Genomic DNA, 57,671 nt, shown 5'->3' on the forward strand with positions numbered 1-57,671 from the left:
TTGAAGGGGTTTGTGCCAAATCTTTACAATGTTATCCTCACAAGCGCGTTTTTATTTTGCTCTTTACTTGCATTAGGAAACAACCCCTACACTAAATTTCTTTATTTTAATTTTTAAAGGCATAAAATGCAATTAAATGCTTTAATAAACCTATTTAACAAACCTAGGAACGAAAGAAAGTGGATTGTAGGCGTATTTTTATGCGTAATGTCTATTTTTAACGTAATAGCTTTTTTAAATATTTTCATTGACCCTTATTTCTTATATGGAATCTCACATAAATATAACTATTTTTTCAACTCCATTAATGAGAGGGTAGAAAAGGTAAATAGAATTTATTATGGTAAAAAAGAATCTTATGACTCTGTTCTACTGGGTAGCTCTAGGGCAACTTATGTCAATCAATATGATTTTAAAGAACACAAGCTTTTTAATTTTGCTGCTTCCTCTATGAACCCTTTTGAATATGAAGACTACTTAGAACTAATGAAACAAAAAGGGCATTCTTTGAGAACAATTTATTTGCAAATAGATTTTTTTGGCTCTAATATCAAACTCAAAGAAGAGGTAAAAGAAAGATTAAGAGTTGCCTTTGAGCCACTTGATAATCCTTTCAATAGAATCTCAAATTTATTTATTACAAACGAACAATTAAAAAATATTCCCTTAATCAACATAAACAGAAAAAATAAGGGTGATATATATTATTCAAGAGATAATATCAAATATCACGAAAAAATAGATGAAAAAGATAGAATCTTTGCACTCAAATATGGCTTAAAAGCAATAACTTCTGGCTTTATTGGAAAAAACTATGATTTTGATGAAGAAGTTTTAAGAAATATTTTGAATACTATAAAAGCTCATAATCCAAATGCTCAATTTGTGATTTATACCTCTCCTATACCTGTGATTCAACTCGCAGCTGAAATTAACTTTGCCAAGAGGTGGGAAGAATATAAAAAATGGTTAAGAATACATATTGAAATCTTTGGTGGGCTTTATCAGTTTATGGGTTTTAATGAAATCACAGAAAATTTCAAAGAACATTATTTTGATTCTTCTCATTTTTATCCTTATGTGGGGACACTCATCACTCAAACACTTACAAATGAAGAATTCCAACCCATTAAAGATTTTGGGATTTATTTGGATTCTAGCAATATTGAAAACTACATCGCAAAGCTAGAATCAAAACTAAAAAACTATGATATGAGCGAAATCATAGAAATTATGAATGATAAAAACATAAAATAATTCTACTTTTATAGAATCTACACATCAAGGTGTTTTACATCTTTAGCGTGTGCTTGGATATATGCTCTTCGTGGCTCTACCTCATCACCCATAAAAAGCGTGAAAATTTCATCAGTATTTATATCATCATCAATTTTCACACGCAAAAGTGTGCGATTTTGCGGAATCATTGTTGTTTCCCATAGCTGGTCTGGATTCATCTCCCCTAAACCTTTGTATCGTTGGATATAGGCATCTTTTTTCGCACTTTCCTCAATTCGCTCTAAGAAAGTAATCATATCTTCATCATTTAAGAATCCTAAATCCCTATCGGCAATTTTCTTATAAATAAATCGCGCTTCTTGGAAAAAATTATCCATAAAAAGCGTATCATTAATATTAAGCTCTACAAGCCCTACTTTTGTCTGCACATAAAGTGTAATTTGCTCTTGCGTAGTTGTTTTATTTAAAATATTACATTCTTTACTTATGAGATATGATTCTACATTTTGGCTTAATGCCTCAAGGCTAAGATTATCAAGCTGCTCATTTTCAACCAAATAACGCACAACTTCAATCATCGGATAACGTTTTTCTAACTCTTTAAGAATTGAGCGATAATGTGAAATAAATTTAAGAATCTCAAGCAATTCGCGGTTACCAACGCCCTCAAACTTGAAATTTTCAATACCATTTTCAATTAAATATTCACTTAAAGCGCGTTCGTCCTTGAGATAAATTTCCTTTTTACCCTTTTTATAGCGATAAAGCGGTGGTTGAGCAATGTAAATATGTCCATTTTCCACTAAAGGCTTTAAATAACGATAGAAAAATGTCATTAAAAGTGTTTGAATGTGGCTTCCATCAACATCTGCATCTGTCATAATAATGATTTTATGATAGCGCAATTTTTCTAAGTTAAATTCCTCGCCTATCCCACAACCAAAGGCAGTAATCATATTTTTAATTTCATCAGATTTTAAAATCTTATCAAGGCGCGATTTTTCAACATTCAAAATTTTACCCCGCAATGGCAAAATTGCTTGAAAAGTTCTATCTCGTCCTTGTTTTGCACTTCCACCTGCGCTATCACCCTCTACAAGATAAATTTCTGATACACTCGGGTCTTTACTTTGACAATCTGCAAGCTTACCGGGCAAAGTACCAACCGAAAAATTCTCTTTTTTACGCGTTAAATCACGCGCTTTTTTTGCTGCTTCTCGCCCTCGTGCTGCCATAATGGCTTTTTGCATAATAGCTTTAGCTTCATTGGGATTTTCCTCAAAGAATTTTGAGAGTTTTTCATAAGTAAGCTTTTGTACAATAGGCTTAACAAAAGAGCTCCCAAGCTTACCTTTAGTTTGTCCTTCAAATTGAGGGTCAATAATCTTGGTAGAAATAATTGCTACAAGTCCCTCACGCACATCTTCACCACTTACCTTTGCATCTTTTTCGCGTGCATTTGCATTTGCTTCAATATAATTCATAATTGCACGACTTAGTCCTGCTCTAAATCCAGCTTCGTGTGTTCCACCATCAGGTGTGCGGATATTATTCACAAAGCTTAAAACCTTTTCATCATAGCCTTCATTATAAGCAAGAGCAATTTCAATCTCACTCTCTTGTTCGCTTGCTTCGAAACTTATGATTGATGAAATGAGGGGCTTTTTATTTACATCTTGGATAAATTGTTTTAAACCTCCTTCAAAGTGATAAGTTTCCTCAAATTGTGTGCGTTCATCTTTAAAATGAATAGTAATGTTGTGATTAAGATATGCCATTTCTTTAAAGCGGCGTATGAGAATCTCTGCATCAAACTCAAGCACTTCCATTACTTCCCCATCGGGGAAAAACTCAATAGTTGTGCCGTGTTTTTTAGTATTGCCAATAATTTCTAAATCACTTTGAGGAATACCTTTAGCAAATTCTTGACGATAGATATGCCCATTTTTTTTAATAGTCATAATAAGATGTTTAGAAAGAGCATTGACTACGCTCACACCTACGCCGTGTAATCCGCCAGAGACTTTATAAGTATCTTGGTCAAATTTCCCACCTGCGTGAAGTGTCGTAAGCACAAGTGTGGCTGCCGGGAGATTTTCAGTGGGGTGAATATCTACGGGGATTCCGCGCCCATTATCCTCAATAATAGCACTACCTTCCATAGTGAGAGTAATATTGATTCTATCACAATACCCTGCCATAGCTTCATCTATTGAATTATCTACCACTTCATAAATCATATGGTGTAATCCACCAGAGTTTGTATCACCAATATACATACCCGGGCGCTTTCGGACGGCTTCTAAGCCTTTTAAAACCTTAATATTACTTGCTTGATATTCTTTTTTTTCCATTGATGTAAGCTCCACTTTTATTTTTAGAGAATCACAGGCATAATAACGGTTGAAAAATTTTCACTCATTACGACAAATGGAGTGTTTGGCTCATTGATACAAAGTGTAAATTCATTAGCATCAATTTGTGAGAGAAAATCTAAAATATATTTAGAATTAATGCCAAGTGTGAGATTCTCAATGTTTGTTTGCACTTCAATTTGTGTAGAAGCTTCACCACTTTCTTCATTAAGAGACTCAAAAAGCACTTCATTTGGTGTAAGAATGATTTTGATATTATTTGCAAGTGATTTAACAAATTGTAAAGCATCAACAAATTTATCTTTGGGAAGAGTGATTTTGTGTTTAAATTCTTTGGGAATGATTTTTTCATAATCTGGATATTTGCCACTAATAAGCTTTGTATAGAAAGTATAATCATTGTTTTTAAGAATCAAATGTGTAGGGTTATGATAAATTTCAAGTGTATCTACAAAGAGCTTTTGAATCTCATTGATCGCTTTTTTGGGTATCACAAGAGAGAGAGCGTTAATAGATTGGCTTTTGTATTCAATGAGTGCAAGGCGTCTTGTGTCAGTAGCTACGAAATTAAAACTATAATCTTTAATATCAAGCAAAGAACCATTGAGTTCATATTTTGGATTGTTTGTATCCACAGCTGGATTGATTTTTTTAATGGAACTTAAGAATTTATCAGATTCTATATTAATCTGTGCATTTACATCGTATTCTGGAAATTTTGGAAACTCATCAGCGTTAAACATAGGGAGTTTTGTACGTGCTTTTCCTTGAGATATGTGCAGAGAATCTTGTTTTGTTTCAATGGTAACATTATCATCTTTGAGACGTTTAATAATATCAAGAATCTGTTTTCCATTGGCTGTTGCATTTCCTTGTGCTTGGCAGGGGACATTAATGTAAGATTCAAGCCAAATTTCATAATCTGTGGCTTTGAGGAGAAGTTTATCATCTTGTGTTTCAAAGTAGATATGAGAGGTGATTTGCGACCTGTCTCTTTTGTCAAGGAAATTTTGGCAGTTTGTGAGGATTGTTTCTAGTGCGCTTTTTGGAAGTGAGATTTTCATCTGCAATGTCCTTTGTAATAAAATTATTTAAGTAGAGGTAGTAGGTAAAGTGAAAAAGTGAAAAGTTACTCCTAAAACCGCTTCTACTTTGGTGTTTAAATGTGAAAAGTGATGGTGTATCTTTCACATTATTTCACATCTATTATAGCTTAAAAATTCTTAGAGTTTGGATAATTTCTATTTTAGATTACAAGCTTTTGTTATAATTTATTTCTTAGATTCTGCGTATATTTTATATTACAAGGTGTATGATGGATTTTAGAGTTAGTTTTCAAGGAGATAGAACATTTATAGAACTTCAGGGTAGATGTGATTATTCATTATCTAAGAAGCAACGCGAAGCTTTAAGTGAAGCTATTATTTCTCAAAATAAATTGAGTATTGATTTTAAACGAGTTACAAAAGCAGATTTTGTTTTTTGTGCGTTTATTTATGAACTTATAACAGATAAAGATGCACAAATTATAGGTGCGAATACCCGAACAAATGAGATTTTTCAGACTCTTTGTTCTTCATTACCAAAAGAAAATGAGGAAAATGTCATTCATACTACTTTATCTTTAAAGATTTCACAATGGTTTTTAATTCCTCTAGGAAAGCGTATAGAGCAGTTTTTTGAGAGTTTTTTAAATTTTTTAAACTTTTGTGGTATGTGTTTATGGTATTTTTTTCTTGCGCTTCTCTCACCACGCCGTTTTAAGTGTGGTTCTATATTTTATCATATGAACGAGGCTGGATTCAAGGCTTTGCCTGTTGCTTTGCTTACTGCTTTTATTGTAAGTTATGCGATTGCTTTACAGGGAGTTTTGCAATTAGAAAAAATGGGTGTACCTTTAATGAGTGTGGAGATAGTGGCAAAGCTCTCTTTGCGTGAAATGGGACCTTTTATTTTAGCTATTGTGGTTGCTGGGCGAAGTTCATCGGCTTTTAGTGCTCAGATTGGCGTAATGAATCTTACAGAAGAAAGTGATGCACTTAAAACAATGAATCTAAGTCTTTTTGATTATCTTGTCTTACCACGTGTTTTAGCACTTATTATTGTAATGCCTTTATTAGTGTTTTTGGCTGATAGTGTGAGTTTGCTTGCAGCAATGCTTGCAGTAGAAATGCAAACAGGCATTAATTTTGTGCAATATTTGGAGAGATTTTATGAATATGTGGGTATTAATCATTTTTTAGTAGGAATGATAAAAGCACCATTTTTTGGAGCAGCTATTGCTCTTGTGGGTTGTTTTCGTGGATTGTATGTCAAAGGAGATACAGAATCTGTAGGAATTGAAACGACAAAAAGCGTAGTCAATGCTCTTTTTTGGGTGATTTTAATCAATGCAATATTTTCAGTTATTACAACAAGGCTTGATATATGAGTATTATTAAAGTGCGTGAGCTTTATACACAATATGGTGATGTTATTATTCACAATGGGATTAGTTTTGATGTGAAAAGAAGTGAAATTTTTGGTATTCTAGGTGGCAGTGGTAGCGGCAAGAGCACATTACTCAAAAATATGCTTTTTTTAGAAAAGCCTACCTCTGGGAAAATAGAATTTTTTGGAGAAGATATTTGGGCATTGCCTGAAGATAAACGAGGGAGGATTCTTAATCGTTGTGGTGTGATGTTTCAATTTGGAGCATTGTTTTCATCAATGAATGTGCTTGATAATGTTGCTTTTTTACTCACACAAAAGAGTCATTATGATACACGCACTATTGAGCATTTATCAAGAATGTGGCTTGATTTGGTGGGATTAGATTCTAAAGTCGCGTATAAATATCCTTATGAACTCTCTGGTGGTATGAAAAAGCGCGTAGCACTTGCACGAGCTTTAGCACTTAGTCCTGATATTTTATTTTTAGATGAACCTACAAGCGGTCTTGATTTACAGAGTTCGGAACGATTTGATAGTTTGATTATTAAGCTTAAAGAAATATTGAAAATTACGATTGTAATGGTAACACACGATTTAGATTCTATTAAAGATAGCGTAGATAGATTGATTTTGCTTGAAGATAAGCATATTGTATTTGAGGGCACATTATCAGAGCTTTATCATCAAAAGCAGCAAGGACACGCTCACGCCAAAATCTTTTCAGGGCAGCGAGGGAAAAGATTTTGGCAAAGTTTTGAACAAACAAAAGGAGATAATAAATGGAACGCAATATAAAATATGTGTGGATTGGCACTCTCTTTTTTATTATTCTGATATTAATGGTTGCTTTTATATTATGGCTTAATCGTTTTGAAATAGATTCTACACGATATACACATTATTACGCATATAGTTCTGATGAAGTAAGTGGCATAGGTGCAAATACGCCTATAAAATATAAAGGTATCAGCGTAGGACGGGTTCAATCTATAAACTTTAAGGATATTAAAGAGGGCATAATAGAAGTTCAAATGCTTATAGATTCTCAACTTTATGTGCGCGAAAATGCTAAAGTTGTCATTAGTTCTCAAGGATTAGCAGGAGCGAATTATCTTTCACTTATTCAAGGTAATGGAGGGGAAGTACTCCAAAAAAATACTGAAGGTAAAAAGGTGCTTGAACTTGATAAGGGAAGTATTGAAAAGATTATGAGTAAAGCAAGTGAGTTAAGCGATGATATGGCATCTTTGCTCAAAAATCTTAATAATGGTTTGAATGAAGAAAATCTCCGAGAAATTAATATGATGATTAAAGAATTACGTTCTTCTACACAGAATCTTCAAAGCATAAGTGTGCAGATAAATAACAATATGCAAAGAGGTGAATATAATTTGCGTGAGATTCTCACACCTACACTTTTTCAATTTCAAAGGAGCTTGCAAGATATGAGTAAATTTTTTAATCACGCTTCACAATTTATGGATAAAATGGACAAAGACCCTTATAACAGCCTCTTTGGGAAGCAAAATCAATCCTCTCAAAAGGATAAAAAATGAAATTATATATTTTATGTCTATGTGGATTTATATTCGGAGGTTGTGTTGATATTAAGATTGCTTCTGAAATGGAAAAAACAGAGTATTTCACTCTATATACATCAAATACACAAAAGCAAGAGTGTAAGGTTCTAAAACCCAAAACTATCGGACTACTAGATGTTTATGCTCCTAGCCCTTTTGATAGCAATTCATTGATATTATTTGATAATGCAACCTTACAAGTGAGTGAAATTAAAGGAAAAAAATGGATAAATTCCCCAAAAGAAATGCTTAAAACAAAACTCCTCTCAAAGTTACAAAATAAATGTTTTCAAATATCTATTGAGCCCTTTGGCACACAAAAGTTTGATAAGATTCTTAAAGTATCTCTTTTATCTTTACAAGTGCTTGATGAAAAAGGCACTTATAGCGCACAAATGAGCGTGTTTTATGAAGTTTTAAATATGAGGAGCTATACTCAAAGCAAAAGTGGCACTCTTACTTCCAAAGTACCCTTAGATTCTATTTCTAAACAAAATATGGCGCTTGGATTTGCAAAAGCAAGCGATGAAGTGCTTGATAAAATGCTCAAGGCATTATAAATTAAGATTCGGGCACACAATCTTGAAAAATAAAGCGATGTTCTTCGGGCAATGCATTAAATATGCTAAGAGCTAAAGCACGAATCTCCCAAAGCGCAGATTTAGAAGTGCGCAAAGAAAGGAAATTTTGCAAACTTCGCGCATTAATGCTAAAACTTAGTTCTGTGCGGTAAGATTCTGGCATAGCAAATTTGGCAATATCGTTACTTATGTTCTTGCATAAAATCTCGCGTAGATTCTCAAGCGCCTTAAGCGAGGCAATATCCACCTCTTTATTATGTGTAAAAACAACAAACTGCTCTGCACGAGCGAGATTCTCTTCATTTATTGGCAAAAAACTAGGAAGATTTTTGAGTTCTTTAAGCGTATAGCGCGATGATTTTACGCTATAACTTGCAAGACGATGACGCGCAAGCTCTTGCAAGCACGCTCGTGAAATACCTTTGATATAAAAATTATAATACAAATGTTCTAAAGTGCTAGCGTGCTTAAATTTATTGCCCACTCTATCAATAAGTTCAATATCTTTTTCTCCACCATTATCGCCTTTATCAAAGCTCTGCCAACAGGTGCGAATAGCATTACTACAAATATGCAGTGGCGTATAATGCAAAAGAGTGATAGCAATATTACACGAGCGAGATTCTTCCATAGTTTGTATTCCTTTTATGATATTGTGAGGTTTGCTTGAATAGAATCTTAACGCAATTTAAAAAATTTAATACAAATGAGGCGTAAATGATTTGGCTTGATATTATTGATCCAAAATATGTGCTGTTTTTTAAATCACTCCTCTCACAGCTTAAGGCATTAGATTCTGTCATTGTAACCACGCGCAAAAGCGCAAATTATGATGAGTGTGCAAGGCTTTTGGAGCTTTTTAATATACAATCGTATGCTATTGGCGGATATGGTGGGGCAAGCAAACTAGGAAAGTTTCAATCGCGTTTAGAGCGACAAATAGGTTTTTTGGAGCTTTTTAATACACTTGGAGAGATGCCTCGTATTTTTATTACAGGTGCAAGTGTTGATGGTGTGCAGTGCGCTTTTGGCTTGGGCATACCTGTGGTGCATTTTGCTGATACTCCTGTGGCAGGAGAGCGTTTTTGCCTTAAAGACTTAACAATTCTCTCTCGCCTTACCTTACCGCTCTCTGCACTTGTATTTCGTCCTTTTGTTGTGCCAGAAATATGTTATACAAGTTTGGGCTTACAACCCAGCCAAGTTAAAGCCTATAATTTTATTGATGTCGCTTTATGGTTACAAGATGTGCCACTCTCATTTTCACGAGATTGCAAAGAGAGGGCAGCATTTTGCACACATTTGGGATTAGATGAGAATTTACCCATCATTCTTGTGCGTGAGGAGGAATACAAAGCGCATTATGTGAAGCAAAAGCTACCCATTATTTATCAGAGTGTTATGCTCTTGGCACAAAGTGGTAAGGTAAATGTGCTCTTAATGCCTCGCTATGGAGAGCAGGAGTTAGAATCTCTTTTTGGCAAGGATAAATATGTGAAGATTCTTAAGCAAAAACTTGAACCCAAAGCATTTTACCCTTTTATAGATATGCTTCTTGGCGGAGGCGGAACAATGAATCTTGAAGCGTGTTATTTGGGCATACCCGTGATTTCAACGCGCTCACTTTTGCTTTTTCACGATAGATTTTTGCTTAAACATAAGCTTATGTATCACGCCAAAAGTGTGGAAGAAGTGATGAGATGTGTAGATGAAATACTTTCCTCTCGCACACCCCCTTGCAAAAGAGATGATTTATTTGCGCCAAATGGTGCAGATTTTAGCACGATTTTGCCTCATATTAAATCTCTTATGTGCCACTCATAGCATTTGCACTCATATCCCACATAGGCACAAACACACCCAAGGCTAAAAATAAAAGCAACACCCCCATACAGAGGCTTAAAATTGGCTCAATAAGCGAGATAAGAAAATCTATTTTTTCTTGGGCAACTTCCTCAAATCGTTTTGCACATACTTCAAGCATTTCAGGGAGTTTGCCGCTTTGCTCTCCGGCAGCAAGAAGTGCTAAAGAAATTTCATCAAGCATTTCTTCTTGTATAAGTGCCAAAGAGAGGCTTTTGCCATTTTTAACATATTCAAGCACTTTGTTAAATTGTGCTTTGAGTGCGAGATTACTAAGTGCATCATTACTAAGGGAGAGAGCCAAATCAAGTGGTGTAGCGGACTTGAGTTGCAAAAAAAGTGTAAAAGTGTATTGATAAAAAAAATTAAGCTTCATAATCTCGCCAACAAATGGCAGATGCAAAAGCAAGGCGTGTATTTTGTGCTTGAAGTTGAAGGAATGTTTATATAATCTTTGGAATCCAAGAGCTATAAGCGCAATCCCAAGAATAAAAATAAGCCCAAAATGCTCAAAAAAAGACTGCATATAAATAAGAATGCGCGTATAAATAGGGAGATTCACACTTAATTCTTCAAACATTACCAAAAATTCAGGTAGCACAAACATTACAATCCCAACAAATGCGCTAATAATGCTTATAAGCACAAGTAAAGGATAAAAGAGTGCGCGCTTAACCTTGCTTTTGTTTTTATGTTCTCTTGCAAGATGAGCGCTTAACATCTTAAAAATCTCGCCAAGCTCCCCGCTTTTTTCTCCAAGTGCTAGCATACTCCAAGTCATATCGCCAAAAATGTCCTTATGCTCTTTAAAAGCGACAGAGAGTTTTTGTCCAAGATTCAGACGATAGGCGATTTCAAGTAAAATTCGCTTTAAGGCTATTTTTTTGGTATTTTTGGCACATACTTCAATGACTTCAAGGATTGGCAATGAGGCACAAAGCATAATAGAGATTTGTAAGAAAAGTGCGCTTATATCTTGTTTTGTGATTTTGTTATCAAGGTGTAGGATTTGTAGGTGCAAAAATTCAAAACCACTTAAGGCTTTAATTTCAATAGGATAAACATTATGCTTATGCAAACTGAGCTCTTTGGCACTTTCGTATGAAGTTGCAAAAAGTGTTATTTGAATGTGTTTGTTGTCCTTAATACCCTTAATAAGATATTTTTGTGGTAATTTTTTCATATTTTGCATACCCTATACACTTCTTCAAAAGAACTTAAGCCCTCACTTACAATCTTCAATCCATTTTCAAACATACTTTCAAATCCTTTTTCTTGTAGGGATTGTAGCATTTGAGCTTTATTGTGGGGCGATTTGATATAAGAGCAGAGTATATCAGCATTTTCAAGGCATTCAGCAATGAGTACACGCCCACTAAATCCTTGCATATTGCAATATCCACAGCCACGAGGAGCAAAAAACACACCATTTTTTATTTTATCGTTAAAATGTTGCAGATTGTATTTTATAAGCGTTTGTTTCATATCTTGCAGGGAAAGAGGGGTTTTGCAATGTGGGCAGAGTTTTCTTACAAGTCTTTGAGAAATAATTAAACGGAGACTTGAGGCGAGTAGATAATTTTGTGCTCCCATATCAAGCAAACGTTCCACTACGCCCAAAGAATCATTGGCGTGAAGTGTTGAAAGCACCAAATGCCCAGTTAAAGAAGCTCTTAGTGCAATTTCAAGGCTTTGCTCATCGCGTATTTCTCCCACCATTAATACATCAGGGTCGTGTCGCAGTAGCGCCCTTAAAGCTTTTGCAAAGCCAAAATTATGTTTTTCATTAACAATTACTTGGGTTACAAGCTCCATTTGATACTCAATAGGGTCTTCAAGAGTGATGATTTTTTTAGTCGGAGACTTTATAGATTCTAATATGGCATAAAGCGTAGTAGATTTACCGCTTCCTGTGGGTCCTGTAAGCAGAATAATACCATAGGGGGCGATAATATTGCGCTTTATTATATCTAAATGTGCGCAATTAAAACCAAGTGATTGGAGAGTGATTGTTTGTGTATTTTTGTTAAGGATTCTAATGACAATAGATTCTCCACCAAAAGCGGGGAGGACAGAGAGACGAAAATCATAAGATTGCGCACCAAATTCACGACTAAAGCGTCCATCTTGACTTTGTCGTATTTGGGTAATATCAAGCTCACATTCAAGCTTTAAGCGAGAGCTAAGAGCTTCAAATACATCTGATTCTAGACTAAAGCGTTCTCTTAGCATACCATCTACGCGTATTCGCACCCTTGCTTTATGCTTATCTTGTGTATATTTATAGATTGGAGAATCTTGCACAACATTTTGACATTCAAAATGTATATCGCTCGCACCCTCTTCAATGCAAGTTTGTAAGATAAAATCAAGGAGTTGCACAACACTTATATCTTGGTTTTCATTTGTATTTTGTGGGTTTTTGTGTTGGGCTAAAAGCGCATTTTTAAGTGTGCAAAAATGTTGAAATATGCGTATATGACGCGCTTGTATATCAAAAGCTTCATTTGTGGCGCAGAAAAATTGTATATTTAAATGTGGATAAAGATGCGAGATGTGGGCTCGTATAAGTTCAAGTGGTGCTTGTGTATTTTTGAGTGCAATATGCACATTTTGGGAATCTGCAAAAAAGATTAAACATTGGTGCTTGAGGATAAATTTATATTCAAGAGCGTTTAGGCACCAAGAACAAAGGGTATGTTCAAGGAGATTTACAGGCGGGAATTGCACATATACTTTGGAACGCATTATTGTTCCTTTGGTGTTTCTGTTGGAAGTGGCGTGTTTTGAGAATTTGGTATATTTTTATTGTCTGTAAAATCTGTTTCTTGGGTTTGCTCTACTTTTTGATTAGCAGGAATTTTGTTGGCATCTAGGCGTACGATATGAGGCGCTATGACAATAACCATTTCTTGAGTTTCTTTGATGTTTTGCTTATAACTAAAGAAATACTTGATAAAAGGAATATCGCCAAGAATAGGAACTTTACGAGTAGTTTGCCCTTCTGTTTTATCAATCAAGCCTCCAAGCACAATTTGTTCGCCATCTTTAACTTGCACAAGCGAAGAAAGTTGTTTGGTAGAAAGATTGGGCGGTGCATTTAGGGCGATTGTTTGGTTTTCAATAGAAATATCTTTTGTTTTGGTGATAGAGGGGTTGATTTTAAGAATAATCTTGTCATCTTTGATACTTGGTGTTACATCAAGGAGAATCCCAGCAAAAACGGAGGGAAAGGCTTGAGAGTTATTTTGCACCGAAGTGCCTTGCGTAGTAGTTTGATAGGTGGTGTTTTGCGAATAACGAAGCACACTTCCTACGCTAATAATGGCGGGTTGATTATTAAGGGTAAGGACTTTTGGATTAGAGATGGATTGGACTTTGCCATAGGTTTGTAAAAATTCTATGATACGATTCATATTGACTCCCTGTGAAAACACATTAATTGCGAAGCTACCTCCGCTTGAATTTATACTCCCGCTACTTGCATTTTGATTTTCTGCGGGGAGAGTCATAAGATTGCCAAGTTTATAAAATTCATTCCAATCAATACCATAGGTTTGATTATCTGTGTGTTGGACATTAAGAATATGCACATCAATAAGCACTTGTTTTTGAATCTTATCATTAAGTTGCGCTATATAACGCTCAACACGTTTTATTTGCAGTGGAGAAGCTGTGATTGTAAGCAATCCTGCAGCTTTATTGATGATAATATCTTTGTTTTTCCCTTTTAATTCCGCTATTTGCGGCTGATATACATCACCGGGAGCATAAGCAACCCCCGCAATTTCATTTTGTAGCTCACCCCAAAAATCAATTTCATCAATACTATAAATTTTTGTGCCGCTTTTGCCAATGCTAGGATTGTTTGAAGTGGCTTTATCCATTGCCATTTTGTGCGCTTGAGATTGCATTTCAAAATTTGAAAATGCAAGAGGCGCAGAGTGAGTGGTATTGTAAAGAGATTGGACTTGGTTATCTTGTGAGAAAATAATATCGGTATTGCTTGAGCCTACACGAGTAGTAGCAATATAGCTAATTTCAAAGGTTTTAGTGAGTAAAAAGCCAATTTTCAGTGTGTCTTTCTGCAAGGTATAGTGAAAATCATTTCCTACAACAAGGCTATCAAGGACATTTTTAAGAGATTTGTTTGCAATATGAATAGATGTTTTTTTGTTATCAAGCATTGTTTTGGTATTTTCTTGCAGATATATGACACTAAGGTGGCATTGTGTGGCAATTTCTTCAATGATTTTACTTAAAGGAGCATTGCTGCTTGAGCGAATGTTAATAGGCGTATCGCACGCAAAATCAATCAGTGGCACGAGATAAAGATACAAACTTATAGACAATACATTTCGCTTCATTGATTTCCTTTTATTATTTTTTCGCCTATTGCAAGACTAAATTGTGTTTTTGCTTTTTGCACAATAACAGATTGAGATTCTATTTTAACAATCAGGTATCCTTCAATGTGTTCGCCCACATTGAGCCATTGCTCATTAATAAGAGCCTTACCATTAATGATGGCATTAAGGCGGAGGGGTTGGTAAGATTGAGAATCCTCGTGCCAAAAAGGATTAATGAGAGCGTGTAAAATCTCTTGTGATGAGGTTTTGGAGAAACTTTGAGAATCTTTTATGAGTGATTGAATCTCTTGAGGGCTAGAATGTGTGCTTTGAACATTTAATGAGGAGGCACTCAAAGGAGTGAGGGTAAAAATGCCGAATAAAAAACCATATATTTTCATAATGATTCCCTATAAATAGGGCTTTTAGGGCGATAATCTATAACCATTATGCTAAAATGAATAAGCGTGTCATTAAAAGATTTGAGTGTAAGCGTATCAACGCTAAAAAAACGATGAGATTCTATAAAATCAAGGAGTGCCACAATCTCTTCAAAGCTCCCCATACCCTCTATACCTAGCGCATCAAGAGTAGTGTGAGGAGAGAATGAAGAGAGCGAAATGTGATGTGTTTTGGCAAAATGAATAAGTTCAGACATAAGCGCAAAGGGATTAAGATGAGATTCTTGTGTGTTTTCTTGGAGGTAGCTTTGTATGAGTGCAATATTTTCTTGTGTAATGCGGAGATTTTCTTGCATATTTTGGTTTTGCTCTAAATGTGCAGATGTAGCATTTTGGATAGAATCCGAAGAAAGAGCAAATTCCTTAAGGGTATGTGTATGAAGGCGCGAAAGTGCGCTATGCTTTTCTAATAAAGGCAAATAAACAAAATCAATCACAAAAAAGCACACGCATAAAGCTATGGTGGTAATAAGAAAATATTTTTCCCTCGTGGTTTTAGTGGAGAGGAAATGCTCAAAAGCTTTTTTTGTAGCTTGATAAGAGTTATAAAGAGGTGAGAGTATATCAAATCGCATAATAAATGACCAAAATATGTGAGTAAAAATGCGCAGATGTCAATTCTTGTTCGTTTTGTGTTGTTTGAGAATCTAAGTTTGAAGGTGAAGAAATGTGTAAAAAAGCGTGTTGTTGAGATTGTGTATTAAGTTGAGCAAGAAGAGCAGAGAGATGGATTTGAGAAGGAGAGCTTGCTGTGAGTGAGGCTATAAATACTTGTGGGCTAAAAGTAAATTCTATGTTTTCAAGTGTAATGTGTTCTTTATCGCATTGGGCAAAAATATCTCTAACGAAAGCATAGCGTTGGTTGTAGGTTTGTTGCCAAAGCGATAGGGTATTCATATCTGTGATAAACGCGTTTTGTTGAGCAAGGAGTTGTTCTAAAGTATGTGCAGTTTGAATATGCTCTTGTGGTATCTCTTTGGGCGTAAAAAGAGCTTCGCTTTGTGCATTAAGTTGCGCAATGGCAGATTCTAAATGACGATTATGCAGCGCAAGAAGCAAAGGGATAAAAAGCATAAATATTCCAAACAATATGGCTAGAACATAATAAAGCTTTTTGCGTATATTGGGTTTTAGGATAAAATGAGGCAAAGTGTGTGATAAGCCTTGAGAAAGTAAATTATCATAAATAGCAATATATTCAAAAGCCAAAATTGCCTTGAGTGCATCATAATCAAGCTTTTGTGTGTGGGGAGAAAGCTCACTTAAGGGCAAGATAGAATAAGGCATATCATTGGGCAAATCTTTTAATGGTGCAGTGGTATAAATGCATTCAAAGTGTTTATTATGAGCTTCTTGCAAATAAGAGATGTGTGAGGTAATCTCAACAAAAAGCTGCACGTTGTTATGGGAATCTAGCATAGAATATGAATCTTCAGCAGGGTTTGCAAAAGATATTGGAAGCGCAGATTGTATGGTGGATTTTAAAGGGCAAATTTCTTTAAGCGCAGCATTTTCAAAGTAGCATAAATATGATTGTGTCCATACTAGAAAGTTATTGGTGCAAGGCTCAAGAGAGGAAAATCCAAAAGGCAGGAATATATCACAGGTGAAAACGCGAGATGGAGGCAAGCCTTTCAAGGCATTTCTATCAAAGAAAAAGCTTTCGCATACACATTTTTGTTCATCAAAAAGATGTGCGCGGGGAATAAAATATAATTTATAAGTATCCACAGGAGCATTGAGGACAGATTTTTCATAAGCATAGCCAAAAAGCAAAGAAGAGAGTTGCGGGGAAGCAAGAGCTGATTTATCTATTTCAATGGCAAGATGAATAAGATGTGTAGCCGAAAATGAGAGAATATCATATTTTTTTGGACATTTTTTACAAGGCGTGATTGTATTGTTTTCAAAGGCATAAGAGATATGTGTTTGAGAATCAAAGAATGTGTATATTTTTTGTGTCATACACAGCCTTTAGAAGAATTGGCAGAAAGAGATTCTAAGGGCATTGCACATTGGAGATTGGGTGTGGAATGAGCATCATTTGCCCCGATACGTTGAGAATGCGTAATAGCAATAGCAATTGCATCTGTAATATCAAGAGGCTTGATTTCACCTTTGAGCCCCAAAATGCGCTTCACCATAAATGCAACTTGGGTTTTATCTGCTTTGCCATTACCTGTGATTGCTTTTTTGACTTGTAGTGGTGTGTATTCGGCAAAATTTCCAATCTCTTGGAGAATTTTTAGACTTAATGCGCCCCGGAATTGAGCAAGTTTGATGACACTTTGAGGGTTGTAAGCAAAAAATATATCTTCAATCGCTACCTCATCAATATGAATGCTTTTAATTACCAAGTCAATGCCTTCTACAAACTCCATAATTTGGGCTTGTAAATCACGCTCTTTGATTTTGATAATGCCTGCTTCAATAAGTCTAAGCGAATGTGTGTGGGGCGTGTAATTGATAATTGCATAACCACAATTTCTACTTCCGGGGTCTATACCTAAGATATGCAATTTTAATCCAAATTAAAAGTTTTTTTCATTATAATTTCACTTCCATATTTGTTATTAAAAACCCAAAGGATTTTTGATTTTTCACATTTTATTCACATAGTGAAATTAAAAATTCTTCATTTCACATCAGGAAATAAATTGCATATTGATAATATATTAAAGAAACTTAAAAGTAAGCTATCCGAGTTTGAATATCAATTTTATATTTCGCTTATGGAATATGATGAAAGTGCCTCCAGAACAGATATGAAGGTTTTTTATGTGCCAAATATTTTTGTGGCAAATTGGATAAAAAGTAACCATCTAGAATCTATTATTGACGCATTTGAAGATGAAAGTAATAATGGTGTGCGCCCAGAAATTCACATAAAAGTCAAAGAAAAAAAAGAGAATGTGAAAAGTTTAAAAAACAATAAAAATTTGACAAACTTTCAACAAAATATACTTTCTTTGAATCCTTTTTACACTTTTGAAAATTTTGTTGTGGGTAAGTCTAATGAATATGCCTACACGATGGCAAAACTTGTTATTAAAGAACAAGCAAGTGCCTATAATCCTGTATTGCTCTATGGTAAATCCGGACTTGGGAAAACACATTTGCTCAATGCCATAGGCAATGATGTCAAAGAAAAAAATAAAAATGTGCTGTATGTAACTTCAGAGGATTTTTTGAATGACTATATGGATAAAATCAAGCGTAAAACAATGGATAGTTTTCGTGATAAATATCGCAAGTGCGATTATTTGCTTATTGATGATGTGCAGTTTTTTGGCGGTAAGGAGGGCATACAAGAAGAGTTGCTTCATACTTTTAATACCTTGCACAATAATAAAAAACAAATCGTAATGACAAGTGATAAGCCGCCAAAGGAAATTAAAGGGCTAGAGGAAAGGTTACGCACGCGTTTTGAATGGGGAGCTATGGCAGAAATTACTAATCCAGAGCTTGAAACCAAAATTGCCATTATTAAATCCAAATGTGAAATTAATCGCATCGTGCTTGAGAATGAAGTGATTGATTATATTGCTTCAAATATTTATGGCAATATTCGTCAGATTGAGGGGATTCTCTCTACTATTAATGCACATACTAACCTTTCTCCAGAAAGTAGCAGTCTCAAAATTGCCAAAAATGTGCTTAAAAACTATCAAATTGAAAAGCTTGAGGGTATTACGCTTGATAATATTATTAAAGTTGTGAGTAAAGAGCTTAATATCAAACCAAGCGAAATTGTCTCTAAAGAGCGCAATAGAAAGGTTACATTTGCACGCCGTGCAGTTATTTATCTTGCGCACTCTTTGATGCTCAATTCTATGAATATTATTGCCAAAGAGTTGGGTATGAAAGACCATAGTTCGGTCAGTAAGGCACTTAAAGCTATTAAAAAAGACATCGCTGAAAATTCTACAACTCGCAATATTATTGAGGATATGAAGAGTAAAATTCAGCAAAGTTTGGATAGCGTTTAATTTTATCATTTCGGAGATCATATGTCCAAAGATACAAGCGCCCAAAAACAATCTCTTCCAGACACTTTTTTATTTCAAGTAACACTTTTTGCCACTGCCTCAATGACGGTGCTTGGAGGCACGATTATTGCACCCTCCTTACCTCATTTTGAAGAGCATTTTGCAGGTGTGCCTCACATTGATATGCTTTCGCGTTTAGTTTTGACGCTCCCTGCGTTATTTATTATGATTTTTGCGCCTATTAGTGGATTTTTGCTTGATAAGTATGGTAGGTTACGATTTTTATATCCGAGTATCTTTCTATGGAGCGTGAGTGGGGCGTGTGGATTTTTCTTAGAGGCAAGTATTTATTGGATTCTCATATCAAGGGCAATTTTTGGCATTGCCACAGCGTTTGTAATGACTGCTGTAAGTGCTCTTATCGGAGATTATTATCAAGGTGCAAAGAGGGAGAGAGCTTTAGGATTGCAAGGCTTTTTTATGGCAGGCGGAGGTGCTGTATTTCTTGTGTTGGGTGGAGTGTTGAGCGATATAGATTGGCGTTATCCCTTTTTGGTGTATCTTTCAGGTTTTATTATTTTGATTCTAGCCTTTATAATGCTTTTTGAGCCAAAACGCAATGCGTCCAAATCAGATGTCAAGGCGGTAAATTTTAGTTTTTTCAAATTTGCACCCATTTATCTTTTTTCATTTTATGCAATGAGTATGTTTTATGTAATGCCCACGCAGATTCCGCATTTTATCACGCATAATCTCAATAAAAGCGGGAATCTTATCGGTATAAGTTTGGCTGTAAGCTCTCTTTGCACAGCTATTTTATCGCTTTTTTATGCAAGACTTCGCGCAAGATTGAGTGTGTTTCTTTTGTATTTTGTATCCCTAAGTGCTATTGGCGGAGGATTTTTACTCATTGGAATGTTTCAAAGCTATGAGATTCTTATTTTTGCTCTAGTGCTTGTGGGTTCGGGGCTAGGGATTATTCTCGTCAATAATAGCTCGTGGTTACTAAGCGTAGCAGGCGAATATGAGCGTGCAAAGGCAGCAGGATTCTTGTCTGCAAGTGTATTTATGGGGCAATTTTGCTCACCTTTTATCACGCAGCCACTTGTACGTTTAGGCGACATACCTTTTATGCTCAATGTTAATGGTGTGATTTTGCTTGTAAGCGCGGTAATTTTTCTTTGTTGGCATTTTGTGAAAAAACGATAGGCAAAATCTTTGAAGCGAGGTTATGTTTAAGCTTTTAATGTTCTTTTTGATAAAAAACGCATTCCGTAGCCCACAAGATATATAGGATAGCTTAGAATACCTATATAGCCGATAATTCTTTGTGCTAAAAGCCCAGAATGTGCAAGAATCATTGCTACCCAAAAAAGTGCAGCAAAAAAGAAAGATATTTTTTATGCCAAAAGGCTTTTTGGTATTTAAATTCTCATCTATACCATCGGCTTTGGGCAAGAAAATAGAATCTAATATGTCCATCACTCCTATAAATAAAATCATAAGATATAAAAATAGGAACACTATTTCGGTTATCACAGGAATATATCTGCTACCAGAAAGTGCATTTCCCTCATAATCGTGTGTCGCTTTATTCCACAAAAAAGTAATAAAGCCCCAAAATGAGCGTTTAGAGTGTTGAGCACTCTCTCCTTCATTTCTTTGTCGGCTTAAAGATTCTTTAATCTGCGCTTCCACAGCAGCCAAGCTTTGAAAAGGACTTGTGTTTTTTGTCCGATACGCATTTTCGTTTAGAGTATCTGGTGGAGGCACAATGTGTGTTTTGTAAAAGTTATATTCCTTATCGCTTAAGGCTTGTTTGTGTATTTCTAGGGCTTGATAGGCTTTATTTTGGGCAAGGAGCAAGTCGGCATACAAAGAGAAATTTTTTTGCGTGTATGGCGAGAGATTTTGCATAAATATGAGAGTGCTAAGACTTGCTATGAGCGATTTTTTATCAAGCTGTGAGCGTTCATCTAAAAATTCATTTTTGCCAAAAGATTCTAAGGCAAAAGTATAGTGTCGGCTCAAATTGCTTGCCATAGCGAGGCAAAGAAAATCTAGCCCTGCTAAAAAAGTATTAGAATCTGCAAAAAGTTGCTCTTCGCTCCTGCCATTAAGTACCCTTTCGCGTAATTGCACATTTTCACTTATTTTTTGCCCTATTTCTAGTTTGTAAAGTACAAAAGCGTCTTTGAGGTGTTTTAAGGTATGGTTAATATTATCAGGGGAGGATAATTTGAGTGCCTTATCGTGCTGTATCGTTTTTTGCAAAAAATCAAAGGCTATTTGTGGCATATCTTCTTGGGATATATCCTGCCCAAAACTTAGCACAAAAGTGCAGAGTAAAAGAATCCATTTTTTCATCTTTTTCTTTATATATTTTTAAGTATTTGGAGTAAGGATTTAAGCTGTTTAAAGTGATGAATGTATTGCTCTTTATAGGTTACAATAATTGCAGATTGCTTCACGCAAAGTGCTTTTTGCTCTCGCTCAAAGTGCCATAAAGCTTTTTTATGCAGTGGTTGAGTTAAAAGATTTTCTTGTAAAAACCCAAAGTGAAACCCAGCATTTAGCTCATCGCGGATATTTTCAAGCGTGGGGTTAAAAAGTGGTAGAGTATCAGGTGTTTTGGTATATTTTTCTAAGGCTTCTTGGATTTTTAGGCTTATGGTATTGAGACATAGATTTACTGCCAGTGGGTAGTTAAGCGTGATGATTTTTGCAAAGAGCATTAGTTGAGCGTTGAGATGCTCACAATGCTCGCGCACAAGCTCATCGTATGCTTCCATTATCTCATTGAGTGTTTTTTGCAGCAGCGAGTTTTGCAAAGCAGGGATAAATGCCTCATACCATTGTATAATGCTTTCGTTCAAATGCCCTATATGGGTGTTTAATAAAGCATTAAATTCCTCTCCTGTCGCAGTTATATCAAAGCCAAGTTTAGTAAAATGCCTTGCAAATGTGGAATCTGTATTGCATAGACTTAGGCTTAATCGTTCTCTAGGAAGCGTGGTAATATCTTTTGTTTGCGTATTTTGCGTTTTTATGCCAAATTTTTTATCAACGCGCATAAAATCTTTGGGTGTTCTCTCAAGGGCATTGTAAATGTGTTGCGTGAGTGATTCAAGATGAGATTCTAGAGTATGAAAAAGAGTAGGAAATGATGTGTAAAACGCACTTTGAGGGTATTGCTCTGTAAAATGCCTAGCAGAATCTGCAAGGAGTGCCTCGCATTTGGTAAATCGCAAATATGCGTGAAAGCTTAAACGAGCATACTTGAGCGTAAGAATGCGAAGTTGAGTGAGAATCGTGCGTTTTTTGGATTCTTGTGCTAAGGGGGCGATGTGTGTATGGAGAAAATCAAGCACAAAATCTATCTGAGAATCCGCCCTCATATGCCCTCTTTGCTCCTGTGGAGCATCATAAGAGAGGAGAGCATTTTTAGCAGATATGGCTAGAATCTCCTCAAAAAGCCCATTGAATGCCCTTTTGGCATATTCAAGGCTTGTGTTAATTTCATCTTGGTTTTTAAGCCTATCTTTTTGATTGAGCACACAGAGGCTTTTGCTTGCATAACGTTTGATATGTGATTGGATAATTTCTTTTTCGCTGTGCTTGCCGACATTATCAATGAGAGTAAGCCAAATGATGCCATCAACACTCTCTAACACGCTATTTGTGGTATCCGTATCGCTTTGATTTTGTGAGTTAAAGCCGGGTGTATCAAGGAAGCTTATTTTTTTAAGAATCTCTAATGGTGCATAAAGTTTATAAAAGGCGATTTTGGCGTTTTGGACTTCATTTGCTTCGTTGAGGTATGAGAGTGTTTTTGTGGCAGTATTGCCATTTTTGTAGTGTATTTCAAGTGCATAATCTTGCCCATAGACAATATGGCATATTTTGGCAGTGATGGGTGTAATACCGCTGGGCAGGATATTTTTGCCTAAAAGTGCATTTAAAAAAGTGGATTTTCCGCTACTAAATTGCCCAATCACAGCCACCTTCATCGGTTCTTGTATGCTTTGAGTGAGAGATTGTAATGTGTGTGAAGCGTGAGAATCGAGTGAAGCAATCTGACTAAGCGCATAATGAGTTTTGTCAATAAGTGCGTAGAGGGGATTCCCACCTTGCAAGAGTTGATTTTTTGCACTGATATATTCATTGATAAAATCCTCTAGCAGATTCTCATTTGTTTGTTCCATATATTTTTCCTTATCCTCTTGTATCATTATTGCAGATTGTGCAAACCTTGCAAAAGTTCATCTATAATATTTTTGAGATTTTTTTGCTGTGCAGAAAGAGATTCTTTAAGAGCTTGGGTATTTCCATTTTCTCTTTTGGCTAAAGCAGCGTTGAGACTTTCTTGCTTGTAGGCAATTTGCATTTGAATATGATTTTTCATAGATTGGGTAATCTCATTAAAATGTGCTAAAAATAGAGCCGTAATGTCTTTGTTTTTATTTTGAATAATCTCACCAAAGGAACGAAACATATCTGCAAAAAGTTTATCAAGCGCATTGCTAAGTTTATTTTGGCTAGATGTATTAAAAGAGCGCACAAGAGAGGGAAGTGCAGAGAGTAATTCTTGAGTAATCGCATTTATTTGTGCATTTTTAAGTTGAAAATGAATATGTGGAGGTGGAGAATCCACTTCATCTGTGAGTGTTATAGCACTTTTAAGCTGGGCAATTTTTTTACCTAATTTATATTTATACTCTCGCCCCACATCTGCAAAGCAATCTTTAAGTCCTAGCTCTATCATTTTATGCAGTGCGTTTGTATCGGGTTTTGCGCCACGTGTATAGTCATAAACAATATCATTGAATACCTTATCCTTAATAAGCGTTGAAGCTTTGTTCAGGGTATTTGCGCTAAAGAGTTGAAGAGAATCAAGAAATTCACTTAATTCATTATGGAGGGCATTAAGATGTGTTTCAAGTTCGTGAAGTTCGCGCATAAGCGCCTCATTGTGCGCCTTATCTTGGGCGATAAGCTCTTCTAGTTCCTCGCCACTCGCATTGAGCAGAGAAGATTCTAAATTAATAATTTCCTCTGCATCTTGGGCAACTTTGAGCGTGGCTTTATAAGCAAGATAAAGCATATCTTTTGCCTTAAGGCTATCCTCGCCAAGAAGCATTTTTTGCAAATACGATTCTATCTCAAGGATACCACTTTGTTCCAAAGTGAGGGAAAGATTGCTTGTATCACCTTTAGTGCGATAAAGCAGGGCTGCATATCCCGCAAGAGGGATAAAATCAATGCGATTCATCAGGGATTGCATATCTCCTTTATAGTTTGCCTTTTTAAGCTGGGCAACAAGGCTTGATTTAGTATATTCAAGTGAAGATTTAAGCTCTTGTGGTGTAAGTAAATCTATGCGTGTGAGCACTACAAGAAGACGCGAGATATTTTGCTCAAGTAAAGATTCCAAGATAAAATCAATATCCACTTGCGTTGCCGCACAACTCGCATTCATTACGTGAATAAGCACATCGCAACGTTGAATATAAGCACGAGTGATTTCTTCGCGTTTTGTGATTGGGTCATCAAGTCCGGGTGTATCAACAATCTCCACACCATTTTTCAAAAATGACAATGGTGTGAAAAGCTCCACTTCTTGGATAAGGTTACAGAATTTACTTGTGTGGTTAGCTGAAGTATAGATACTCAACTCATTGATTTGAATCTCTTTTGTTGTATGAGGCTGGGTAATAAATGTGTCTAATTGTGCGCCAAAGTGCGCTTGGCTTTCTTCTATAAAGTCTTTAAGGCTTTTGTCATACGCGCTTTGCTCACATAAATCAGCCCATTGTTTTTTGCTCCAAAAATGCACTCTTGCTCCCGCCATTTCTCCATAGCGTAAAATGGTAAGATTGGCAGTTTCTGGCACGCTTGAGCTCCCTAAAATTTCTTGAGATAAAAGTGCGTTTAAGAATGTGGATTTCCCCGCACTTAGCACTCCTGTAATGCCGATAGAAAAATGCTGATTCTCTAATTTTTCAATGATATGTGCAAGCGAGTTTTTAAGACTCTCTTGTGGAAGCAAAGGTGAAAGATTGGTATGGATTAGACTAAGGGCATTATGCAGTGATTTAAGGCTTTGTTGAGGTTTGGGAGTATCTTTTTGTGTTTTCTTTTTGGTTAAAAAAGTATTCTTAAGTGAAGCAAATAAATCAAGCTCGTGCTCATCAATGATATGTGCGAGATTAAGCCGAATAAAAAAGGGTAAAAGCTCCTCAAATAAATGCGGGTTATGCTCTATGAGAGTGGCTTGAAGAGTAAGAATATCTTGTAAAAGTGCGCTAAGAACCATAGTTTTGTCATCATTTGTAGTATAAGAATCTATTTGGGATTGTATGCGTGATATATGCAAAGATTCTAAGATTTTTATAAAACTTTGGCATTGCATAAATAGCGCAAGATTGCGCTCATTGGCACAAAGTAGAATGCTCAAAGTTTGTGGGCAGAGTGTATTGAACATAGAATCTTGTATTTTTTCCATAGGAAGTGGCGGCTGCACTCTATGAAAAGTCTCAAAAAAATGCTGTAAAATTGGCATATTAAGATGTCCCCATTTATTTATTTGTGGAGCATAATTTTACACCAAAATACCAAAAGTAAAATAAATAAATAATTATCGCTCAAAATGCCGCAAAAATTTTACAAAAAAGCACATCTTGTGTGAGCAAAGATATATAAAATTTGATAGAATCCGCCTTTTGTGATGTTATTGTAATTGGAGTGTGTGTGAGATTTTTTAAAAGGGCATTCATACTTTATATTGATGGCTTTAAGAATCTAAAACTTGGCAAAGTGCTTTGGAAGATTATTATTCTTAAACTTATAGTGATTTTTGTTGTGCTTAACATATTTATTTATGATAAAAGCCTTTCTAGTGTAGGTGATGATAAGCAAAAAAGCAATTTTGTATTAGAGAATCTAATAAAGAAAAATTAAGGAAAAATGATGGATATAATAAATGAGATTTCAAGTGTGAATTGGGCAAGAGCGCAGTTTGCCCTTACAGCGCTATATCACTTTTTATTTGTGCCTTTGACTTTGGGACTTTCTTTTATTATTGCAATTATGGAGAGTATTTATGTCAAAAGTGGCAATCCACAATGGCGCAAAATTACGCGTTTTTGGCTTACACTTTTTGCGATTAATTTTGCTATTGGCGTGGCAACAGGCATTATTATGGAATTTGAGTTTGGCACAAATTGGGCAAATTATTCTTGGTTTGTGGGCGATATTTTTGGTGCTCCTTTAGCGATTGAAGGCATTATGGCATTTTTCTTAGAAGCGACATTTTTTGCAGTAATGTTTTTTGGCTGGGACAAGGTCTCTCAAAGGTTTCATTTAGTATCTACTTGGCTTGTTGCGATTGGAAGCAATCTCTCGGCATTTTGGATTCTCGTAGCAAATGGTTGGATGCAATATCCCATAGGCACGATTTTTAATCCCGATACCGCACGCAATGAGATGAGCAGTTTTTGGGAAGTAGCTCTTTCGCCTGTGGCAATATCAAAATTTCTCCACACAGCAGCAAGCGGATATGTCATCTCCGCACTTTTTGTAGTGGGGATTTCTGCTTTGTATCTCCTCAAAGGACAATTTCGTGTTGAAGCAAAAAAAAGTTTGGTTGTGGGTGCGAGCTTTGGGCTTATTACTTCAATATTTTTATTTTTCAGCGGAGATGAGAGCGCTTATCGTGTAACGCAGCATCAGCCGATGAAGCTTGCTGCAATGGAGGGAATCTATGATGGGCAACATCGTGCTGGTATTACTGCATTTGGGATTTTAAACCCAAGCAAAAAGCCCGGTGATGACAAGGAAGTGTTTTTGTTTGATGTTACCATTCCTTACGCACTTTCTATTTTGGGTAATCGTAGTCCAAATAGCTTTGTTCCGGGCATTAATGATTTGCTTTATGGCAATGAGCAAAAAGGTATAGTGGGTATAGATTCTAGAATCCTTAGCGGTAAAATTGCCCTCCAAGCACTCAAAGACTACAAGGAGGCAAAAGCGCAAAATGATGAGGAGCGTATGAATCTTTCTCGTGAGATTTTGCAATCGCATATGTCAAATTTTGGCTATGGCTACCTATCGCAACCTGAAGAGGCAATACCACCTATTGCCTTGACATTTTATAGTTTTCATTTAATGGTAGCACTAGGCAGCGCGTTTTTTGTGCTTTTTATTGTCGTGTTGTATTTGGCAATGGCAAATGATATAGAGAAATTCCGCAAGATTCTATGGTTATGCGTGATTGCTATACCTTTTGGATATATTGCTGCAGAGGCAGGGTGGGTAGTCGCTGAAGTGGGAAGACAGCCTTGGGCGATACAAGATTTACTTCCTGTTAGTGTCGCAGCTACGAAGCTTTCAAGTGTGAATATACACATTTCATTTTTTCTTTTTGCTTGCCTTTTTACACTTTTGCTTTGTGCCGAAATTGGCATTATGGTGCGCAGCATTAAAAAGGGTTTTGAGGAAGAGCACACAATTATTCAAAGTGTGAATGGAGGCAAATAATGTTTTTTGGACTTGATTTGGGTGCATTGCAAATATATTGGTGGATTATTATCAGTTTGCTTGCGGGTTTGCTTGTATTTATGTTTTTTGTGCAAGGTGGGCAAAGCCTTATTTGCGTGATTGCCAAAGATGAGCTAGAAAAAACAATGCTCATTAATTCGCTTGGGCGCAAATGGGAGCTTGGATTCACTACTTTGGTGCTTTTTGGCGGAGCGTGTTTTGCTGCATTTCCTTTATTTTATAGCACGAGTTTTGGTGGGGCATATTGGATATGGTTGGCTATTTTATTATGCTTCATCATTCAGGCAGTGAGCTATGAATATCGTAAAAAAGAGTGCAATTTACTAGGTTCAAAGGTATATGAGGTATTTTTGTGGATTAATGGTGTATTTGGTGTATTTTTAATCGGTGTAGCAATAAGCACATTTTTTAGCGGTTCACATTTTGTGCTTGATGAGCATAATTTCGTGGAATGGAGTATGGTTAGTCGGGGCTTAGAGGCATTGCTTGAGCCTGCAAATTACTTGCTTGGCTTGACATTGGTATTTTTGGCTCAGATTCTAGGGGCGAGTTATTTTTTAAACAACATAGATGATGAGCGTATAGCTAAACGCGCAAGAAAAGCGATTCTGTTCTCAAGCATTGCTTTTTTGCCTTGTGTGTTTGGATTTTTGGCGTGGATTTGTTGCAAAGATGGATTTTACATAGAGGCTGGAAAAGTAACCTTGCAACCCTATGTGTATTTGCATAATTTCCTTTCATTGCCTTATTTAATTATAGGGTTACTTATTGGTATAGTCTTGGTGCTATGGGGGATTTATCTCAATGTCTTTACACAGAGCAAAAAGGGTATTTTCCCTCTTGGTGTAGGCAGTGTGCTTGTGGTAATGGCGGTATTTTTGAATGTGGGTTTAGGGCAGAGCGCATTTTATCCCTCAATCGCTGATTTGCAAAGCTCACTTTATATCAAAAACGCTTCTTCAAGCTATTATACGCTTTCTGTAATGAGCTATGTATCTTTGCTTGTGCCTTTTGTTGTGGCGTATATTGTCTATGTATGGCGTGCGATGGATAGGGTAAAGATTACTAGAGATGAAATGCAAGCAGATTCTCATACCTATTAAACTTAGAGTGTGAGTTTATAGGTAATGGTACATATTGTTAAAAGCCCTGTGATAAAGACAAATGCGTCTAATGCTGGGTTTTTAAATTGTTTCATTTTAGACACACTATAAATGGCAATAATTGGCATCAAAAATAAAATAGCCGCAATAATCGGACCTCCCAAATCCTCAATAAATCCTAAAACGCTTGGATTGACATAGGCAGTAATAAGCATAATGACATACATTGCAAATGTGCATATTATTGCGATAAGCTTAAGATTTGGTTCTTTGTTTCCTGCAATTTTGCAGCATTTTCTTACAATGCCATACGCTCCCTCACGCGCACCAAAATAATGCCCAAAAAATGAACTAGAAATTGCCAAAAATGCAATCAAAGGACCACCATAGGAAATCAAAGGATTATCAAGCTTATTGGCAAAATATGAGAGCACAGGGATATTTTGCGCTCTAGCTTCTATAAGCTCTTGTGGAGTGAGAGAAAGCACACAAGAGATGACAAAAAACATCACAAAGGCAAGGAGCATAATTGAAGTGCGCAAGAGAATAGAATCTGATTTGGCAACAGCATTTGTTCCATATTCGCGTTTAACATTAAGCGAAAAGGTAGAAATAGCCGGAGAGTGATTAAAAGAAAACACAAGGACAGGAAGCGTAAGCCACACAATGGTTAAAAAATCTATTGTAGGCGGCACAGATGTAATGCTTTCAAGATTCCATTGAGGAATGAGATAGAGTGAGAATGCAAATAAAATCGCACAAAGCGGATATACAAGCCATTGGCACACTTTTATAATGAGCTTTTCGCTAAAGAGCATAATAAGCATAAAGCTACTGACTAAGATAAAAACAAGTCCAGCTCGCCAAAGCGGTTTCAAGGTGGCAAATTTATCTGTTTGGTTATAATAAATGCTTTGTATGAATCCAGCTAAAGTGCCAAGTGGCACATCTGATGAGTGATTTTCATTGACAAGAGGGAGAATCTGATAATAAATAAAACTCTCAAATGTATTTGTAATACCCACACAATAGGCAAGGCAAATAGGAAAAATAGCGAAAAAATATAAGATTGAGATACATATACTTACATTGCGTCCGAAATATTCTTCTGCGGCGTAAGTGATGTCTTTGTCATTGCCATTTGCCTGACATACGAAGCGGCTAAGGGCACGATGACTAAGATAAACCATAGGAAATATAATAAAACTCATCACTATCACAGGCAAAATGCCTCCTCCGCCTGCTTTGATGGGCAAATATAAGATGCCAGCACCCACAGCTGTCCCAAAAAGAGAAATTATCCAGCTTGTATCAAAACTATTCCATTTATTCATTTGAGTTTCCTTGTTATAACTTTTTAAGAATGCTTTTTGAGCATTCTGCGCAATGAAACATAGAATTTCATCCACTCATTGAGTTCCATAAGCGGGTGTCCGCCCCATTTGGTATGTGGGGGGAGGTTTTTGCCTACTGCTCCGCGTCCAGCGACTTGCACAAAATCTCCAATATGAACGTGCCCTCCTGTTCCAGCTTGCCCACCCATTACTACATTGCGCCCAGTGGTAGTTGAGCCAGCAAGTCCTACTTGCGAGACAAGCAAAGTATGCTCCCCAACAACGCAGTTATGCCCTATTTGCACGAGATTATCAATTTTTGCCCCTTGTTTTATAAGTGTTTCACCAAATACAGCCCTATCAATAGCGTTATTTGCACCAATTTCTACATCATCTTCTATGACAACGCGTCCATTGTGTTCAATTTTGATATGTTTGCCCTCTTTAGTATGTGCATATCCGAATCCATCACAGCCTATTATGCTTCCTGCGTGGATATTCACGCGATTGCCAATGAGTGTATCGCGATAAATCACGACATTAGGATAAATCTTGCAATGCGCACCAATAGATACATTCTCACCAATGACGACACCGGGCATAAGTATGGAATCTGCACCAATAGATACATTCTCACCCAGTGAAACATTTGAAGCAATATGCGCACTAGGGTGGATTTGTGTGTGAGATTCTAATGAGGGCTTTATATCAAAGCCATCACGCACAAAAAGGGCAGAAAGCAGAGCAAAAGCAAGATGAGGATTCTCTACTTCAAGAGGTTGGATATGTGAGGGGACTTTATCAAGTAGATTTGGGCGGATAAGCACAGCCCCAGCTTGAGAATCTATAAGTTTGTTGAGATATTTATCTTGGTCTATATAGCTTATTTGTGTAGCAGTGGCAGATTCTAAAGGGGCAATACCACTTAGCTCAAAGTCGTTTTGAAGAGTATTTTGAAGTGTGAGATAACCTTTAAATGCTAGATTCAAAGCTTGGGAGAGCAGCATTGGCAATCCTTTAATAATTAAGATTCTAAGATGTCAATCATAGCATAATAATGCCATAGCACAGGTAACACTTAGCGATTGCATATAAAGTTTTCATAATATTTTAGAGTATAATACGCAACCTTTAAAGATGGTGCATTTTGGACATAAGGAGTAGAGTATGCAAAATAATGTTGATAATGTAGTTCTACAAATCGGGGCAGGTGGAGTTGGTGGCGTGGTGGCACACAAAATGGCGATGAATAGGCAAACTTTTTCGCGCATTATTTTAGCTTCGCGCACATTAGATAAATGCAAGGCAATCGCGGGTTCTATCCGCGCTAAGGGCTTGGGCGAGATTGAGATTGATGTAGTTAATGCGGATAATGTGGAATCTGTGGTGGCTCTCATTGAAAAATATCGCCCAAAAGTCGTGGTAAATGTCGCGCTGCCTTATCAGGACTTGAGCATTATGGAGGCGTGCTTGCGCACTAGAGTGCATTATTTGGATACTGCAAATTATGAGCACCCAGATTCTGCGCATTTTGAATATAAAGAGCAGTGGGCGTATGACACGCGCTATAAAGAGGCGGGCATCTTTGCATTGCTAGGTAGTGGCTTTGACCCGGGCGTTACAAATGTCTTTTGTGCCTATGCGCAGAAGCATTATTTTGATGAGATTCATAGCATTGATATTTTGGATTGTAATGCAGGAGACCACGGCTATGCGTTTGCGACAAACTTTAATCCCGAGATAAACTTGCGTGAAGTCAGCTCCAAAGCGCGTTTTTGGGTCAAAGAGCCTCAAAGTCAATATGCGCAAAACTTTGACCTTTCGCGTGATAGCATTTATCGCAAGTTTGAGGCTAAGGAGAAGCATTGGGAAGCGGAAGTAAGAGCAAAGGAGATTGAGAGAATCGGCAATCAAGCGGAAGGAGTTGAGATGAGAAATCGTGGTTTTCAAGGCGGAAGCGAAGGGAGTTTAGCAAGCCTAAATGACCAAGCTGACAACGTAGAATCCACGATTTATCGCTCAAATACAACGCTCCAAAATGAGCCATATTTTAATGGGGAGTGGCGCGATATTCCGCCTCTTGCACTAATGAAAGAATGGAATTATCCCGAAGTGGGCGTGAAAAATAGCTATCTACTTTACCACGAGGAGTTAGAATCTCTTGTGCGCAATATCAAAGGGCTAAAAAGAATCCGCTTTTTTATGACTTTTGGTGAGAGTTACCTCACGCATATGAAGTGCTTAGAGAATGTCGGGCTTTTGCGCGTGGATAGTATAGAGCATAAGGGGCAAAAAATCGTGCCAATAGAGGTGCTAAAGACGCTTTTACCTGACCCTGCAAGCCTAGCCCCTCGCACAAAGGGCAAGACAAATATCGGCTGCTATATCAAGGGCGTAAAAGGTGGCAAGGAGCGCATAATTTATATTTATAATGTGTGTGAGCACGAGAAATGCTATGCGGAAGTCAATGCACAAGGCGTGAGCTATACCACAGGTGTGCCCGCGATGATTGGGGCAAAACTCATCTGCGAGGGCAAGTGGGGGACAAATTGTGCAAAAATTGTGAGCGGAGCGGATAATAGCGATATGCCAAAGGGCGGGGAAACTCAAGGGATTGATAATGCTGAATTTCAAGGTGCGGGTGTGTGGAATATGGAGCAAAACGACCCTGACCCCTTTATGAACGAGCTCAACAAGCAAGGATTGCCCTATGTCGTGCTAGAAATAAGCGAAAATGGAGAATCTAAGGTGCTTGAAGATGGGAGGAAGCATTGTGAGTAGTAAAGAAAATATGATGAAAAATAAACGAAAATTTGATGAATTTTATTCTGATATAGAAGACAAAATCATCTCATTTAATAAACTTAACAAAGACAACTATTTAGTCTATGAGAATCAAATGTTTTGCCCTGATTGTCGTAAGGCTAAATTATCTTATGTGTTTAACACCAAAACGCCACATTTAAAGAGTAAAAGTGGCGGAAAGAATCCTCCACATCAAGAATCTTGTCCATATGGGTATAAACCTGCTTCTAATAACAGCGTTAGAAACCATATAGATGCACTTAATAATACGCAGATTGAACATAAATTAGCTTCAATGATGAGATACTTGCTCACAGACAAAAGCATAAGGCAGACATTTTTATCAGATGATACAGGGCAAAATAATCCAATGTTGATTGAGGCAGTAGCAGGAGCGACAAGGACATATAACACAATGAGGCGGAAAAGTTTGGGGGCATATTTTACAGAGGAAGATAAGGGCGAAATTTATGTATTTTATGGGAAAGGAAATCTAAAGCTTAATGATAAAGGAAATTATGCGTTTTTAAAAATTGTGATAGGTGGCAAAACGATTTCGGTTCATCGCCCTAAAAATCTTATACCCAATGATATAGAGGAAAATGCAGAATATTATATTGTTTGCATAGGTTATTTAAAAGATTCGTTATTTAAAATAGAATTATTAAAATCAAATTGTTTGAAGTATCAAAGAGTTTAAAATAAGGACGCAAAATGTCAAACTTCGCTTTTCTTACTAACAACCTTTTTACCACTTACACCCTAGAAGTGGATTTCCCGCACATTTATAAGTTTGCAGAAAATAAGCAAAAAGCACAAGACGCACTAGATTCTATAAAAGCACTTTATGATAAGGAGAAGTTTTTAAAGCAAAATGAACCACAATTAGAAAATGATTTTATCGCCAAAGTATTGGGGATTCTAGGTTGGCACTCTATTCGCCAAGAGGAAAAAATTATTCAAGGTAAGTTAGATAAGCCCGATTTCTTACTTTTTAGCGATATAGATTCTAAAAAAGCCTATGAAAGCATAGAAAGAGAGCAAAGGAAAGCGACAAATGCCCATATTTCTGTGATTTTAGAATCCAAAGCTTACAATGTAGAGGTGGATAATAAAAAGATAAAAGACAATCCACATTTCCAGCTTTTGCGCTATTTAAGTAGCCTTAAGCTTGATTTTGGATTTTTAACCAATGGCAGGATTTGGCGGTTTTATGATAATTCTAAATTGAGTAGCCAAAAAATCTTTTATGAAATTCATTTAGAAAAGCTTTTAGAATTGGGCGATTTAGAGGATTTTAACTATTTTTATCACATTTTTCACGCAAACAACTTCACACAAAAGCCAAATGTAGAATCCAAAAATACAATCACAGATATTCTTAACAAAAATAATCAAGCTAAAATCAATATAGAAGATGACTTGCAATCCCTCATTTATGGAATCAATGGCAAGGATTCTTTGTTTGAGAAAATCGGCTCTTGCATTTATGCTAAAAATCCTAATGCCAAGCTAGAAGACATTTACCAATCCTCGCTTTATTTTATCTTCCGCCTCCTGTTTATTGCCTATTTTGAGGATAAGTTTGACGCGATTCTCTCAAGTCATTCAAGCTTTAAAAAGCATATTAGCCTTTATACTTTGCTTGAAAAGCTTAAAAGCCAACAGGACGATTTAACTCAAAGTTATGTCGGCTTAAGCGAACTTGAAAGGGTTTTTAAAATCTACAATGAGGGCAATCCAAACTTAGATATGCCAATCTTTAATGGGGGACTTTTTGATGAAGCCAATGCCCTGCTACTTAAAAAGCCCAAAATTTTTAACGATAAGGAATTGACAGAGATTTTAGATTCTCTTTTTAACTATCAAGGGGTGCATAGCCAAAATCCTAAAACACTCTTTAGACGCGATTATCGCACTTTGAGTGTGGCTCATTTAGGCACGATTTATGAGGGATTGCTCTCTTATTTCTTTGAAGTCGCAGAGGAGGATTTATTCTACCTCCTCTATGCACCCAAAAAGGGCAAGGGCAAACTAGAATCCATTGAAGGCTATTTTGATAGCTATGATTATGCAAAAATCGCTAAAGATTCCACAATCCACCGCGCCCAAGAGTATAAAAAAGGACAAATCTATCTTAAAAACACGAGCAATTCACGCAAAAGCACCGCAAGCTTTTACACACCAGAATCTATCACCAAATTTTTAGTAGAAAATGCCCTGCAAAATAAGCTTAATGATACTAATATCTTGCATTTTAAAATCTTAGATAATGCCTGTGGAAGCGGACATTTCCTAGTAGAGGCACTCAACCAAATCACGCAAATGATTCAAAATGATTTTGATTCTTTTCCTGCTTTAAAATCTTTGTATGAGAAAGAAAAACAAGCAGTGCAAAGTAATATTTGTAAGTTTATCAAAGGCTATGAAGCCGATGAAAGCGATATTTTGAAGCGGCTGCTTTTAAAAAGGGTGATTTTTGGAGTTGATTTAAACCCCTTTAGCATTGAGCTTACTAAGCTTAGTCTTTGGATAGATAGCTTTATCTTTGGCACACCGCTTAGCTTTTTAGAGCATCACATCAAATGCGGTAACGCTTTAATCGGCACGAGCATAGGAGAATTGAAAAAGTATTTTAATGCCTTGCAAAAAAGCAGGGGAGGTAATTTGTTTATTTCTAGCTTTTTGGAGGAGTTTCAAGCTTTAGGAGAAGTGTTTGATAAGCTAGATTCTATCAAAGACACCACTGAAGAGCAGATTAAAGAGAGCAAAAGGCTCTATAAAGAGGAGATTACCCCAACATTAGAAAAGCTTAATTTGTATTTAAATATGCTCAATGCTCAAAGTTTTATGAATAACCAAGAGTTAAAAGCCTTAAAAACGCTCACAGAGAGTGATAATATAGAAAAACTCACACAAAGCGAAGTTACAGAGTATCAAAGTCTAAGGGAAGCAATCCAAGCTTACGCACAAAAATACCGCTTTTTCAACTATGAGATAGAGTTTCCCGAGATTGTCTCAAATGATACTTCATTTATAGGATTTAACTGCATTATAGGCAATCCACCGTGGGATAAAACAAAATTTAGCGATAGCGACTTTTTCCCGCAGTTTGTGAGTAACTACCGCACTCTAAGTAATAGTGGTAAAAAGGAGGTGCAAGATAATCTCCTAGCTAAAAGCTATATCAAAAAAGAATATGAAAGACAAAAGAGCTTTGCTAGTATCCAAAATAACTATTACAAAGCCCATTTTCCTCTAAATGCTGGTAGTGGTGATGGCAACTTGTTTCGCTTTTTTGTAGAGCGCAATTTAAGCCTTTTGGGAGAGAATGCCTCATTAAACTATGTGCTTCCTAGTGCGCTAATGCTAGAAGAGGGAAGCTATACCTTGCGCAAAGAGATTTTGGAGAATAAAAGCCTAAAATATTTTTATTCTTTTGAAAACAGAGAGGGGATATTTAGAGATGTGGATTCTCGCTATAAATTTGCTTTAATGCAGGTGGTAAATGTCAAGTCAGAGCCAAAATACACTATTCAAACAATGTTTTATAAAACCCGCATTGAAGAAGTGTATGAGAAGCAAAACATTATCCCGCTTACTTTGCAAGATATTAAGGCGCTCAGTCCCAATCAGCTTGCCCTCCAAGAAGTGCGAGGTAAAAAGGATTTAGAGATTTTGCGTAAATGTTACACAGCCTTTGCTCCGCTTAACTCTCTTGATATGAGGCGAGAGCTAGATATGACTAATGACAAAGGGATTTTTTTAGAATTTCGTAATGAATTACATATGACTAATGACAAAGAGCGTTATGTGCCTTTGTATGAGGGCAAAATGATTCATCAATTTGACGCAGAGTTTGCTAAGCCGCAATATCTTTTAGAGATTGCGGCTTTTGATAAACGACTAAGAAGCAAGGAGATTTACCGCTTTAAGCAGGATTTGGGCATTGATAATAAAGAATATCAAAGGCTTTTAGAATCTTTGTATTCCAAAATAAGCAAAGAGAAAGCAGAAGATTCTTTTATTGTCTATGATAGGCAATTTTACCGCTTAGGATTTCGTGCGATTGCGAGTGATACAAATGAGCGCACTTTGATTTTCTCACTTTTGCCGAAAAATTGTGGGGCTGGGAATAGCATTTGGAGCAGTGTGCCAAAAGTGTATAGTTTAGATAATAGAAAAATTACCTATAAAGCAATGAGCCATACTAGACTTTGTTTTGCCTTAGGTATTTTTAATTCTTTAATCGTGGATTTTATTGCAAGGGGAATGCTACAAATCAATGTAAATAAGACTTATTTAGAGAGGATTCCACTCCCTCAACCTAGCAATAAAGAAATCTTAGAAAATGCAACTTATTTGACTATCGCTAAAAATGCTTTAATCTTGCAGCTTTATAACGACAAAGTAGGGCATTTTAAAGAATTGCAAAAGGAATTTGGCATTAAGCAAGATGAGATTCCAAAAACTCCTAAAGCCTATGATACACTAAGGGCAAAGCAAGATATTAATATAGCTAAGCTTTATGGACTAGATTATGAGGAGTTTTGTTATTTGCTAGAATCTTTTAAAGTCCTGCAAAGCAAACAACCCCAATTCATTGCACTTTTGAAAAACTCTGTTTTTTGGGAGTAGGAATGATATGTTAAAATTACATATTACAAAGAAAGGGTGCTTATGAAAATTCACATTAAAAACATTGGAATGCTTGATGAAGCGGAGTTGAATGGTTTAATTAATAAAGATATGTGAAACTTAAAAACCTAAAGTTATGGTGGGAGAAATTGTGATGAAAATCAATGTAAATATACCAGAGGTTGTAGAACAATTAAAAAATGTCAAAGTTGAGAATATAATATTTGAATCAATGATGAATGCGATACAAGCAAATGCCACGCTTATTGAACTTAAGATTATCGCTTCTAGTTTAGATGATAAAAACAAAACTCCCTATATAGATAAAATTGAAGTGATTGATAATGGCGATGGTTTTAATGAGGAAAATCTAAAGTCTTTTGGGGAATATCGTAGTGGTTATAAAAAATCATTAGGTTGCAAGGGCGTAGGGAGATTTATGTATCTCAAGCTTTTTAAAAATGTCAAAATTATAAGTAAGAATAAAGAATTTGATTTTACCTATAATGGTATGACAGAACCAAAAGAGCAAGTTTCTTATGATAAAACTAAAGTAATTTTGTCAAATCCAAAAAATAATTTTTCAGTTGATTTTTCTAAGATTAAAAAACAAATTAAAGAGCATTTTTTAGCTTATTTTAAAACAGAAAGCAAAGATATTCAAATAGATATTTATAGAAATAATGAATGTGTAGATAATGTTAAGAGCAATGAAATACCAGATTTTAAAAAGAAAGAATTTAAAATTAAAAATTATTCCTTTAGCATATCATATCTTTTCGGAGAAAATGATTTTAAAAATGAGGGGTTTTATGTCGCAAATAATAGGGTTGTGATAAAAAATTCAGATTTGGAGCAAGAGAGTAAATATAATTTGCCAAAAGAAAAAGATTTAAGAATATTTTATCTTTTAGAATCTAATTATTTTGATAAAAATGTTAATGACGAAAGAAATGAATTACAGATTTATCCCAAACGAAAAAATTCGCTTGAGTTTGAGGATTTGAGTTGGAATGATATATATGATGAATTAGAAAATCAGCTCAAAGCAATTTATAGAGAGCATAATTTTGATGTAGAAAATACAATTAAAGAAAATAGAAAAAAATCAATCAAAGAATTGCCCTATCTTGGAGTGTATTTTGAAAATAGAAACGAATTAAATGTGAATGATATGCTAGAAAATGCAAAAAAAGAATTTAATGAAGATAAAGATTTTTTAAGAGATGATAGCAATAAAGCAAAAAGAAACTACGAATCTAAATTAACCAAAGTAACTCAAGCAGAATTAGCCGAATATGTATTTGATAGAAATAAATTAATTCAACAATTAAAAAACTCTGTTGATAAAGGGGATATAGAAGCTGAAATTCATAATTTGTTTATGCCTAAAAAAACATTTGATGATAAACAAGATTATAGGAGTAATAATGTTTGGCTATTTGATGATAGATTTATGTGCTATGATAAAATTTTTAGCGATATACAGATTAAGAACATTTTTCCAGAATTACATAAGAATATAGAAAGACCCGATTTACTAAGTATTATTTCTAATACTTACGAAAAAGATAAGATAACCGATATTTTGCTTATAGAATTTAAAAAACCTGAAGCAAAGAAAGAATATTTTGCAATAGCTCATCAACAAATTCTTGGCTATGCAGCAATGATTAATGAAGTTTATTTTCAAAAAAAAGTAAGGATTTGGGCTTATGGATTTTTAAAATTTAGCGATGAGGTTTTAAAGAGTCTTATTAATGATGATTATAATCAAATATATACAAATACCGATTTTCCCATTTGTTATAAATACAATCAAGCAAACAACATAATAATTCATTTTATGGATTATAACTCTTTGATTTGTGATGCGGAGAATAGAAATCAGTTATTTTTGGATATTTTAAGAGGAAAATATTTATGATGACTAATATGCCAAACTTCCTCCTCTACACCACGAAAGATAAAAAGATAAAGGTTGAACTTTATGAGCTAGGCGAGAGTGTATTTTTAGCTCAAGATTCTATGGCAAAACTTTTTGACACCTCCAAATCTAGCATAAGTGAACATATCACAAATATCCTCAAAGAGGGGGAATTGCAAGCAGATTCAGTTATTCGGGAAATCCGAACAACTGCTAATGATGGTAAGCAATACAAGGTGAAATTTTATTCCTTAGAGATGATTTTAGCTGCGGGCTTTCGTGTGCGAAGCAAAAGAGAAGCGCAGTTTAGAATCTAAGCAAACAAGCATAAATACACTATGCCAAAGACACAATCAGACTTATACAGATTCTATTTTTAGCAATCTTTCACACTCGTGCTACGCCACTTTTTATCGCAGCCTCTGCTACCGCATTTGAGACGACATCAATCAGCCGCTCATCAAATGCAGAGGGGATAATGTAGTCTGTGCCAAAGTGCATTTTTTTCTTTAAAAGCCTCTCAAGCTTATCTGTGATAGGCTCACGCGCGAGATTAGCGATTGCATAGGCAGCGGCGAACTTCATTTCCTCATTGATTTTGCTCGCACGCACTTTAAGCGCACCTTTAAAGATATAAGGGAATCCAAGCACATTATTAATTTGATTGGGGAAATCGCTGCGTCCTGTGGCGACTATCGCATCTGGACGCGCCTTTTTCACCTCATCGGGCATAATCTCTGGCGTAGGGTTGCTTAGAGCAAAGATGAGGGGAGATTGATTCATTCCCATAATATCATCTCCATTGAGTAAATTGCCCTTTGATAGTCCAAGCATTACATCTGCACCATTGAGCGCGTCTTTGTATGAGGTATAGTTCTTTTGACAGATAAATTCCTTTTTCAAATCGTTTAAATCCGTCCTATCTGCACTAATTGCGCCTTTAGAATCAAACATAACAAGATTTTTCACACCCAATGCTTTATACATTTTCGCACAAGCCACAGCTGCTGCTCCTGCACCAAATACGACAACTTTAATATCCTCTGCTTTTTTATTCACAAGGTGCAAAGCATTGATAATTCCCGCAGTAGAGATAATTGCTGTGCCGTGCTGGTCATCGTGCATTACAGGAATATCAAGCTCTTCAATTAATCTTCGCTCAATTTCAAAGCATTCTGGCGCTTTGATGTCTTCTAAATTAATACCACCAAATGTAGGCGAAATTGCCTTGACAATGCCGACAAACTTATCTATATCTTTTTCATTGACTTCAATATCAAAGGCATCAACTCCTGCAAAATTCTTAAACAAAATAGCTTTACCTTCCATAACGGGCTTACTTGCCATAGCACCAATATCGCCAAGTCCAAGCACTGCTGTGCCATTGCTGATAACTGCAACAAGATTGCTCTTTGAAGTGTAATCATACGCGCTTAATGGATTAGCTTCAATTTGCTTACACGGCACAGCTACACCGGGCGTATAGGCTAGTCCTAGTTCATCAATAGAACGTAATCTTTTGCGAGGCTGAATGCCCACTTTGCCACCGATATGATAGGGGAGAGCTTTAGGATAAGCTTTTTTGAGTGCTTGTAAGTCCATTGTATGTCCTTAATATTTTTTTAACCTGCCAGTAACACAAATTATAAAGTGAAGTTTTAGCACTTTTTTACAAACAAAGTATGAAAAATTTTAATTTACACCTCCAAATCGTCTTTGTCGTTGCAAAAATTCTTCAAGCATAGCATCAAGTTCGTTTTTGTTAAAGCTTGGAAATAAAGTAGGTGTGAAAAAAAGTTCAGCATAGCTTGCCTGCCAAAGCATAAAATTTGAAATACGTTTCTCACCACCTGTTCGTATGAGCATATCTACATCAGGCAATGTAGCAGTGTCAAGGTTAGCATTAATCATAGAAATCACTTTTTGACTTGTAAGTGAGGCAAGAGTGTGAGGAGCGAGCGTATGAGCAAGCTTGATAAAAGTGCGTGCAATTTCATCGCGGGTGCCATAATTAAGGGCGAGAATCTGTGTGAGTTTTGTGTGGTTTTGTGTGGCGTGTTCAAGCTCTAAAATGGCATTTTTAAGGCGCGTGCTAAAAACGCTAATATCTCCAATGACGCGGAATCGGATATGATTTTTCATATATACTGGTTTTTCATCGTGCAAATATGTTTCTAACAGCTTCATTAAAAAATCCACTTCAATTTTTGGACGTTTCCAATTTTCGGTAGAAAATGCATAAAGTGTAAGATATGGAATCCCTTTATCTGCGCACCATTGCGTTATATCTCGGACAATTTTTGCCCCTTCTTTGTGTCCTTGTGTGCGTTTTTTACCTTGTTTTTTTGCCCAACGCCCATTGCCGTCCATAATCACTGCAATATGCTGTGGATAAGAGGGCTTCATTGATTGTCTTTTGTGTGAGGAGATTGTGTCGGCGTAGGATTGAGCGGACGAATGCAACGCGCAGGATTCCCTGCGTAATATCCACTTTGTGTAATTGAGCGCGTAATCACTGCTCCTGCACCGATGACTACATCATCACAAATAGATACAGGTAAAATTGTAGCATTTGAGCCGATACTCACACGATTTCCGATATATGTGCGCTCCCACATTGTGGCATTTGGTGCAGGCGTGCCAAGTGAGAATCTATCATTGATAAACATCACTCCGTGTCCAATAAAGCAGTCTTCCCCGATATGCACGAGGGAGCAGATAAAGCTATGAGACTGCACGCGCGTGCGTTTGCCGATAAATACATCACGCTGAATCTCGCAAAATGGACCCACAAACACATCATCTTCAAGCGTGCAGCCATATAGATTGCTCGGCTGCACGAGCGTAACATTTTTTCCATAGGTGATATGTGTAAAGCTTGATTGAAGCACTTTTATTTCTTGCATTTAGCCCCTTAATGCTTGGAGCTTGGATTGGAGTTTTTTAAGCTCTTTGGCATAATATTGAATCTGCTTAAAGGTTTCTTGTGCATTAGCGCAAAAATCATCAGGAATAGGGAGTTGCTCCAAATCGGGCGGATTAATGCTGCCAAGATTGCGTTCATAAATCTTGCTTAGCGCTTTTTGCCCTTGTGTTGAAAAGAGATAACAATAAAGCCCTATGGCAACCTCTGGCGTGGGAGAGCGCATAATGATGATACCTGCATTTGCCACCACTTTTTCATTTTTAATCTGTGGGCTCAAAATGGTGAATTTAGGTGTTGTGCCACGAATTGATAAGGCAATATCATAGGGCTTAAGTTGGTATTTTTCAATCTTACTCACATCGCCCTTAAGTCGTTGGGTAGAGAGCTCATCAGAAAAGCCAAAATCCATAAAATCAGCAATGCCCAAATCAAAATAAGTAATTTTTTCATCTTTTGCGCTGCCATATACGCGTTGCCCACGAAATACATTGATATTGAGTGTGCCAAGAAGGGTATGATTCTTTGCATTAGATTGAGGTTCTTGTATATATCGTGCTACGCGCAAATCGTGTGGGTCAATTTCGCTTAAAGGTGTGAGTGAGGAATATGTACCTACATTTTTATGTTTATAAATATGGAGTAATTCTTGAAGATTGATTAAACGATTGTATTTGCCGTCTTTTTGATAAAAATGTGGCACATTTGCGTTAATATGTAAAATTGCGTGATTATTTGGAGAGAGCACGATAATTGAAAATTCGTGTGTTTGGTGAGGGAAGATATTTTTTGGCAATTCAATGATAGATTCTATTAAGCCCTCTTCACAAAGCCTTTCTCTTAGCTTTCCCTCAAGTGAGGATTTGAGCAATGTTTGTGTGCGTAGGATAAACACGCCTCTATCTTTAAGGTGTGAGAGTGAATGGATTAAAAAGAGTAGTTCAGGATAAGTTTTAATAAGTGCCTCATAGGTGGCAAATCGCTCGTCTTCTTTTAAAAATTGTGTGCCTATATGGCTATCAAGCGGGGGATTGCAGATGATTTTATCAAATTTTTGATTCTTAAATTGCGCATTTTTGAGGATATTATTTAAAATCAAATGTTGTGCATTTAAATCTAAAATTTTGCAAATAATTTTTGCAATTCGTGCGAGGCTAGATTCTAACTCTTCACCATAGAGTTCAACATTGTGCGCATAATTAGCAATCGCAAAAAACAAGCTTCCTGTGCCATAGCAGGGGTTATATACACTTTGAGATTCTTTAATGTCAAGCAACCCTACAAGAAGTTCATTGATTTCTAAAGGCGTAGAATAAGAAAAAAGCTTATGTGTTGTCTTTTTTTGTGTGATGATATGCAAAAATTCCTCTATTGTGTGATTTGAAGTGTCATTTGCCATAATGACTTTAAGAATCTTGAGGACATTACAATGAGGATTGAGCGGTGTATAAAGTTCCTCTCCAAGCGCATCTTTGAGCGCACCGGTGTATTCTTCATAAATAGGTTTTCGTTTCGCAGCAAGGGCAATGAGGGATTGAATAAATGCTGGAGAATGTCGCTTGAGCCAAAACATCTCAAGTATAATCGCTATGGAATCAAGTATATCTGTGTGATAACGTTTAATGTATTCAAAGCAGTTCAGCAATTCTTTAATTGCTTGGCTGTGTCCTTGCATAAATACTCCATATTAATGAATAATGTTTTAAGCGCGCACCGCAAGTTTGGTAATAGCTTCTGCATTAAGCTCGTCCATATGGCTTTTCATTACCTTAGAATACATATCCACAAGACGATTTGTTTCAATCAGTGATGTCATTTCTAACACCGCATTAACATTGCTTTTTTCTAAAAAGCCTTGCGCAATAATACCATTATTTTGCAAAATATCGCGCTCTTCTAAACGTTCTTCTGGATATTCATAAAAATTTTTGCCAACTTTTTTGAGATAACGTGGATTCTCAAATCCTACTACGGCAAGCGCACCGATATTGATTTGCTCTGCAATCGCATCATTATTGATATTTCGTAAGTAAAGATTGCCACTATTATCGCTTTCAAGGTGCATACCTGTGGGGACAGAAATACCCTCTCCTTCCTCTAATCCATCGCGACTAAGCACAAGATGTCCTTCTTTACTCACAATATGTCCATCAGCGTCAATATGAAAGTTCCCATCACGCGTGTAGCGAATCCCATCGGGGGTTTTTATAACAAAAAAAGCATTTTGATGTTGCAATGCAAAATCAAGCGTATTATCTGTTTGAGCGAGACTTCCTATGCTTCTATCGGTATATTCTTCGCTAATAATTGGCACGCGGTCCATCGTGCGATTAAGGAATTTAGCAGCTTTACGCGTATGATCTTCTATGGGGAGCTGCTCTTTGTGTGTTTCATAAAGTCTTAAATAGTCGCCAATGACAACATCATCGCGTTTAAAACCTGTGGTGTTGAGATTAGCGAGATTATTTGAAATTAAATCAAGACGATTAAATTGCGTTACCATACCGCCTGTGGTATTATAATATCCACTTTGCATAAAGCCCCTTTGTGTCAGTTTTAAGGCTTAAAAGCAAAAGACATTCCCTTTCTATATTTATATTGATATAAATCAAAATAAAAGAGCTGAATTTTCGTTTTTTTTTTTTTTTGTAGGATTTTGGCAGAAATTAAAGTTAGATTTTATATTTTTTTATATATAGTCCGATTTTACTTATTCGTTATTTATTACTCAATATATTTTGATACTTTGTGATTTAAGATTCTTAATCTAAAAGCAACATAGAACTTATACACTATTAATCAGTTTCAAGGGAGGAACATTGATGAAACTTTTTAAGGACACAATAGCGCGGAGACTCATTATTGTTATAACTATGCTTGTATGTTTAGTTTTGTTTATTGTAAATGGTTTGAGTTATTATAATCTCAAGTCAATGACTTATGAAGAGCTTGAAATGCAGCAGATTGTAACAAACAGAGCATTTTTACGCGCATTAAATAATTATGCACAAAGACAGGAGAGGGTGCTTATCGCAGCAAATAATGTGTTGGTTAAGAATCTCTCTATGGATACCGCCCGAATGGCTATTTTTTTTGATGCGTTAAGAGAAAGTGCTGGGCTTGATTTGATGTATGTAGGCTTAGAAGAAAGTGCCAAAAATGTCCGCTCAAATGGGAAGATTCTCACCATTGAAGGTGGTTATAATGTCAGAGAGCGAAATTGGTATAAGGCAGCTAAAGAGAAAGGAAGTTTTGCCATAACCTCTCCCTATACAGATTCAAGTGGGAATCTTGCTATTAGCTACATCCTACCAATGTATGATAAAAACAATAAGTTTGTAGGTGTTATCGCCACAGACGATTCAATCCAAAAAGTTATTGATTCTCTTTTACCTATTGGAGGTTCAGAGAATATAAACACTTATGTTTATGATAAAGAGGGTATTGTAGTTCTACACGATGATATAAGTAAAATAGCTACAGAATCTGCTTTGGGTAAAAATATCGCATCAGCTATAAAAGCCAATCCAAGTTTGCTCAAAAATACAACACTTTTTGAAACTCAAGATAGTAGAGGTATAAAAATTAAGGTGGTATGTTCTCCTTTTGGAGATTTGGGTTTTATGGCTTGCTCTATTATGGAATCACATCTTTATAGTGATGCGGCAAATAAACTCGTAAAGGAAGAGGTTATAAGCACAATTTTGAGTATTTTAATCGTAGCGTTGATTATTGGGTTTCTTGTTCGCAAAATACTCTTTCCTCTCAAAGGTATGCAAGATGGTCTTCGCAGCTTTTTTGATTTCATCAACCATAAAAGTTCGCATGTATGCCTTCTGCCTGTTCGTTCGCCCACATCTGCTAATGAATTTGATATGATTGCTCGTTCTGTAAATGAAAGTATCCAAACGACACAAGATTATTTGGAGCAAGATGCTAGGGTTGTGGAAGAATCACTTGAAGTATGCAAAGGTGTAGAGAAAGGAGATTTCTCTAGGCGCATAGAATCTATTTCAAATAATCCGCAGCTCAATGAGCTTAAAACAAGTCTTAATAGACTTTTAGAGCTTTTAGAAAATGAGATTGCTTCAGATTTAAATAAGTTGAGCGCCGTCTTTGAAAGTTATAGGACATCTGATTTTACGAAAAGAATCCAAGAACCTAAAGGCGGTATGGAAGTAACAGCTAATCTTTTGGGTGATGAGATGGTAAAAATGCTCAAACAAAGAGCTGAATTTGCGCATACTCTTTCTGATGAGAGCACGACCCTCCAAGATGCAGTAGATTCTTTAACAAAAAGTTCTAATTCTCAAGCAAGTTCTTTAGAACGAGTGGCAGCTTCCTTAGACCAGCTCACAAGCACAATGCACTCTATTTCTGATAAAACAAGTGAGGTTACACAACAAAGTGAAGATATTAAAAATGTTACAGGTATTATTAGAGATATAGCAGACCAAACAAACCTCCTTGCACTTAATGCTGCTATTGAAGCAGCAAGAGCAGGAGAACACGGCAGAGGATTTGCTGTTGTTGCAGATGAAGTGCGAAAGTTAGCTGAGCGAACGCAAAAATCTCTAGGAGAAATAGAAGCTAATACTAATCTCTTAGTGCAATCTATTAATGATATGGGTGAATCTATAAGAGAGCAAACGGCAGATATTTCGCACATAAATAATGCTGTTGAAGATATTATGTCTAGCACACACGAGAATGTGGAAATAGCCAATAAAACAGCAACTATTTCTAGCTCCGTGAGAGATATATCAGAAAGTATATTGCAAGATATAAATACAAAGAAATTTTAAAAGAATTTTTAATTAAACCTTGACAGATACTAGGTATCAGGTTTTATAATTTCATTATTCATTTTGGAAAGGATAATGTTATGGCTTATACCATTATAGAAGTAGAGAGAAAAACGGGTATTCCCTCTACAAAGATAAGGTTTTGGATAAAAAAAGGTTTATTCCCATTTTTGCAAAGCGACCATAATAATGTGCGGTATTTTTCTAAACACGATATAGAAGCTTTATTCTGGGTGGAATATTTAAGAGAAACCAAAATGAATATAAAAACGATAAAGCTTTATATGGATTTATACGCACAAGGAGAGAGCACAAATGCCCAAAGAAAAGAGATTGTCAGAAAACAAATAGAATATGTCAAGGCAGATTTGGCTAAGACACAGGAGATTCTTAGAATCTTAGAAAAAAAGTATCAGCACTATGAAAGCCTTGATTGCCAACCAAAACAATGCTTGAGCAAATAGTATCCCAAATGCAGCAATGACAATGCTACAGGGAATCTTAAGCCCTACTTTAAAAAATGCTTGATTTTTCTTCCTATTCTTTTGATAATACTTGGTTTTGATTGAGTGCTCTATTTTGTTTGCAGTGCGAGAATATGCTCAAAAGCATTGACAAAAGCCTTATCATAGTGCTTGGAAATGTGATTTTTAAACACAGATATATCTTTGGGCGAGGGCATATATACCCAAGGTAAGTGAAGCAGCCTAAAATAGAGCTCATAATATTTGCTTTGTTCCGCGCTTAATACACAAGAGCCGATATTTTGAAACAAATGTTCATAAGGGCTATATTGAGTAGGAATGTGCTTTTCTCCCACGAGAGCGTGGAATAAAAGTGCGCAGACATTAGCGTATTTGCTATGTCCAAAACAATGATAGGCAATATCGTGTAAGATAATTACCGCATTAGACTTAAGATAAGGCAAAACCATAAGAAAATCAAAAATCTCACCGGGTGCAATATGCATTGTGTCAATGATACATAAATCAATATCATTGCCGATTGTATCTAAGTGATGAGCGCTTAATCCACCTGTGTAGAGATGATAGTATTGCGCAAGATGTGGAGTGAGCTCTTGGACTAAAAATCCGCTTTTACGCGAAGTATGATATGCCCCCCCCCCCGTTTAATTCGCGATAATACTCTGTGTTGTAGTCAATAGCATAGAGTGAAGTAGAATCTAAAAGGTTATGATTGGCTAAAAAATCCAAAATCACAACGCTATTTGCGCCAGCTGCGACACCTATTTCGCAGATTTTTTTAGGCTTGTGCTTTTGGATTGTCTCTAGGACAAAAGCGCGTTCATTTTCCACCATTTCTGAATATTGGTTAATAAGGCAATGATGTATCATTTCTCTCTCCTTGCTACTATTTTTTGAAAAAGGGCATTATACTTTAAATTTTATTAACTTTAATGGCAATAAGGCTTTGTTGTTCAAGCAGCGTTAGCTTTGTGTGCTATAATTTTGAGCCATAATGAGACTACAAGCTAAGTTATAGCCTTAAACAAAACACTACAAGATTCTATACAAAAGGACAGAGCAGGAGTATGAGTTTTTTTTCACTTGAATTTAGTTTGCTTCTCCTTGCTTTTTTTGTATTCTATTGGCTTATCAAATCCTATACATTACAGAATCTTGCGCTTTTAGCGTTTAATTATTGCGTGATTTATCTTTTTAGTCCCTATTTTGCACTCGTAGTATTTTGTTATACTTGTTTTGTATATTTTCTCGCACTTTTTATTGATAGCACTCGCTCTCGCTTTATTTTTTTGAGCTGCGTAAGTCTTGTGATTGCTATTTTGTGTTTTTTTAAATATTATGCAAGCATCAAAGATGAGGTTGATTTGCTGCTTGAGTTTGTGGGTCTTGATTTTTTTGAAGCAGATGTAATTTTTCCTTTGGGACTTAGTTTTTATACCTTTGCCTCCATCACTTATTTACGCTCTGTATATGAAACAGGTAAGAATCTCGTGCGTGATACTTATTACGAAGAGGGCAATCCTGCACTTGAGAGCTTTATTGGTGTGGCGACTTATCTGTCATTTTTTGCTACATTTCTTGCGGGTCCGATTATGCGAAGTCAGTTTTTCTTTGTTCAATATCGCGCACCACGCACTTTTGGCTCTATTGATTTGATTATCACGCTTGTGCTTTTTGGTGTAATCAAAAAGGCATTTATCGCAAACTATCTTGGAATCTACTCTCAACCAATCCTAAGCGCACCCTTTGAATATCATAGCCTTGAGCTTTTAAGCGGGATTTTGGCATATAGTGCGCAGATTTATTGTGATTTTAGTGGTTATGTGCATCTTGTGAGTGCATTTGCGCTTATGTTGGGCTTTAGTTTGCCTCCTAATTTTAATATGCCCTATATGGCAAAGAATCTCAAAGATTTTTGGAATAGGTGGCATATAAGCCTCTCTACTTTTATTAGAGATTATATTTATATTCCGCTTGGTGGGAATCAAAGAGGGTTTATAAGCACACAATTTTTTGTGCTTATCGCTTTTGGGCTTTCTGGATTATGGCACGGAAATACTTTGAATTTTCTCATTTGGGGGCTTTTGCACGGATTTGGGATAATATGGCTTAATTGCCTTAAATCTCTGCATATCAACTTTGATTTTCTGCCTTTTGTGAGTTCATTTTTGACTTTTATGTTTGTGAGTTTTTGCTGGATTTTCTTTTTTTACCATTCGCTTGATGAGGCAACAAGCTTTTTTCTTGCATTGTATCAAAACTTTACTTTTCCCTTGCCTCAATATACTTTATACGCACTTGGTGGTGCTTTTATTTTCTTTATGTTTTATCCCTTTATGCGTGGGAGTATAGATTTATGCCAAAAGATTCTAAGCTTTATTCCGTGGTTTATAAAGCCTTTTGTATTAAGCATTATTTTTACACTTATTATTGCAATGATGCCCTCTGGCATACCTCATTTTATCTATGCGAGTTTTTAAGTGAAAGAGACAAAATTTGTATTTATTGCGTTTGCAACTCTTGTGCAACTTTTTATTACGCTGCATAGCTCTATTATACTCTATGTTGAGCAGCAATATCATAATTTTACAGAATCCCCCTATCCTTTCGTGCAGGTTTTGAGTGGATTTTATGAGCGCATTATGCTTAGAAATAATGCACTATTTGCTTATGCTGATAATCTTACACAATCGCTTGAACAAGTGCGCAAAGAGATATTTACCTTTGATAATCTCGCTTTTACACAAGAAAAAAAGCCCGAGCAAGATAAAAGGAATGCACCTGCAAAGAAAGATTCCAAAAAGTCTAAAAAACCTAAACACAATACAAACAATGTCTCGTACCCTAAGCCAAAAACTCCTCCCTTATCTCATACTCCATTGCCCATTAATGAGAATCCACCTTCTCAAACATCACAAGATTTGAGTGCTAACCCTCCTGTGCCCAAAGATAACGAACATTCTTCAAAAGATTCAGAGACTATACAAACACCAACCCTTACAGATGAGCCTGTTCCCATTACTCCACCTCCTGTGAATCAATCCGCACAAACTGCCCAACCTATTCCGCCACCTGTCAAAAAGCCCTCCATTAAGGAGCAAAGCCCTAAAGTGCAGGAGAGTTATATGCCTCTTCGCCCAATTCATAACCCACGCATACCCATTGATGAGGGCTCATCTGTCTTGCTTATTGGGGATTCTATGATGCAAGGCATAGCGCCTTATGTGCTTAAAACTTTTAAAAAAGTGCATTTGCACGGCATAAATTTGAGCAAACATAGCACGGGATTGACTTATAAGCATTATTTTAATTGGGAAGCAGCCCTTAGAGCAGCCTTTGAAAAAAACCCTGATATTGCTCTTGTGGTTGTGATTTTGGGTGCAAATGATCCTTGGAGTATGAAAAATAATATTGCCTTTAAAAGTGCGCGTTGGGAGGAGACTTATATCCAGCGTATTGAGGAGATTGTCAATGTTGCTCATAGCTATGGAGCGCGAGTAGCGTGGTATGAAGTGCCATTGGTGAGTGCAAAATCTCTCAATGATAAGGTTGTGTATTTGAATGGCTTGTATGAACGCGTTGTAAAAGAGGGGGGCGAGTATTTCTTGCAAAGTAATGGCATTGTTACTCAAGAGGGGAAATATTCTGCCTTTATCAAAGATGCAAATGGCAAGAGTGTGCAAGTGCGCATTGATGATGGTGTGCATTTTACTGCGCGTGGTTATCAAATTATGGCAAATATCTTTCTCAACGCACTTGAGATTATCCCACAGATAAAAGAGCAAGATATGCAAGAGGATTTACACGATTCTCTGCCCGCACAAGAGCATCACATAAAGGAGGAGCATTGGTGGGACAAGGGATAGGAGGCAAAATGAGGATATGGAGCATAGGAGTGGGATTGTGTATAAGCTTGTGTTTATTGCAAGGCGCGGATTATCCTCTAAAGGCTATTGCTAAAGAATTAGGCGAGTCAAAACAAGCCCAAAAGCCCTCAATAATACCACAGAGCAAAAAGCTTTTAGAATCCACAAGTGGCATTATAAATTATCAGCAACAAGCGCCCAAAGAGTTTATAACAAAGTTCAAAAAAAAAGAGAATCTTATCATTCGTATTTTTGGAGATTCTCATATTGCGGGAGATTTCATTTCTCATCGTTTGCGTGGGTTGCTTTTTAAAAACCATTCAATCGGATTTGTGTATCCACTATATCCTCATTATCATCAAAATATTGCTCTTAAATATGAAAGTAATAATTTTGAAATACTTAATTCGCGTTTGCACGAGCTTGATGAATATCCTATGGGCGGAGTGGTAGCCAAACCTGTGGAGTTGCCCGCTCATATCACGCTCACGCCACAAACCCAATTCACGCAAGAAGAAATACTAAGTAAAATCATTTTTAAAGCCCCTAACAAAGAAAAGGCTATTATCATTGAAGATGCAAAGAATCAACGATTTATCATTAATGCCAAACGCCCTTTTATATGGCAGATTCTAAGCCTTAAGCTGCATTATCCTATCACTATTCGTGCGCTCAATGAAAAGGTGCTTTTTGGCGGATTTTTTATTTATGAGCAACAAGGCGTGAATAATATTGTTGAGAATCTCGGTATAAATGGCGCTCGTTCTGATATTTGGCTCAAATGGGATAAGCCTCTTTTAAAGCAGCAGATGAGTCTGCTTCCTGCGGATTTAGTTGTACTTTGCTATGGTTCAAATGATGCGCTGTATGATAACTTCAATGAGAGTATTTTTTTAAAAAATTATAGCGAGTTTATTGATTTGATTCGTCAGAGTAATCCACAAGCAAGTATTTTGCTCATTTCCCCACCACCTGTGGTGCAAAAAGTCTCTCCCAAAAAGCGTAAAAAAGCAGTGTATAAAAAAACAAAAAACGCTTCAGCAGTAAAGGCTGCCATTGCTAAACTTGCCAAGCAAAAGCAAACGATGTTGTTTGATTTAGAGGATTTTATCAATCAGAGTGGTGGCAAAAAGAAATGGGAGGAAGCAAATTTAGCAAAAGCTGATGTGCATTTGTTGCCTAATGGTTACAAGCTTGTTGCTGATAAGCTCTATTATGAGCTTAATAAACTCAAACAATAACCTTTATTTTATCGTTTGAGTCCATTCACCGTCTGCAACATAGAATCTGCTGTCTGAATCGTCTTTGAATTTGCTTCATAGGCTCTTTGTCCTGTAATCAAATCTGTCATTTCCTCTACGAGCTTGACATTGCTTAGCTCTAAGAATCCTTGTCGGAGCTGCCCAAATCCATCAAGTCCGGGCACACCTGCCACAGGGTCGCCTGAAGCGTTTGTATTAATAAAAAGATTATCGCCTAAGGAATGCAAACCTGCGGGATTAATGAAATTTACTATTTCAATTTGCCCGAGTATATTTACCTCAGTTTGATTCCCCTCAATCACACTCACCGTCCCATCAGTGCCGATATTAATTTGTGTCGCACCCTCTGGAATAGTGAGTTCTGGTATAAGACGATAACCCTCTGAATTAACGACATTGCCATCATTATCAAGCTTAAAGCTTCCTGCGCGTGTATAGGCTATATTGCCATCGGGAAGCTCAATTTGAAAGAATCCATTGCCTGTAATAGCAATATCAAGGTTATTTTCAGTTTCTTTTGGGTGTCCTTGAGAAAACATTTTTTGTATCGCCACAGGACGTACCCCTATACCCACTTCAATACCTGTGGGAGAGATAGTTGTTTCGCTTGTGCTTGTTCCTGCGTATTGCAACACTTGATAAAACAAATCGGCAAATTCAGCCCTTTGCTTTTTATAGCCTGTGGTATTGACATTGGCAATATTATTAGAGGTATTATCAATTTGAAGTTGCTGTCCGAGCATACCTGTGCTAGCGGTATAGAGTGATCTCATCATAGGGTAATCCTTTTATCAACTTAGAATCTTTTAAGAGCGATTTTCACACAATCTTTAAGCAAAAGCGATTCCATAAATGTATTTTTAGCACTTTTATAGGTAGATTCTATTATAGTTCCTTTATTTTAGAATCTAAAAGGCAGAATAATGCTCCTTACCACGCTTTATATCATTGCTATCACTGCTGAAGGAATGACAGGTGCGCTTGCTGCTGGCAAACATAAAATGGATTTATTTGGCGTGATTTTTATCGCTCTTGTTACAGCCATTGGTGGAGGTTCTATTCGCGATATTTTGCTCAATCACTATCCACTTACTTGGGTGGCGCACCCTGAATATGTTGTGCTTATTTGTGTTGCTGCCTTACTTACGATGAAAGCTCCGCGCGTAGTGGCACGAAGTGAGAGCGTGTTTTTAACCCTTGATGCAGTAGGTTTAGTCGTTTTTAGCATTCTTGGCGCACAAATTGCGATTGATAAAGGATATGGTTTTATCATCGCGGTGAGTGCGGCAGTGATTACCGGCGTATTTGGAGGTATTTTACGCGATATTTTATGTATGCGAATCCCCCTTGTTTTCCAAAAAGAAATTTATGCGGGTATTGCTATTATTGCGGGGGCGATGTATTATGCCTTGTTTGAATGGACACATTTAGATGTTGCACTTGTTAGTATTCTAACTTTAATAGTGGGAGTGAGTGCAAGGCTTTTGGCAATTTTTTATAAGCTTTCTTTGCCTGTGTTTTCTTATGAAGAATCTTCGCAAGAGGAGAAAAAATAATGTAAAAAGATTCTTGCAAGGAGTAATTTTAGTTTTTGGAATCTTATTATACAATTACGATTTTTTAACATTGAAAGAATATATATTATGAGGATATAAATGAGTTCAATAGCCCTAGCATTGAAATATCGCCCGACTTGTTTTAGCGATTTGGTAGGACAAAATGCCATCTCACAAACGCTCTCTCTTGCTTTAGATTCTCAACATATCTCTCACGCTTACCTTTTTAGTGGATTGCGTGGGAGTGGCAAAACGAGTTCGGCGAGAATCTTTGCCCGTGCTTTGCAGTGTGAGAGCGGACCTACGAGCACTCCGTGTGGGAATTGTGCAAGTTGTATAGCAGCATTACAAAATAAACATATGGATATCATTGAAATGGACGCGGCAAGTTCAAGGGGGATTGATGATATTAAAAAGGTGATAGAGCAAACAAAATACCACCCAAGCTTTGCACGATATAAGATTTTTATTATTGATGAGGTGCATATGTTAAGCAAAGAAGCATTTAATGCCTTGCTTAAAACGCTTGAAGAACCACCGGAGTTTGTGAAGTTTATACTCGCAACGACTGACCCATTGAAGCTTCCAGCTACTATTTTAAGCCGCACACAGCATTTTAGATTCAAGCAAATCCCTCACCGACTTATTGTAGAACATATCGCTCAAATTCTCAATAAAGAGGGAGTAAGCTATGAGCCTCAAGCCCTTGATATTATTGCGCGGAGCGGTTCAGGGAGTTTGCGTGATACATTGACTTTGCTAGACCAAGCAATTATTTTTTGTAAAAATCATATTGAAGTTGCAGGGGTAACAGATATGCTTGGTATTGTTGATCCCCAAGTATTGAATGATTATTTTCAAAGCATTTTGCACAAAGATGAGGGCAATACGCATAAGATTATGCAGATTCTTCAAGAGTATGAATGCGAAATGATACTTGATGAAATGATGCTTTTTTTAAAAGATAAATTGCTTAAAGAAAGTGTGGATTTTCCACCACTTATTCTTGAACGTTTTGCGCGTATTTTAAGTGAATCTAAAATTCTGCTTAACCTCAATACCGATGGTGCGTTTGTGTTGTTATTATGCACGATGAAAATGCAAGAAGCGCTCAAGGTCAAAGATATAGAATCTATGATAGAAGAACTTGAGGAAGAGCTTTTTGGAACACAAAACCATAAAAATACCTCTATACCCATATCGTCTCAATCATCAACTCCCCCATCATTAGAATCAAACAATGTCTCATCTCTTAATATTCATTTGCGCTTTGATACACTTGTGCAAAAAATCAAAGATCGCAATGTGAAGTTAGGCGAGATTTTTGAACGCAATGTGAAGTTTGTAAGTTTTGAAGGAGAGATTTTGCGTTGGCAGAGCATAGCGCAGGGTCAAGATAAGGAGCAGCTCAAAGAGCATTTTAGCATCATCAAGGCATTAGTAGCTGAAATTTTCGGCTCACAGGTATCTATTCAGGTGATTCCTCAAGCTACTTCTGAACAAAACATTGTTTCATCGTCTGAAAATACTTTTGTTGGCACATCAGCTCTATATTCAGATACATCTTCTCCTTTAGATACTTCAACAGAGACAAAAGCTGTTCTTGATGCGAAAGATGCTTTTTTGGCGCAAAATAAGGATTTAATTAGTGCTATTAAGGATAGTGTAGGGATTAAAGAAGTGATTATGCAAGATAATCAAACAGGTGGAAATAATGAGTGAGTATATATTGAGTGAATCTGCGCTTACAGAGCTATGCCATACTTTAAAAAATACAATTCGCAAAGGCTATGTGGTGCTTTTAAGAGGGGATTTGGGAAGTGGCAAAACAACTTTGGTGCGCTCTTTTGTAGCCTTTGAAAGCAAAGAGCAAGCAAACGAGGTTACTTCACCTACATTTAGCCTCGCACAAGCTTATAAAAGCCAAGATTATGGCGCAATTTACCATTATGATATTTATCGTAAAGATATGCAGGATATGCTTGAGCTGGGATTGCTTGAAATGCTTGAACAAGATGGATTGCATTTTGTGGAATGGGGCGATGAAGCTTTGGAGAATATATTGCGCCAAAATGGCTTTAATGTGATGAGCATTACTATAAATACAAATGCAATGCTTGATCATAGAATCTATAAGGTAGCTCTATGAATAAGCTTTCCGCACATAATCTTAATAAGCATATTAAAAAAACAAAAATTGTCCAAGATATTTCTCTTGAAGTCAATAGTGGCGAAGTAGTGGGGCTTTTGGGTCCAAATGGAGCAGGCAAAACTACTACTTTTTATATGATTTGTGGGCTGCTGCACCCAAGCTCTGGAAAGGTTATGCTTAATCATACTGATATTACTAAACTCCCCTTGCATCAGCGTTCCAATTTAGGCATTGGCTATCTTCCTCAAGAATCAAGTATTTTTAAAGATTTAAGCACAGAGGAAAATCTTATGCTTGCAGCAGAGATAAGTATTAAAAATGCGAAAGATAGGCAGATTAAAATTGAAAAAATGCTTGAAGAATTTAATATTGAGCCCATTCGCTCAAGAAAAGGCATAAGTTTAAGTGGTGGAGAAAGGAGGAGGGTAGAGATAGCGCGTGCGCTTGTGAAAGATCCGAAGTTTATTTTGCTTGATGAACCTTTTGCTGGCGTAGATCCACGCGCGGTAAGCGATATACAAAATATTATTCTAAGGCTGACAGAGCTTGATATTGGCGTTCTTATAACTGATCATAATGTGCGTGAGACGCTATCAGTGTGTTCTCGCACCTATGTAATTAAAAGCGGGACACTTCTTGCAAGTGGCAATGCAGAGGAAATTTATGCAAATGAATTAGTGCGCAAATACTATTTGGGAGAGCATTTTAAAGTATGAGTGTAGGAGGTAAGCTACGAAGTAATCTCAATATCAAGACACGTCTTTCAACAACACTAAAGAGTTGGTTGCCGATTTTGCAAAGTGGCGTTATGGAGCTTGAAGAAACGCTCAATGCTATTGTAGAGGAAAATCCCTATGCTTGTGTGCAAAGCCAAATGACACAAAGTTTGCAATCTAAAAACTATAAAAAGTCTCATCTTTCCTCAAATACATCAAATGACCGCTTTGAATCTATTCACATTAGCCAAAAAAGCCTTTACGAAGTGCTTGAGGAGCAAATTGATTCTACTTTATTTCCCACAGAAATTTCACGCACCATTGCATTTAAGATTGTAGAGAATCTCAATGAAGATGGGTATTTGGATACCGCAGTGGGTGAGATAGCTTATGAATTAGGACTAAGCGAGGAAGATGTAGAACGCGTAAGGCAGAGATTTGCATATCTTGAGCCTTATGGTGTAGGCGCAAAAGATGTGATAGAATCTTTTCTTTTTCAGTTAAGCAATACTGAATTAGAGGGTGAAAGCTATGATTTGGCTGCACGTGTGATACGCGATTTGCACAACCATAGTAAATATAAAAATCACCCTGCATACAATGAAGTAATGAAGACTATTAAGAGCTTTAGAAATCCGCCAGCGATTGAGTTTGGAGCGAAAGAAGCTGA

The 57,671-nt window shown here is 36.5% G+C and carries 48 protein-coding genes and 1 pseudogene (1 of these 49 running past the window's edge); 26 read left to right on the top strand and 23 right to left on the bottom strand.

Going from position 1 to position 57,671, the window contains the following annotated elements:
• Positions 1 to 207: 207 nt before the first annotated feature.
• Positions 208 to 1,257, top strand: a complete 1,050-nt coding sequence (locus OQH61_RS08015; RefSeq protein ID WP_266026907.1) for a hypothetical protein — start codon at positions 208 to 210, stop codon at positions 1,255 to 1,257.
• A 17-nt stretch (positions 1,258 to 1,274) separates the two neighbouring features.
• On the opposite strand, the gene gyrB is transcribed toward OQH61_RS08015, so the two are convergent.
• Together gyrB and dnaN are read right to left on the bottom strand one after the other, a co-directional pair.
• The gene (gene gyrB, locus OQH61_RS08020; RefSeq protein ID WP_266026908.1) at positions 1,275 to 3,593 is read right to left on the bottom strand and encodes a DNA topoisomerase (ATP-hydrolyzing) subunit B; all 2,319 of its coding nucleotides are present in this window, start codon (positions 3,591 to 3,593) and stop codon (positions 1,275 to 1,277) included.
• A gap of 23 nt (positions 3,594 to 3,616) precedes the next feature.
• The gene (gene dnaN / locus OQH61_RS08025; protein WP_266026909.1) at positions 3,617 to 4,678 is read right to left on the bottom strand and encodes a DNA polymerase III subunit beta; all 1,062 of its coding nucleotides are present in this window, start codon (positions 4,676 to 4,678) and stop codon (positions 3,617 to 3,619) included.
• 251 nt (positions 4,679 to 4,929) lie between these two features.
• On the opposite strand from dnaN, the gene OQH61_RS08030 reads away from it, so the two are divergent.
• From OQH61_RS08030 to OQH61_RS08045, 4 genes are read left to right on the top strand one after another with little or no spacing between them, the layout of a single operon-like run.
• A complete protein-coding gene (locus OQH61_RS08030; RefSeq protein WP_266026910.1) occupies positions 4,930 to 6,045 on the top strand; it encodes an MlaE family ABC transporter permease in 1,116 nt (371 codons plus the stop codon).
• The gene (locus OQH61_RS08035) at positions 6,042 to 6,842 is read left to right on the top strand and encodes an ABC transporter ATP-binding protein (RefSeq protein WP_266026911.1); all 801 of its coding nucleotides are present in this window, start codon (positions 6,042 to 6,044) and stop codon (positions 6,840 to 6,842) included. The genes OQH61_RS08030 and OQH61_RS08035 overlap by 4 nt, the downstream gene beginning before the upstream one ends.
• Positions 6,827 to 7,603, top strand: coding sequence for an MlaD family protein (locus tag OQH61_RS08040; RefSeq protein ID WP_266026912.1), 777 nt, complete (start codon positions 6,827 to 6,829; stop codon positions 7,601 to 7,603). The genes OQH61_RS08035 and OQH61_RS08040 overlap by 16 nt, the downstream gene beginning before the upstream one ends.
• On the top strand, positions 7,600 to 8,187 hold the full coding sequence (locus OQH61_RS08045) for a hypothetical protein (protein ID WP_266026913.1): 588 nt from the start codon (positions 7,600 to 7,602) through the stop codon (positions 8,185 to 8,187). The genes OQH61_RS08040 and OQH61_RS08045 overlap by 4 nt, the downstream gene beginning before the upstream one ends.
• Before the next feature lies 1 nt (position 8,188).
• Here the strand turns inward: OQH61_RS08045 and thyX are convergent, their stop codons facing one another.
• The gene (thyX, locus tag OQH61_RS08050) at positions 8,189 to 8,839 is read right to left on the bottom strand and encodes an FAD-dependent thymidylate synthase (protein ID WP_266026914.1); all 651 of its coding nucleotides are present in this window, start codon (positions 8,837 to 8,839) and stop codon (positions 8,189 to 8,191) included.
• A gap of 86 nt (positions 8,840 to 8,925) precedes the next feature.
• On the opposite strand from thyX, the gene OQH61_RS08055 reads away from it, so the two are divergent.
• Entirely contained in the window at positions 8,926 to 10,032 is a 1,107-nt protein-coding gene (locus OQH61_RS08055) for a DUF354 domain-containing protein (protein WP_266026915.1), read from the top strand.
• Here the strand turns inward: OQH61_RS08055 and OQH61_RS08060 are convergent.
• The 7 genes from OQH61_RS08060 to ruvC are packed head-to-tail and all read right to left on the bottom strand — an operon-like array spanning position 10,016 to position 17,400.
• Positions 10,016 to 11,254: a type II secretion system F family protein gene (locus OQH61_RS08060; protein WP_266026916.1), complete on the bottom strand. Its 1,239-nt coding sequence runs from the start codon at positions 11,252 to 11,254 to the stop codon at positions 10,016 to 10,018. The two genes, OQH61_RS08055 and OQH61_RS08060, sit on opposite strands and share 17 nt — an antisense overlap.
• Positions 11,251 to 12,819: a GspE/PulE family protein gene (locus tag OQH61_RS08065; protein ID WP_266026917.1), complete on the bottom strand. Its 1,569-nt coding sequence runs from the start codon at positions 12,817 to 12,819 to the stop codon at positions 11,251 to 11,253. The genes OQH61_RS08060 and OQH61_RS08065 overlap by 4 nt, the downstream gene beginning before the upstream one ends.
• Positions 12,819 to 14,438, bottom strand: a complete 1,620-nt coding sequence (gene mshL / locus OQH61_RS08070) for a pilus (MSHA type) biogenesis protein MshL (RefSeq protein WP_266026918.1) — start codon at positions 14,436 to 14,438, stop codon at positions 12,819 to 12,821. Before mshL ends, OQH61_RS08065 begins: the two co-directional genes overlap by 1 nt.
• A complete protein-coding gene (locus OQH61_RS08075; protein WP_266026919.1) occupies positions 14,435 to 14,821 on the bottom strand; it encodes a hypothetical protein in 387 nt (128 codons plus the stop codon). The genes mshL and OQH61_RS08075 overlap by 4 nt, the downstream gene beginning before the upstream one ends.
• On the bottom strand, positions 14,818 to 15,456 hold the full coding sequence (locus OQH61_RS08080; RefSeq protein WP_266026920.1) for a hypothetical protein: 639 nt from the start codon (positions 15,454 to 15,456) through the stop codon (positions 14,818 to 14,820). The genes OQH61_RS08075 and OQH61_RS08080 overlap by 4 nt, the downstream gene beginning before the upstream one ends.
• Positions 15,446 to 16,846, bottom strand: a complete 1,401-nt coding sequence (locus tag OQH61_RS08085; protein ID WP_266026921.1) for a hypothetical protein — start codon at positions 16,844 to 16,846, stop codon at positions 15,446 to 15,448. The genes OQH61_RS08080 and OQH61_RS08085 overlap by 11 nt, the downstream gene beginning before the upstream one ends.
• Positions 16,843 to 17,400 carry a crossover junction endodeoxyribonuclease RuvC gene (gene ruvC, locus OQH61_RS08090; RefSeq protein WP_266026922.1) on the bottom strand — a complete coding sequence of 186 codons (558 nt, stop codon included), beginning with the start codon at positions 17,398 to 17,400 and terminating at the stop codon, positions 16,843 to 16,845. The genes OQH61_RS08085 and ruvC overlap by 4 nt, the downstream gene beginning before the upstream one ends.
• A 138-nt stretch (positions 17,401 to 17,538) precedes the next feature.
• Here ruvC and dnaA point away from each other — a divergent pair, with 138 nt between their 5' ends.
• Both dnaA and OQH61_RS08100 read left to right on the top strand, forming a co-directional pair.
• Positions 17,539 to 18,870, top strand: coding sequence for a chromosomal replication initiator protein DnaA (gene dnaA / locus OQH61_RS08095; RefSeq protein WP_266026923.1), 1,332 nt, complete (start codon positions 17,539 to 17,541; stop codon positions 18,868 to 18,870).
• A 21-nt stretch (positions 18,871 to 18,891) separates the two neighbouring features.
• Positions 18,892 to 20,079 (top strand): MFS transporter, encoded by a 1,188-nt coding sequence (locus tag OQH61_RS08100; protein ID WP_266026924.1) that lies wholly within the window; start codon positions 18,892 to 18,894, stop codon positions 20,077 to 20,079.
• Here the strand turns inward: OQH61_RS08100 and OQH61_RS08105 are convergent.
• Genes OQH61_RS08105 through OQH61_RS08115 form a run of 3 tightly spaced genes read right to left on the bottom strand, consistent with a single transcriptional unit; the run spans position 19,984 to position 25,432 of the window.
• The gene (locus tag OQH61_RS08105) at positions 19,984 to 21,237 is read right to left on the bottom strand and encodes a hypothetical protein (RefSeq protein WP_266026925.1); all 1,254 of its coding nucleotides are present in this window, start codon (positions 21,235 to 21,237) and stop codon (positions 19,984 to 19,986) included. The genes OQH61_RS08100 and OQH61_RS08105 overlap by 96 nt on opposite strands.
• An 8-nt stretch (positions 21,238 to 21,245) precedes the next feature.
• Entirely contained in the window at positions 21,246 to 23,075 is a 1,830-nt protein-coding gene (locus tag OQH61_RS08110; RefSeq protein ID WP_266026926.1) for a dynamin family protein, read from the bottom strand.
• A 26-nt stretch (positions 23,076 to 23,101) separates the two neighbouring features.
• A complete protein-coding gene (locus tag OQH61_RS08115) occupies positions 23,102 to 25,432 on the bottom strand; it encodes a dynamin family protein (RefSeq protein WP_266026927.1) in 2,331 nt (776 codons plus the stop codon).
• A 188-nt stretch (positions 25,433 to 25,620) separates the two neighbouring features.
• Here OQH61_RS08115 and OQH61_RS08120 point away from each other — a divergent pair, with 188 nt between their 5' ends.
• From OQH61_RS08120 to cydB, 3 genes are read left to right on the top strand one after another with little or no spacing between them, the layout of a single operon-like run.
• A complete protein-coding gene (locus OQH61_RS08120) occupies positions 25,621 to 25,830 on the top strand; it encodes a DUF4492 domain-containing protein (protein ID WP_266026928.1) in 210 nt (69 codons plus the stop codon).
• A gap of 18 nt (positions 25,831 to 25,848) precedes the next feature.
• Entirely contained in the window at positions 25,849 to 27,408 is a 1,560-nt protein-coding gene (locus OQH61_RS08125) for a cytochrome ubiquinol oxidase subunit I (RefSeq protein ID WP_266026958.1), read from the top strand.
• Complete coding sequence (gene cydB / locus OQH61_RS08130; protein WP_266026929.1) at positions 27,408 to 28,532, top strand: cytochrome d ubiquinol oxidase subunit II; 1,125 nt, start codon at positions 27,408 to 27,410, stop codon at positions 28,530 to 28,532. Before OQH61_RS08125 ends, cydB begins: the two co-directional genes overlap by 1 nt.
• A 2-nt stretch (positions 28,533 to 28,534) precedes the next feature.
• Here the strand turns inward: cydB and OQH61_RS08135 are convergent, their stop codons facing one another.
• Both OQH61_RS08135 and lpxD read right to left on the bottom strand, forming a co-directional pair.
• Positions 28,535 to 29,866, bottom strand: a complete 1,332-nt coding sequence (locus tag OQH61_RS08135; RefSeq protein ID WP_266026930.1) for an HAAAP family serine/threonine permease — start codon at positions 29,864 to 29,866, stop codon at positions 28,535 to 28,537.
• Between the two features lie 23 nt (positions 29,867 to 29,889).
• Positions 29,890 to 30,873, bottom strand: a complete 984-nt coding sequence (lpxD, locus tag OQH61_RS08140; RefSeq protein ID WP_266026931.1) for a UDP-3-O-(3-hydroxymyristoyl)glucosamine N-acyltransferase — start codon at positions 30,871 to 30,873, stop codon at positions 29,890 to 29,892.
• Positions 30,874 to 31,033: 160 nt separating this feature from the next.
• On the opposite strand from lpxD, the gene OQH61_RS08145 reads away from it, so the two are divergent.
• The 5 genes from OQH61_RS08145 (at position 31,034) to rhuM (ending at position 39,553) form a co-directional block, all read left to right on the top strand.
• Entirely contained in the window at positions 31,034 to 32,647 is a 1,614-nt protein-coding gene (locus tag OQH61_RS08145; RefSeq protein ID WP_266026932.1) for a saccharopine dehydrogenase family protein, read from the top strand.
• The gene (locus tag OQH61_RS08150) at positions 32,640 to 33,371 is read left to right on the top strand and encodes a hypothetical protein (RefSeq protein WP_266026933.1); all 732 of its coding nucleotides are present in this window, start codon (positions 32,640 to 32,642) and stop codon (positions 33,369 to 33,371) included. The genes OQH61_RS08145 and OQH61_RS08150 overlap by 8 nt, the downstream gene beginning before the upstream one ends.
• 14 nt (positions 33,372 to 33,385) lie before the next feature.
• A complete protein-coding gene (locus OQH61_RS08155; RefSeq protein WP_266026934.1) occupies positions 33,386 to 37,309 on the top strand; it encodes an Eco57I restriction-modification methylase domain-containing protein in 3,924 nt (1,307 codons plus the stop codon).
• 154 nt (positions 37,310 to 37,463) lie between these two features.
• On the top strand, positions 37,464 to 39,236 hold the full coding sequence (locus OQH61_RS08160) for an ATP-binding protein (protein ID WP_266026935.1): 1,773 nt from the start codon (positions 37,464 to 37,466) through the stop codon (positions 39,234 to 39,236).
• The gene (gene rhuM, locus OQH61_RS08165; RefSeq protein ID WP_266026936.1) at positions 39,233 to 39,553 is read left to right on the top strand and encodes a RhuM family protein; all 321 of its coding nucleotides are present in this window, start codon (positions 39,233 to 39,235) and stop codon (positions 39,551 to 39,553) included. The genes OQH61_RS08160 and rhuM overlap by 4 nt, the downstream gene beginning before the upstream one ends.
• A gap of 70 nt (positions 39,554 to 39,623) precedes the next feature.
• Here rhuM and OQH61_RS08170 read toward each other — a convergent pair whose 3' ends face one another.
• From OQH61_RS08170 to OQH61_RS08190, 5 genes are all read right to left on the bottom strand, one after another.
• Positions 39,624 to 40,838, bottom strand: a complete 1,215-nt coding sequence (locus OQH61_RS08170; RefSeq protein WP_266026937.1) for a malic enzyme-like NAD(P)-binding protein — start codon at positions 40,836 to 40,838, stop codon at positions 39,624 to 39,626.
• Between the two features lie 90 nt (positions 40,839 to 40,928).
• The gene (locus OQH61_RS08175; RefSeq protein ID WP_266026938.1) at positions 40,929 to 41,642 is read right to left on the bottom strand and encodes a di-trans,poly-cis-decaprenylcistransferase; all 714 of its coding nucleotides are present in this window, start codon (positions 41,640 to 41,642) and stop codon (positions 40,929 to 40,931) included.
• Positions 41,639 to 42,142, bottom strand: coding sequence for an acyltransferase (locus OQH61_RS08180; RefSeq protein WP_266026939.1), 504 nt, complete (start codon positions 42,140 to 42,142; stop codon positions 41,639 to 41,641). Before OQH61_RS08180 ends, OQH61_RS08175 begins: the two co-directional genes overlap by 4 nt.
• Entirely contained in the window at positions 42,143 to 43,834 is a 1,692-nt protein-coding gene (locus OQH61_RS08185; RefSeq protein WP_266026940.1) for an N-6 DNA methylase, read from the bottom strand.
• 27 nt (positions 43,835 to 43,861) lie between these two features.
• On the bottom strand, positions 43,862 to 44,695 hold the full coding sequence (locus tag OQH61_RS08190) for a flagellar hook-basal body protein (RefSeq protein WP_266026941.1): 834 nt from the start codon (positions 44,693 to 44,695) through the stop codon (positions 43,862 to 43,864).
• Between the two features lie 286 nt (positions 44,696 to 44,981).
• Here OQH61_RS08190 and OQH61_RS08195 point away from each other — a divergent pair, with 286 nt between their 5' ends.
• Positions 44,982 to 46,964, top strand: coding sequence for a methyl-accepting chemotaxis protein (locus OQH61_RS08195; RefSeq protein ID WP_266026942.1), 1,983 nt, complete (start codon positions 44,982 to 44,984; stop codon positions 46,962 to 46,964).
• A gap of 80 nt (positions 46,965 to 47,044) precedes the next feature.
• Positions 47,045 to 47,428, top strand: coding sequence for a MerR family transcriptional regulator (locus OQH61_RS08200; RefSeq protein WP_266026943.1), 384 nt, complete (start codon positions 47,045 to 47,047; stop codon positions 47,426 to 47,428).
• Between the two features lie 110 nt (positions 47,429 to 47,538).
• Here OQH61_RS08200 and OQH61_RS08205 read toward each other — a convergent pair.
• Both OQH61_RS08205 and OQH61_RS08210 read right to left on the bottom strand, forming a co-directional pair.
• A pseudogene (locus OQH61_RS08205) lies at positions 47,539 to 48,051 on the bottom strand (class I SAM-dependent methyltransferase); the annotation flags it as partial.
• A gap of 10 nt (positions 48,052 to 48,061) precedes the next feature.
• Complete coding sequence (locus tag OQH61_RS08210; RefSeq protein ID WP_266026944.1) at positions 48,062 to 48,319, bottom strand: hypothetical protein; 258 nt, start codon at positions 48,317 to 48,319, stop codon at positions 48,062 to 48,064.
• A 197-nt stretch (positions 48,320 to 48,516) separates the two neighbouring features.
• Here OQH61_RS08210 and OQH61_RS08215 point away from each other — a divergent pair, with 197 nt between their 5' ends.
• Genes OQH61_RS08215 through OQH61_RS08225 form a run of 3 tightly spaced genes read left to right on the top strand, consistent with a single transcriptional unit; the run spans position 48,517 to position 52,556 of the window.
• Complete coding sequence (locus OQH61_RS08215; protein ID WP_266026945.1) at positions 48,517 to 49,929, top strand: MBOAT family O-acyltransferase; 1,413 nt, start codon at positions 48,517 to 48,519, stop codon at positions 49,927 to 49,929.
• Positions 49,930 to 51,315 (top strand): SGNH family hydrolase, encoded by a 1,386-nt coding sequence (locus OQH61_RS08220; protein WP_266026946.1) that lies wholly within the window; start codon positions 49,930 to 49,932, stop codon positions 51,313 to 51,315.
• 8 nt (positions 51,316 to 51,323) lie between these two features.
• Positions 51,324 to 52,556, top strand: coding sequence for an SGNH/GDSL hydrolase family protein (locus tag OQH61_RS08225; protein ID WP_266026947.1), 1,233 nt, complete (start codon positions 51,324 to 51,326; stop codon positions 52,554 to 52,556).
• Between the two features lie 8 nt (positions 52,557 to 52,564).
• Here the strand turns inward: OQH61_RS08225 and flgG are convergent, their stop codons facing one another.
• A complete protein-coding gene (gene flgG / locus OQH61_RS08230) occupies positions 52,565 to 53,353 on the bottom strand; it encodes a flagellar basal-body rod protein FlgG (protein WP_266026948.1) in 789 nt (262 codons plus the stop codon).
• Positions 53,354 to 53,500: 147 nt separating this feature from the next.
• Here flgG and OQH61_RS08235 point away from each other — a divergent pair, with 147 nt between their 5' ends.
• From OQH61_RS08235 to OQH61_RS08255, 5 genes are all read left to right on the top strand, one after another.
• Complete coding sequence (locus OQH61_RS08235) at positions 53,501 to 54,133, top strand: trimeric intracellular cation channel family protein (RefSeq protein ID WP_266026949.1); 633 nt, start codon at positions 53,501 to 53,503, stop codon at positions 54,131 to 54,133.
• 99 nt (positions 54,134 to 54,232) lie between these two features.
• The gene (locus OQH61_RS08240; RefSeq protein WP_266026950.1) at positions 54,233 to 55,855 is read left to right on the top strand and encodes a DNA polymerase III subunit gamma/tau; all 1,623 of its coding nucleotides are present in this window, start codon (positions 54,233 to 54,235) and stop codon (positions 55,853 to 55,855) included.
• Complete coding sequence (gene tsaE / locus OQH61_RS08245) at positions 55,848 to 56,282, top strand: tRNA (adenosine(37)-N6)-threonylcarbamoyltransferase complex ATPase subunit type 1 TsaE (protein ID WP_266026951.1); 435 nt, start codon at positions 55,848 to 55,850, stop codon at positions 56,280 to 56,282. The genes OQH61_RS08240 and tsaE overlap by 8 nt, the downstream gene beginning before the upstream one ends.
• Complete coding sequence (lptB, locus tag OQH61_RS08250) at positions 56,279 to 57,001, top strand: LPS export ABC transporter ATP-binding protein (protein ID WP_266026952.1); 723 nt, start codon at positions 56,279 to 56,281, stop codon at positions 56,999 to 57,001. Before tsaE ends, lptB begins: the two co-directional genes overlap by 4 nt.
• Positions 56,998 to 57,671, top strand: partial view of an RNA polymerase factor sigma-54 gene (locus tag OQH61_RS08255; protein ID WP_266026953.1) — the 5' portion only. 637 nt of this gene lie beyond the right edge of the window; the window shows 674 of its 1,311 coding nt (coding positions 1–674); its start codon is at positions 56,998 to 57,000; its stop codon lies beyond the right edge, outside the window. Before lptB ends, OQH61_RS08255 begins: the two co-directional genes overlap by 4 nt.

Source organism: Helicobacter sp. MIT 21-1697, assembly GCF_026241255.1.
Classification (GTDB): Bacteria; Campylobacterota; Campylobacteria; order Campylobacterales; family Helicobacteraceae; genus Helicobacter_C.

Bases quoted from the DNA above. Each gene is read 5' to 3' on its own strand.
- flgG (WP_266026948.1), bottom strand. From the start codon at position 53,353: ATGATGAGATCACTCTATACCGCTAGCACAGGTATGCTCGGACAGCAA.
- OQH61_RS08215 (WP_266026945.1), top strand. From the start codon at position 48,517: ATGAGTTTTTTTTCACTTGAATTTAGTTTGCTTCTCCTTGCTTTTTTT.
- OQH61_RS08185 (WP_266026940.1), bottom strand. From the start codon at position 43,834: ATGCAAGGACACAGCCAAGCAATTAAAGAATTGCTGAACTGCTTTGAA.
- OQH61_RS08100 (WP_266026924.1), top strand. From the start codon at position 18,892: ATGTCCAAAGATACAAGCGCCCAAAAACAATCTCTTCCAGACACTTTT.
- OQH61_RS08160 (WP_266026935.1), top strand. From the start codon at position 37,464: ATGAAAATCAATGTAAATATACCAGAGGTTGTAGAACAATTAAAAAAT.
- OQH61_RS08235 (WP_266026949.1), top strand. From the start codon at position 53,501: ATGCTCCTTACCACGCTTTATATCATTGCTATCACTGCTGAAGGAATG.
- dnaN (WP_266026909.1), bottom strand. From the start codon at position 4,678: ATGAAAATCTCACTTCCAAAAAGCGCACTAGAAACAATCCTCACAAAC.
- OQH61_RS08065 (WP_266026917.1), bottom strand. From the start codon at position 12,819: ATGCGTTCCAAAGTATATGTGCAATTCCCGCCTGTAAATCTCCTTGAA.
- OQH61_RS08225 (WP_266026947.1), top strand. From the start codon at position 51,324: ATGAGGATATGGAGCATAGGAGTGGGATTGTGTATAAGCTTGTGTTTA.
- lptB (WP_266026952.1), top strand. From the start codon at position 56,279: ATGAATAAGCTTTCCGCACATAATCTTAATAAGCATATTAAAAAAACA.
- thyX (WP_266026914.1), bottom strand. From the start codon at position 8,839: ATGGAAGAATCTCGCTCGTGTAATATTGCTATCACTCTTTTGCATTAT.
- OQH61_RS08040 (WP_266026912.1), top strand. From the start codon at position 6,827: ATGGAACGCAATATAAAATATGTGTGGATTGGCACTCTCTTTTTTATT.
- rhuM (WP_266026936.1), top strand. From the start codon at position 39,233: ATGATGACTAATATGCCAAACTTCCTCCTCTACACCACGAAAGATAAA.
- gyrB (WP_266026908.1), bottom strand. From the start codon at position 3,593: ATGGAAAAAAAAGAATATCAAGCAAGTAATATTAAGGTTTTAAAAGGC.
- OQH61_RS08015 (WP_266026907.1), top strand. From the start codon at position 208: ATGTCTATTTTTAACGTAATAGCTTTTTTAAATATTTTCATTGACCCT.
- OQH61_RS08240 (WP_266026950.1), top strand. From the start codon at position 54,233: ATGAGTTCAATAGCCCTAGCATTGAAATATCGCCCGACTTGTTTTAGC.
- OQH61_RS08105 (WP_266026925.1), bottom strand. From the start codon at position 21,237: ATGAAAAAATGGATTCTTTTACTCTGCACTTTTGTGCTAAGTTTTGGG.
- cydB (WP_266026929.1), top strand. From the start codon at position 27,408: ATGTTTTTTGGACTTGATTTGGGTGCATTGCAAATATATTGGTGGATT.
- OQH61_RS08035 (WP_266026911.1), top strand. From the start codon at position 6,042: ATGAGTATTATTAAAGTGCGTGAGCTTTATACACAATATGGTGATGTT.
- OQH61_RS08145 (WP_266026932.1), top strand. From the start codon at position 31,034: ATGCAAAATAATGTTGATAATGTAGTTCTACAAATCGGGGCAGGTGGA.
- OQH61_RS08135 (WP_266026930.1), bottom strand. From the start codon at position 29,866: ATGAATAAATGGAATAGTTTTGATACAAGCTGGATAATTTCTCTTTTT.
- OQH61_RS08210 (WP_266026944.1), bottom strand. From the start codon at position 48,319: ATGATACATCATTGCCTTATTAACCAATATTCAGAAATGGTGGAAAAT.
- OQH61_RS08180 (WP_266026939.1), bottom strand. From the start codon at position 42,142: ATGCAAGAAATAAAAGTGCTTCAATCAAGCTTTACACATATCACCTAT.
- lpxD (WP_266026931.1), bottom strand. From the start codon at position 30,873: ATGCTGCTCTCCCAAGCTTTGAATCTAGCATTTAAAGGTTATCTCACA.
- OQH61_RS08175 (WP_266026938.1), bottom strand. From the start codon at position 41,642: ATGAAGCCCTCTTATCCACAGCATATTGCAGTGATTATGGACGGCAAT.
- tsaE (WP_266026951.1), top strand. From the start codon at position 55,848: ATGAGTGAGTATATATTGAGTGAATCTGCGCTTACAGAGCTATGCCAT.
- OQH61_RS08195 (WP_266026942.1), top strand. From the start codon at position 44,982: ATGAAACTTTTTAAGGACACAATAGCGCGGAGACTCATTATTGTTATA.
- OQH61_RS08190 (WP_266026941.1), bottom strand. From the start codon at position 44,695: ATGCAAAGTGGATATTATAATACCACAGGCGGTATGGTAACGCAATTT.
- OQH61_RS08170 (WP_266026937.1), bottom strand. From the start codon at position 40,838: ATGGACTTACAAGCACTCAAAAAAGCTTATCCTAAAGCTCTCCCCTAT.
- mshL (WP_266026918.1), bottom strand. From the start codon at position 14,438: ATGAAGCGAAATGTATTGTCTATAAGTTTGTATCTTTATCTCGTGCCA.
- OQH61_RS08110 (WP_266026926.1), bottom strand. From the start codon at position 23,075: ATGGAACAAACAAATGAGAATCTGCTAGAGGATTTTATCAATGAATAT.
- OQH61_RS08045 (WP_266026913.1), top strand. From the start codon at position 7,600: ATGAAATTATATATTTTATGTCTATGTGGATTTATATTCGGAGGTTGT.
- OQH61_RS08200 (WP_266026943.1), top strand. From the start codon at position 47,045: ATGGCTTATACCATTATAGAAGTAGAGAGAAAAACGGGTATTCCCTCT.
- OQH61_RS08115 (WP_266026927.1), bottom strand. From the start codon at position 25,432: ATGCCAATTTTACAGCATTTTTTTGAGACTTTTCATAGAGTGCAGCCG.
- OQH61_RS08030 (WP_266026910.1), top strand. From the start codon at position 4,930: ATGGATTTTAGAGTTAGTTTTCAAGGAGATAGAACATTTATAGAACTT.
- OQH61_RS08055 (WP_266026915.1), top strand. From the start codon at position 8,926: ATGATTTGGCTTGATATTATTGATCCAAAATATGTGCTGTTTTTTAAA.
- OQH61_RS08080 (WP_266026920.1), bottom strand. From the start codon at position 15,456: ATGCGATTTGATATACTCTCACCTCTTTATAACTCTTATCAAGCTACA.
- OQH61_RS08155 (WP_266026934.1), top strand. From the start codon at position 33,386: ATGTCAAACTTCGCTTTTCTTACTAACAACCTTTTTACCACTTACACC.
- OQH61_RS08060 (WP_266026916.1), bottom strand. From the start codon at position 11,254: ATGAAAAAATTACCACAAAAATATCTTATTAAGGGTATTAAGGACAAC.
- OQH61_RS08085 (WP_266026921.1), bottom strand. From the start codon at position 16,846: ATGACACAAAAAATATACACATTCTTTGATTCTCAAACACATATCTCT.
- OQH61_RS08075 (WP_266026919.1), bottom strand. From the start codon at position 14,821: ATGAAAATATATGGTTTTTTATTCGGCATTTTTACCCTCACTCCTTTG.